51 protein-coding genes and 3 tRNA genes (2 of these 54 running past the window's edge) are annotated in these 57671 nt (G+C 67.9%); 21 read left to right on the top strand and 33 right to left on the bottom strand.

Translation table 11 applies throughout. The features are described 5' to 3' along the window. A protein-coding gene (locus D3226_RS02870; RefSeq protein ID WP_202381508.1) for an APC family permease crosses the window boundary here: on the top strand, window positions 1-1667 show its 3' portion. The gene continues 133 nt to the left of window position 1, outside the view; only the last 1667 of its 1800 coding nucleotides appear in the window; its start codon lies off the left edge, out of view; the stop codon is at window positions 1665-1667. A gap of 211 nt (window positions 1668-1878) precedes the next feature. Here D3226_RS02870 and D3226_RS02865 read toward each other — a convergent pair whose 3' ends face one another. After that, window positions 1879-2508: a hypothetical protein gene (locus D3226_RS02865; protein ID WP_202380892.1), complete on the bottom strand. Its 630-nt coding sequence runs from the start codon at window positions 2506-2508 to the stop codon at window positions 1879-1881. Window positions 2509-2632: 124 nt separating this feature from the next. On the opposite strand from D3226_RS02865, the gene D3226_RS02860 reads away from it, so the two are divergent. Continuing rightward, window positions 2633-2705 (top strand) — tRNA-Lys (locus D3226_RS02860). A 24-nt stretch (window positions 2706-2729) separates the two neighbouring features. On the opposite strand, the gene pdxR is transcribed toward D3226_RS02860, so the two are convergent. The 6 genes from pdxR to D3226_RS02830 form a co-directional block, all read right to left on the bottom strand. Further along, entirely contained in the window at window positions 2730-4181 is a 1452-nt protein-coding gene (pdxR, locus tag D3226_RS02855) for a MocR-like pyridoxine biosynthesis transcription factor PdxR (protein ID WP_202380891.1), read from the bottom strand. Between the two features lie 10 nt (window positions 4182-4191). Then, complete coding sequence (locus D3226_RS02850; protein WP_202380890.1) at window positions 4192-4812, bottom strand: LysE family transporter; 621 nt, start codon at window positions 4810-4812, stop codon at window positions 4192-4194. An 85-nt stretch (window positions 4813-4897) separates the two neighbouring features. Beyond that, window positions 4898-4973: transfer RNA gene (locus D3226_RS02845), tRNA-Ala, on the bottom strand. A gap of 77 nt (window positions 4974-5050) precedes the next feature. Further along, on the bottom strand, window positions 5051-6106 hold the full coding sequence (locus tag D3226_RS02840) for a hypothetical protein (protein WP_202380889.1): 1056 nt from the start codon (window positions 6104-6106) through the stop codon (window positions 5051-5053). A 91-nt stretch (window positions 6107-6197) separates the two neighbouring features. Continuing rightward, on the bottom strand, window positions 6198-6806 hold the full coding sequence (locus D3226_RS02835; protein WP_202380888.1) for a GNAT family N-acetyltransferase: 609 nt from the start codon (window positions 6804-6806) through the stop codon (window positions 6198-6200). Between the two features lie 6 nt (window positions 6807-6812). Then, entirely contained in the window at window positions 6813-7727 is a 915-nt protein-coding gene (locus D3226_RS02830; protein WP_202380887.1) for a UTP--glucose-1-phosphate uridylyltransferase, read from the bottom strand. Window positions 7728-7805: 78 nt separating this feature from the next. Here D3226_RS02830 and D3226_RS02825 point away from each other — a divergent pair, with 78 nt between their 5' ends. Both D3226_RS02825 and D3226_RS02820 read left to right on the top strand, forming a co-directional pair. Beyond that, entirely contained in the window at window positions 7806-8423 is a 618-nt protein-coding gene (locus D3226_RS02825; protein ID WP_202380886.1) for a 5-formyltetrahydrofolate cyclo-ligase, read from the top strand. A gap of 11 nt (window positions 8424-8434) precedes the next feature. Next, window positions 8435-8659: an FmdB family zinc ribbon protein gene (locus D3226_RS02820; RefSeq protein ID WP_202380885.1), complete on the top strand. Its 225-nt coding sequence runs from the start codon at window positions 8435-8437 to the stop codon at window positions 8657-8659. A gap of 18 nt (window positions 8660-8677) precedes the next feature. On the opposite strand, the gene D3226_RS02815 is transcribed toward D3226_RS02820, so the two are convergent. The 8 genes from D3226_RS02815 to D3226_RS02780 form a co-directional block, all read right to left on the bottom strand. Continuing rightward, a complete protein-coding gene (locus D3226_RS02815) occupies window positions 8678-8908 on the bottom strand; it encodes a hypothetical protein (RefSeq protein WP_202380884.1) in 231 nt (76 codons plus the stop codon). Next, window positions 8905-12621, bottom strand: a complete 3717-nt coding sequence (locus tag D3226_RS02810) for an AAA family ATPase (protein WP_202381507.1) — start codon at window positions 12619-12621, stop codon at window positions 8905-8907. The genes D3226_RS02815 and D3226_RS02810 overlap by 4 nt, the downstream gene beginning before the upstream one ends. Window positions 12622-12802: 181 nt before the next feature. Further along, a complete protein-coding gene (locus tag D3226_RS02805) occupies window positions 12803-14167 on the bottom strand; it encodes a uracil-xanthine permease family protein (protein ID WP_202380883.1) in 1365 nt (454 codons plus the stop codon). A gap of 146 nt (window positions 14168-14313) precedes the next feature. Continuing rightward, complete coding sequence (locus tag D3226_RS02800; RefSeq protein WP_202380882.1) at window positions 14314-14733, bottom strand: cupin domain-containing protein; 420 nt, start codon at window positions 14731-14733, stop codon at window positions 14314-14316. A 17-nt stretch (window positions 14734-14750) separates the two neighbouring features. Next, the gene (locus tag D3226_RS02795; protein WP_202380881.1) at window positions 14751-16172 is read right to left on the bottom strand and encodes an NAD(P)/FAD-dependent oxidoreductase; all 1422 of its coding nucleotides are present in this window, start codon (window positions 16170-16172) and stop codon (window positions 14751-14753) included. A gap of 121 nt (window positions 16173-16293) precedes the next feature. Beyond that, window positions 16294-16536, bottom strand: a complete 243-nt coding sequence (locus D3226_RS02790) for an HPP family protein (RefSeq protein WP_237462207.1) — start codon at window positions 16534-16536, stop codon at window positions 16294-16296. Beyond that, complete coding sequence (locus D3226_RS02785; protein WP_202380880.1) at window positions 16533-17243, bottom strand: CYTH domain-containing protein; 711 nt, start codon at window positions 17241-17243, stop codon at window positions 16533-16535. The genes D3226_RS02790 and D3226_RS02785 overlap by 4 nt, the downstream gene beginning before the upstream one ends. Before the next feature lie 9 nt (window positions 17244-17252). Continuing rightward, the gene (locus D3226_RS02780; RefSeq protein WP_237462206.1) at window positions 17253-18155 is read right to left on the bottom strand and encodes an EamA family transporter; all 903 of its coding nucleotides are present in this window, start codon (window positions 18153-18155) and stop codon (window positions 17253-17255) included. 33 nt (window positions 18156-18188) lie between these two features. On the opposite strand from D3226_RS02780, the gene D3226_RS02775 reads away from it, so the two are divergent. After that, window positions 18189-18740, top strand: a complete 552-nt coding sequence (locus tag D3226_RS02775) for a hypothetical protein (RefSeq protein ID WP_337248879.1) — start codon at window positions 18189-18191, stop codon at window positions 18738-18740. A 362-nt stretch (window positions 18741-19102) separates the two neighbouring features. Here D3226_RS02775 and D3226_RS02770 read toward each other — a convergent pair whose 3' ends face one another. After that, the gene (locus tag D3226_RS02770; RefSeq protein WP_202380879.1) at window positions 19103-19630 is read right to left on the bottom strand and encodes a hypothetical protein; all 528 of its coding nucleotides are present in this window, start codon (window positions 19628-19630) and stop codon (window positions 19103-19105) included. 143 nt (window positions 19631-19773) lie between these two features. Here D3226_RS02770 and D3226_RS02765 point away from each other — a divergent pair, with 143 nt between their 5' ends. From D3226_RS02765 to D3226_RS02745, 5 genes are all read left to right on the top strand, one after another. Further along, entirely contained in the window at window positions 19774-21075 is a 1302-nt protein-coding gene (locus D3226_RS02765) for a sensor histidine kinase (RefSeq protein WP_202380878.1), read from the top strand. Further along, window positions 21072-21692, top strand: coding sequence for a response regulator (locus tag D3226_RS02760; protein ID WP_202380877.1), 621 nt, complete (start codon window positions 21072-21074; stop codon window positions 21690-21692). Before D3226_RS02765 ends, D3226_RS02760 begins: the two co-directional genes overlap by 4 nt. A 114-nt stretch (window positions 21693-21806) precedes the next feature. Beyond that, window positions 21807-22313 (top strand): flagellar biosynthesis protein FlhF, encoded by a 507-nt coding sequence (locus tag D3226_RS02755; protein ID WP_202380876.1) that lies wholly within the window; start codon window positions 21807-21809, stop codon window positions 22311-22313. Window positions 22314-22447: 134 nt separating this feature from the next. Then, entirely contained in the window at window positions 22448-23791 is a 1344-nt protein-coding gene (locus D3226_RS02750; protein ID WP_202380875.1) for an LCP family protein, read from the top strand. Between the two features lie 7 nt (window positions 23792-23798). Continuing rightward, the gene (locus tag D3226_RS02745; RefSeq protein ID WP_202380874.1) at window positions 23799-25013 is read left to right on the top strand and encodes a peptidoglycan glycosyltransferase FtsW; all 1215 of its coding nucleotides are present in this window, start codon (window positions 23799-23801) and stop codon (window positions 25011-25013) included. 7 nt (window positions 25014-25020) lie between these two features. Here the strand turns inward: D3226_RS02745 and D3226_RS02740 are convergent, their stop codons facing one another. The 5 genes from D3226_RS02740 to D3226_RS02720 all read right to left on the bottom strand — a co-directional run bounded on the left by D3226_RS02740 (window position 25021) and on the right by D3226_RS02720 (window position 29500). After that, window positions 25021-25650 (bottom strand): hypothetical protein, encoded by a 630-nt coding sequence (locus D3226_RS02740; RefSeq protein WP_202380873.1) that lies wholly within the window; start codon window positions 25648-25650, stop codon window positions 25021-25023. A gap of 519 nt (window positions 25651-26169) precedes the next feature. Then, window positions 26170-26242, bottom strand: a tRNA-Arg gene (locus D3226_RS02735). 137 nt (window positions 26243-26379) lie between these two features. After that, on the bottom strand, window positions 26380-27147 hold the full coding sequence (locus D3226_RS02730) for an NlpC/P60 family protein (RefSeq protein WP_202380872.1): 768 nt from the start codon (window positions 27145-27147) through the stop codon (window positions 26380-26382). A 216-nt stretch (window positions 27148-27363) separates the two neighbouring features. Next, a complete protein-coding gene (gene gdhA / locus D3226_RS02725; protein ID WP_202380871.1) occupies window positions 27364-28716 on the bottom strand; it encodes an NADP-specific glutamate dehydrogenase in 1353 nt (450 codons plus the stop codon). Window positions 28717-28807: 91 nt separating this feature from the next. Next, on the bottom strand, window positions 28808-29500 hold the full coding sequence (locus D3226_RS02720) for an iron-dependent transcriptional repressor DtxR (protein ID WP_202380870.1): 693 nt from the start codon (window positions 29498-29500) through the stop codon (window positions 28808-28810). 84 nt (window positions 29501-29584) lie between these two features. Between D3226_RS02720 and serC the strand changes: the two genes are divergently transcribed. Continuing rightward, on the top strand, window positions 29585-30703 hold the full coding sequence (gene serC, locus D3226_RS02715; RefSeq protein WP_202380869.1) for a phosphoserine transaminase: 1119 nt from the start codon (window positions 29585-29587) through the stop codon (window positions 30701-30703). Window positions 30704-30706: 3 nt separating this feature from the next. On the opposite strand, the gene D3226_RS02710 is transcribed toward serC, so the two are convergent. From D3226_RS02710 to D3226_RS02690, 5 genes are all read right to left on the bottom strand, one after another. After that, window positions 30707-31690, bottom strand: a complete 984-nt coding sequence (locus tag D3226_RS02710) for a class C sortase (RefSeq protein WP_337248878.1) — start codon at window positions 31688-31690, stop codon at window positions 30707-30709. 99 nt (window positions 31691-31789) lie between these two features. After that, window positions 31790-33304, bottom strand: coding sequence for a SpaH/EbpB family LPXTG-anchored major pilin (locus D3226_RS02705; protein WP_202380868.1), 1515 nt, complete (start codon window positions 33302-33304; stop codon window positions 31790-31792). A 101-nt stretch (window positions 33305-33405) separates the two neighbouring features. Further along, window positions 33406-36858, bottom strand: coding sequence for a vWA domain-containing protein (locus D3226_RS02700; protein ID WP_202380867.1), 3453 nt, complete (start codon window positions 36856-36858; stop codon window positions 33406-33408). 199 nt (window positions 36859-37057) lie between these two features. Continuing rightward, window positions 37058-37765 (bottom strand): DUF3027 domain-containing protein, encoded by a 708-nt coding sequence (locus D3226_RS02695; protein WP_237462205.1) that lies wholly within the window; start codon window positions 37763-37765, stop codon window positions 37058-37060. Further along, entirely contained in the window at window positions 37758-38135 is a 378-nt protein-coding gene (locus D3226_RS02690; RefSeq protein WP_202380865.1) for a cold-shock protein, read from the bottom strand. Before D3226_RS02690 ends, D3226_RS02695 begins: the two co-directional genes overlap by 8 nt. A gap of 142 nt (window positions 38136-38277) precedes the next feature. Between D3226_RS02690 and D3226_RS02685 the strand changes: the two genes are divergently transcribed. From D3226_RS02685 to D3226_RS02675, 3 genes are read left to right on the top strand one after another with little or no spacing between them, the layout of a single operon-like run. After that, window positions 38278-38544, top strand: coding sequence for a hypothetical protein (locus tag D3226_RS02685; protein WP_237462203.1), 267 nt, complete (start codon window positions 38278-38280; stop codon window positions 38542-38544). Between the two features lie 17 nt (window positions 38545-38561). Further along, entirely contained in the window at window positions 38562-40433 is a 1872-nt protein-coding gene (locus tag D3226_RS02680; protein WP_202380863.1) for a helicase-associated domain-containing protein, read from the top strand. 49 nt (window positions 40434-40482) lie between these two features. Further along, the gene (locus D3226_RS02675) at window positions 40483-42126 is read left to right on the top strand and encodes a DNA repair helicase XPB (RefSeq protein ID WP_202380862.1); all 1644 of its coding nucleotides are present in this window, start codon (window positions 40483-40485) and stop codon (window positions 42124-42126) included. A gap of 26 nt (window positions 42127-42152) precedes the next feature. Here D3226_RS02675 and D3226_RS02670 read toward each other — a convergent pair whose 3' ends face one another. Beyond that, complete coding sequence (locus D3226_RS02670) at window positions 42153-42746, bottom strand: helix-turn-helix domain-containing protein (RefSeq protein WP_202380861.1); 594 nt, start codon at window positions 42744-42746, stop codon at window positions 42153-42155. A gap of 165 nt (window positions 42747-42911) precedes the next feature. Between D3226_RS02670 and D3226_RS02665 the strand changes: the two genes are divergently transcribed. The 5 genes from D3226_RS02665 (at window position 42912) to D3226_RS02645 (ending at window position 49145) form a co-directional block, all read left to right on the top strand. After that, window positions 42912-44543 (top strand): 5-guanidino-2-oxopentanoate decarboxylase, encoded by a 1632-nt coding sequence (locus D3226_RS02665; RefSeq protein WP_202380860.1) that lies wholly within the window; start codon window positions 42912-42914, stop codon window positions 44541-44543. Further along, window positions 44540-45535: an agmatinase gene (gene speB, locus D3226_RS02660; protein WP_202380859.1), complete on the top strand. Its 996-nt coding sequence runs from the start codon at window positions 44540-44542 to the stop codon at window positions 45533-45535. Before D3226_RS02665 ends, speB begins: the two co-directional genes overlap by 4 nt. Before the next feature lie 42 nt (window positions 45536-45577). Continuing rightward, complete coding sequence (locus D3226_RS02655; RefSeq protein WP_237462201.1) at window positions 45578-46708, top strand: ABC transporter substrate-binding protein; 1131 nt, start codon at window positions 45578-45580, stop codon at window positions 46706-46708. Between the two features lie 93 nt (window positions 46709-46801). Next, a complete protein-coding gene (locus D3226_RS02650) occupies window positions 46802-47503 on the top strand; it encodes a response regulator transcription factor (RefSeq protein ID WP_202380858.1) in 702 nt (233 codons plus the stop codon). 1 nt (window position 47504) lies between these two features. Continuing rightward, the gene (locus tag D3226_RS02645; RefSeq protein WP_202380857.1) at window positions 47505-49145 is read left to right on the top strand and encodes an ATP-binding protein; all 1641 of its coding nucleotides are present in this window, start codon (window positions 47505-47507) and stop codon (window positions 49143-49145) included. Here D3226_RS02645 and D3226_RS15135 read toward each other — a convergent pair. The 4 genes from D3226_RS15135 to D3226_RS02625 form a co-directional block, all read right to left on the bottom strand. Next, window positions 49142-49627 (bottom strand): endonuclease domain-containing protein, encoded by a 486-nt coding sequence (locus D3226_RS15135; protein WP_420029086.1) that lies wholly within the window; start codon window positions 49625-49627, stop codon window positions 49142-49144. The two genes, D3226_RS02645 and D3226_RS15135, sit on opposite strands and share 4 nt — an antisense overlap. 837 nt (window positions 49628-50464) lie before the next feature. Then, a complete protein-coding gene (groL, locus tag D3226_RS02635; protein WP_025133554.1) occupies window positions 50465-52087 on the bottom strand; it encodes a chaperonin GroEL in 1623 nt (540 codons plus the stop codon). Between the two features lie 185 nt (window positions 52088-52272). After that, entirely contained in the window at window positions 52273-53055 is a 783-nt protein-coding gene (locus D3226_RS14995) for a LytR C-terminal domain-containing protein (RefSeq protein WP_202380855.1), read from the bottom strand. 150 nt (window positions 53056-53205) lie between these two features. Further along, entirely contained in the window at window positions 53206-54330 is a 1125-nt protein-coding gene (locus D3226_RS02625; protein ID WP_202380854.1) for a heme/hemin ABC transporter substrate-binding protein, read from the bottom strand. Between the two features lie 199 nt (window positions 54331-54529). Here D3226_RS02625 and D3226_RS02620 point away from each other — a divergent pair, with 199 nt between their 5' ends. Beyond that, on the top strand, window positions 54530-55597 hold the full coding sequence (locus tag D3226_RS02620) for a FecCD family ABC transporter permease (protein WP_202380853.1): 1068 nt from the start codon (window positions 54530-54532) through the stop codon (window positions 55595-55597). Then, window positions 55594-56409 carry a heme ABC transporter ATP-binding protein gene (locus tag D3226_RS02615; protein ID WP_202380852.1) on the top strand — a complete coding sequence of 272 codons (816 nt, stop codon included), beginning with the start codon at window positions 55594-55596 and terminating at the stop codon, window positions 56407-56409. Before D3226_RS02620 ends, D3226_RS02615 begins: the two co-directional genes overlap by 4 nt. A 94-nt stretch (window positions 56410-56503) precedes the next feature. Here D3226_RS02615 and D3226_RS02610 read toward each other — a convergent pair whose 3' ends face one another. Both D3226_RS02610 and D3226_RS02605 read right to left on the bottom strand, forming a co-directional pair. Then, a complete protein-coding gene (locus D3226_RS02610) occupies window positions 56504-57415 on the bottom strand; it encodes an HtaA domain-containing protein (RefSeq protein WP_337248877.1) in 912 nt (303 codons plus the stop codon). 64 nt (window positions 57416-57479) lie between these two features. Next, window positions 57480-57671: the 3' portion of an HtaA domain-containing protein gene (locus tag D3226_RS02605; protein WP_202380851.1), read on the bottom strand. Its footprint extends 3993 nt past the window's final position; only the last 192 of its 4185 coding nucleotides appear in the window; its start codon lies off the right edge, out of view; the stop codon is at window positions 57480-57482.

Here is a 57671-nt window from a genome sequence, read left to right as displayed (position 1 = left end):
TCTACCGCAGAGTCGCCCAGGAGAGCCCGCACGGCACCGGCTCGATCGCCATGCTTGCCCGACTGCTCCCCCGCTGGGGCGGCAAGCTCGCCGTGCTGGTGTTGCTCGGCTTCGCCGCGACCGACTTCATGATCACCATGACGCTCTCCGCCGCCGACGCCACGGCGCACCTCGTGGAAAACCCGTTTGCCCCGGAGGCGCTGCGCGGGCAGGAAGTTGTCATCACGCTCGCGCTGCTCGGCGGACTGGGCATCGTCTTTCTGCGTGGCTTCCGTGAGGCGATCCGCGTTGCAACCGCGCTTGTGGGGCTCTTCCTCGCGGCAAACCTCGTGGTCATCGCGGTCGCCGGCGCACAGCTCATCGCGCACCCGGCCCCGCTCGGCGACTGGTGGAGCGTGCTCACCACGCAGCACGGCAACCCCATCTTTGTGATTGGGATCGCACTCGTCGTCTTCCCTAAGCTCGCGCTCGGCCTGTCCGGGTTCGAGACCGGGGTCGCGGTGATGCCTCAGATTCGCGGGGACGCGAGCGACACCGAGGAGCAGCCCACCGGCCGGATCCGCGGCGCACGCCGGCTCCTCACCACGTCCGCTCTCATCATGAGCGGCTTCCTCATCACCTCGTCGATCACCACGGTTGCGCTCATCCCCGCCGCTGAGTTTCAACCGGGCGGGGCGGCAAACGGCCGCGCGCTCGCGTACCTCGCGCATCAGTTGCTCGGCGAGGGTTTCGGCACTGCCTACGACCTCGTGACGATCGCCATTCTGTGGTTCGCCGGCGCATCCGCGTTGGCGGGGCTGCTGAACCTCGTGCCGCGCTACCTGCCGCACTACGGCATGGCGCCTGTGTGGGCCCGCGCCACCCGACCGCTCGTCTTCGTGTTCACTGCGATCGCGTTCCTCATCACGTGGATCTTCCAGGCGAGCGTCGATGCGCAGGGCGGCGCGTACGCCACGGGCGTCCTCGTGCTGATCTCCTCGGCCGCAATCGCGGTGACGCTCGCGGCCCGAGCTCGCGGCCAACGCGGCGCCACTGTTGGCTTCGGCATCATCAGCCTCGTGTTTGCGTACACGACCGTTGCCAACATCATCGAGCGCCCCGACGGCATCAAGATTGCGGGGTGCTTTATCCTCGGCATTCTCGTGGTGAGCCTCGTCTCACGCGTCGCGCGCTCGACTGAGTTGCGCGCCACCGCGGTGCATCTTGATCCCACGGCTGCCAGCTTTATTGCCGCCGGACAGACGGTGCACTTGATTGCGCACGAGCCAAACGATCTCAGCCCAGAGCGCTACGCCGAGAAGCTCGCGCACGCACGCATTGCGCACGGCCTGAATGACGCCGCCCCGCTCTTCATCGAAGTGACCGTGACCGACAGCTCGGACTTCGAGGGTGAGCTGCTCGTGCGCGGCATCGAGAGGCACGGCATCCGCGTATTCGCGGTGGAATCCAGCTCGGTGCCCAATGCGATCGCGGCGGTGGCGCTCCATCTGCAGGACGCGATCGGCTGCACGCCGCACATCTACTTCCGCTGGACCGAGGGGAACCCCTTCGCCCAGCTCGCCCGTTTCCTCTTCTTCGGTGACGGCGAGGTCGCCCCGATGACGCGCGAGGTGCTGCGCGAGGCTGCACCAGATCCGCGGCATCGCCCGTGGGTGCACGTCGGCTAGCGCCGGGTTGCCGAGCTCGGCCCGACCGGGAATCTGCCCCCGGGCAGAAAGAAACCGAACCGCAGAAACGCCTCTCGGCGGAAGGCCGCTCGAAGCGGCAAAAATTGGAGCCCGGGGTTACTGCGGCCCGGCGACACTAGTGTACCTCAGGCCCTTTCGGAGCGGCAGGGGTGTGTGGCCCGCGCGATTCGCGGCCCGCACGGCGGCCCGGTCACGCGAGCGTTCCGTCTCGCCAGCGGCGCGCGCCAGCGTGCAGCTCCTGGCTGAGGGTCGAGTAGCGCAGCGCGCGCGTGGTGAGCTCGCCCGCGTGCGCATCGTCGTGCGCGTCCCGCGCGTCGGCAAGGTCGGCCGCGCCGAGCGCCATGACGCGGCAGTAGCTCGCCGCGCGCTCGAGTGCCGCCCCGAGGTCGCCCACGAACGCACCGCGGAGGATCGTGTCGCACAGCGCAACGATCGACAGCGGCGTGACCGGCTCCTGCGCGCCAGCCACGATCGGGTCGATGGTCACGGACACCTCAGAGCCGCGTCGAAACAGGTCGGCGGCCGCCTCGGGATCAGCGTCAACCACCCGACGCAGCAGGTAGAGCCGCCAGAGCACCCCGGCGAGCGAGTGCGCGCTCTGCCCGGCCCAGAGTTCTGCGATGTCGTGCAGGCCCTCACCGGAGGCAAGCCCCACGACACGGTCGACCACGGCGGGATCGGTGCCGCGGCGCACACGGTCGAGCAATGCCCACGAGGTTTCCTGCGCGAGCCGGTGCGCTGCGCCGGCCTCGTCCGAACCGATGATCCAGTCGAACGACATGCTCGGTTGCAGCACGGGTCGCAGGTGTTCTCGGCTCACGCATCTCCTTGATTCGGATCGCCCGCTCGCGCGGGCCAGCATCGGACCTGGCGAGTCTACGCCGCGCGGCCGCGCCGCGCGTGGATCGGGCGCACGGAAAAACACGATAGATTAGAACGAGTAGGGGCCTCTAGCTCAGTTGGTAGAGCATCGGACTTTTAATCCGCGGGTCGCCGGTTCGAGCCCGGCGGGGCCTACTGCGTGATGGTGCCCCGTGTCGCTCAGCGGCGCGGGGCACTGTTGTGTGCGGCGAGTGCTGCCGCGACGACGTCAATGCCGCGCAGCAGCCGGGTCGCGGGCTCAGCACCGTAGCCGATGATGAGCGCGTCCTGCTGCGTCTTCGTGAGGCGCGCACGGTAGTTGCCCACACGATCGACGAGCACACCCTGCGCGGCAAGTTCCTGCACCACCGCGTCGCCGTCCTGGTCTTCGAGCGGTACGACGACGTGGAGCCCGCCGTCGGCGCCGCTCACCGGGATCCCGAGCTCGCTCAGCCGCTCGAGCAGCAGCCCGCGTCGGTGCCCGTACTCGCGACGCGTGCGCGCGAGCTCACGCCGAAATCCGCCGCTCTCGAGGAATGTGGCGAGCCCGCTCTGCTGGATCAGGGGAAGCGGCGGCCCAACATCTTCGCGCACGGCACGCAGCTCCGTCTGCAACGCGACGCTCGCCGCGCTCTCTGCCACGAGCACGATCGCCGCGCAGCGGATGGACGGCGAGAGCACTTTGTTCAGCGTGGTGATCGTCGCGACGCCCGGGGCGAGCGATCCGAGCGCGGGCAGCAGCGCGCCCGCGTGCCGAAACTCACTGTCGTAGTCGTCCTCGATGATCAGCGTCTCGCTTGCACGCGCCCACTCGAGAATGCCGAGCCGCTCTGCCGCTGGGATGCGCCCGCCGAGGGGAAACTGGTGGCTCGGTGTGAGGAGCACCGCGTCGAGGGGCTGCCCGGCGCTCAGCGCCCGGAGGTCGTGGGCGGTTGCCCCGTCGGCGCCGACCGGCACGCGCACAATCTCCGCCCCAGCGCGCTCGAACGCGCGGATGCCCTCCGCGTATCCCGGATCCTCCACCGCGATGCGCGGCGCACGGCCGTGCACGGCACGCAGCGCGAGCGCGAGCAGCAGCAAGGCCTCCGAGGTGCCGCTCGTCACGCTGACGTCCGCCGCGGCGCAGGCGATCCCGCGCGATCGACGCGTGTGTGCTGCAAGGGCGTCACGCAGCGCGGGGATCCCGCTCGAGTCCGGTGCGTCAGAGTGCCACGGCTGCCGCGCCGCCTCCTGCATCGCGCGCACGAATTCTCGCGGGGGCGCTGCCGCAACGTGGGGTCGGCCGGGGCGCAGATCGATCGATCCCGAGCTCGCTGGCCCGTTCGAAACACTCCCCTGCTCGGGATCGGCCCCACGGCGTTCCCATTCACCCCAGCGGGGCAGCTCGGGCACCACGCGGGTTCCCGCTCCCTGCCGGCTCTCGAGAAATCCCTCGCCCACGAGCTGTTCGTAGGCCGACACGACGACGGTGCGGGACACCCCGATCGCGCTCGCAAGGGCACGGCTTGCAGGGAGCGCTTCCCCGGGCGCGATGCTCCCCGCCAGCACGGCCTCCCGAATGCGCGCGGTGAGCTGCTCTGCGATCGGGATCGGGATCCCCCGGTCCACGCTCAGCTGCGGGAAGACGTCCATGCTGCGGCGATCAGTGGACGAAGAGGAGCAGGCCGGCCACCGCGATGAAGAGCGAGCCGAACACGGTGTTGAGCGTACGCTGCCCGCGTGGGGTCGACGCATAGCGGCGGAACGGCTTCGCGGCACCCGCGAAGAAGCCCCACATCACCACAACGTCGACGCCCATCACCGTGGCGATGAGCACGAGGTACTGCGGCAGCAGCGGCTGGTCTGCCCGAATGAACTGCGGAATGAACGCCAGGAAGAAGACGACCGCCTTCGGGTTGAGCAGGTTCACCCAGAATCCACGGCGCAGCAGTTCCCAGCGGCCGGTGTTGACGGTGCGCTCAGGGTCTTCCTCGGGCTCGGGTTTCGCGACGATCAGACGCACACCGAGGTACACGAGGTACGCGGCACCGGCCCAGCGGATGCCAGTGAGTAGGGCGGGCGTGCTCGCGACGAGTACCCCGACGCCAGCGGCAACGATGAGGATGTGCACGAGGAGCGCGAGCTGCTGGCCGATCACACCCCACACCGAGCGACGCCACCCAACGGTGAGCGCATTCGACATCGTGTTGATCGCGCCGGCCCCAGGGGTCAGGCTGATCACGATCGTCGCGGTGAGCAGGGAGATCCAGAGTGCGGGGGCCACTTTCACAGTGTAATCGCCGCACGGGGCACCCTCGTTCACCGGGCCCTGAAAACCGAAGGAGGCCCCGCAAACGCGAGGCCTCCTGTGGTGGATCTGAGGGGAATCGAACCCCTGACCTTCTCATTGCGAACGAGACGCGCTACCAACTGCGCCACAGACCCTTACAGCGATCGAGTTTAGCAGGCGCGGGGTGCGCACGTAAAATCGCCCAGCAGGCGTGCGAAGCGTGTCGTGCGGGTCAGCCCGCGTTGCGGCGACGGCGGAGCACCGCGTCGAGATCGGGCATCCCCTCGCTCGTGTCGCCCACGACGCCCATACCGCGCAGGCGGCTCTGAGCGGCCTGCTGCTGAGCTGTCGCGGCAGACGACTGGGGCCGGCCCGCGGAGGGCTGCGGGGAGGCCTGAGCAGGGGCCTGAGCCGCAGGGGCCTGAGCCGCAGGAGCCTGAGCCGCGGGAGCCTGAGCTGCCGGGCGGGCGGGCGGCTGGCGCTGCGCGTGCTCGCGGGCCACCTGCTCGCGCACCTCACGGAGCAGGATCGAGTCGGTCTGGTTCACCTGAGCAGCCGGGCGCTCAGCGCGTGCACGGGCAAGCGCGCGAGCACGGGTGATGCGTTCGGCCGCAGCGCGCTGTGCGGCGGCGTGCGCCTCGGCGGCCGCGTCCGTCTCACCCGTCGCGACCGGTTCCGCCTCAACCACGGGCGCGGGCGCGACCTCACCAGGCACGTGCTCCGCAGCGATCGGCTCGACGCGCACGCGCCCCGGGGCGAGCAGCACAAGCGCGCCCAACGAGGCCAGTGCAACAAGCAGCGCGCACACGAGTAGCGCGGGGCCGCTTCCCGCGATGAGCAGGCCGATACCCACGAGCGCGCCGAGGAAGCCCATCAGGGCACCAAGCGCGGCGATCGCACGCACGCGGCGAGCGGCCGGGCGGCGCAGCATTGCCGCACGCTGAGCCGCGGCCTGCCGGCGCTGCATCTGCTGCGCGCGAATCTCCGCCCGCACGGACGCTGCGCGCGCCTCGGCGAGCTCTGCCTCGCGCTCGGCCTCCTGCTGACGCTGAGCCGTGCGGAGCAGCTTCTCGTGCGCCAGGGCCTCGCGTGCGGTGGCCTCGAGCCGCACCTCCTGCGGCACCTCACTCGTCTCCGCGAGGATGCGAAGGGTGCGCTGCAGCCGCAAAGCATTCCGCTCGGCGGCGCGGAACTCGCGGCGGCGGGCCCACGCGGGCACGAGCACGGCGGCCCAGAGCAGCGCAGCGATCACGAAGATCACTCCGCCTCCGAGCACGCCGCCAGTCATGTGCATTACTGTACGGTGCCGCCCGGTTCGGCGCGTCCCGGCGCGCCGCGGCGCGGAGAGTTCACCACACGAACGGTACTCAGGTACGAACTCAGTGCTGCGGCCACGACAGGCGGGCGAGCATTGGCCCCTCGTCGCGGGTCGTCACGAAGCACTCGTGGTCGCGCCAGGCGCCGTCGATGTGGATGTAGTCCTGACGTCGACCCTCGTACCGCAGCCCCAGCTTCTGCACGACGCGGAGCGACGCGGAGTTCTCCGGTCGGATGCAGATCTCCACGCGGTGCAGCCCGAGCTCACCAAAGATGTAGTCCATCGCGAGGGCAACCGCGGCAGGAGTGATACCCCGACCGGCGACGTGCTGCGACACCCAGTACCCGATCTGGGAGGACTGCAGCGCACCACCGCTCAGCTCGGAGATACTCAGCTGCCCGACGACCGCACCGTCGTACAGCACGACGAACGGTACGCCGCTGCCCGCCCGCAGCTGCCGGCGCTGCAGACGAATTGTGGGGCGCATCGGCACGGAACCGGGCACAATGCTGCGCCCGCTCGGGTGCGTCGCCTCCCACGGCTGCAGCCACTCGCGATTCTCGCGCAGGAGCCGCTGCAGCGTGGCGGCGTCGGCCGCTCGGACGACACGCAACCCCACGCGCCCGACGCTGAGCAGCCCCGGGTCTGGAATCGCCTGGCCGAGCGGCACGGGTTCTTAGCCCTCGCGACGCGCGCGCAGCTGCTCAGCGAAGTCAATCACCCAGTCGGAGATCTCCCCGCCGAGCTCATCGTGGTCGACACCGAGCAGCACGTTTGCCTTGATCCAGTCGGCACGGTCGCCCGTGTCGTAGCGACGACCGCGGAAGATCACACCATAAACCGGTGCCTCACCCTTGCCCTCGGCGAGCTGGTTCAGCGCGTCTGTGAGCTGGATCTCGCCGCCGCGCCCCGGGGGGAGCTCGTCGAGGATGTCGAAGATCTCCGGGCGCAGCACGTAGCGGCCGATCACAGCGAGATTCGAGGGCGCCTCTGAAGCGGCAGGCTTCTCCACGAGGCCGGTGACGCGCACTACATCGGGATCGTCGGTCGCCTCAACGGCAGCGCAGCCATAGAGGTGGATCGACTCCTGCGGCACCTCCATGAGCGCGATGACGGTCGCCTCGCGGCTGTCATGCTCAGCGATCATGCGGTCGAGCAGCGGATCGCGCGCATCGATGAGGTCGTCACCGAGCAGCACCGCGAACGACTCGTCGCCGACGTGGCCGCGCGCGCGGCCCACCGCGTGGCCGAGGCCGAGCGGCTGGCCCTGGCGCAGGAAGTACACCTCGGCGAGCTCGCTCGACTCGTGTACCTTGCCGAGCTTGCCCTCGTCGCCCTTGCGCTCAAGCGAGTACTCAAGCTCAGGAACGCTGTCAAAGTGGTTGACCAGGTTGTCCTTGTTCCGGCCCGTGATGATGAGTACGTCGCCGAGGCCAGCAGATGCCGCCTCTTCGACGACGTACTGGATCGCCGGCTTATCGACGATCGGGAGCATCTCCTTGGGCATCGCCTTCGTCGCCGGAAGGAATCGGGTACCGAGCCCCGCGGCGGGGACGACGGCCTTCGTGACGGCGCGCTGCGTTTCAGTCATGCAGGCCAGCCTAATGTCGGCAGAGGCGCGAACAAAGTTGGGCCGCCAGCGATTCCGCAGGAAAGGTATGGTTTCGCTATGGACAGTTCCGTGGGTGCCACACCGGTTTCTGCGCGAGCGCGCGCAAAGCGGCGGGTGCGCGCGGCGGTGCGCGCGAGCCGGGCTACGCGATCCCCATCAGATCGAAGCACCGCGGCAGCCGAAATCTCCGCGCACCTCATCGCGCTCGTCGAGGCCGCACAGGCACGCCGGGTGACGTGCTACCTCGCGACTGCGGGCGAACCCGATCCCGAGCTGTTTCTGCAGTGGGCCACCGAGCAGGGCATCGAAGTGCTGTTGCCGGTCTCGCTTCCCGACCACACCCTCGCGTGGGTGCTCGCGGGGCAGGGCGATCCGGTGCCCGGGCGTCACGGCATCCGCGAGCCCGTGGGGCCGAGGCTTCTCGCGACCGCCGCCGGCAGCGCAGACCTCTTGCTCATCCCCGCGTGCGCGGTCGACCGGGCGGGCACGCGCCTCGGCTGGGGCCTCGGCTACTACGACCGGTGTCTGGCAGCGTTGGATCAGCGCCCGCCCGTCTACGCGGTGGTGCACGACGCGGATCTCGTGGCCGCGCTCCCCCGCGATGCCCACGACATCCCAGTCACGGGCGTGGTCACTCCGGCTGGGGTCCGCCGTTTCGCAGCCAAGACGGGGTAGGCTGACTGATTGTGCCTACCTACGCTTACCGGTGTGCCGACTGCGGCCACGCATTCGACATCTACCAGTCGTTCTCGGATGATGCGCTCACCGAGTGCCCCGAGTGCGGCGGCGCGCTGCGCAAGGTCTTCGGCTCCTCGCTCGGCGTGACGTTCAACGGCTCGGGTTTCTACCGCACCGACTCGCGGGCAAGCGGATCAGGATCGGGCTCCTCCAGCAGCTCGTCCAGCTCCTAGCTCGGCGTCGCGCTCCCGCTAGCCCCAGTGCGGCGGGCGATCGCGCTTCAACCGTGCTTCGTTGGCGCGCTCGGCAGTGCCGTCCGCACCAGAAGCCGTGTCCCCCCAGCCCTCCGCGCGATCCTCGCCGGCTCGCGCGTTGAGCGCGTGCTCCGACGGGCGCGGATCCACTCCCGAGGGAGCGGGCCGCTGCGCCCGGCGCGAGCGACGCTGCGGGCGAGACTCCGCCGCCGGGTCGGTATCGGTCACGCCTGATCCGCGGCGAGCTCCCCCGCCTCGATTCCGAGGGTGCGGGCGATGCGGCGCGCGGCCTCGTCGGGGTCGGAGAACAAGTCGAAGCTCTGGACTCGGTGGTAGTGCCAGCCGAGGCGGCGCAGCACGGCCGGGCGGAGACGCAGCGTATCGCGCAGGCTCTCCGAACCGTCACCCAGGTCAACATCGATCGCGATCGCGCGGCCGTCGTACGACGCGGCAAGCGGAATCGCGCCGCGGTAGTCGAGCGCAACCGTGAGCCCGAGCGCTTCCAAGCGGTCGGCGAGCTCGCCGATCATGGGATCGCGCTCGGCGGGGAGCGCGGGCGGCTCGGGTGCCGGGTGCTCGAGTGCGAGCAGCTCGGCGAGCTCCACGACGCCGTGCTTGATGCGCGCGGAGTCGAGGTCCTTCGGCTTGAAGCAGCTAACGATGGTCATCGCGCGGCGGGCGCGGGTCATTGCGACCGCGAGCAGGCGTTCGCCGCCCGGGCGACCGAGGCCGCCAAAGTTGGAGAGCACGCGCCCGTGCGGGGTGCGGCCGTAGCCGATCGAGAAGATCACGCGATCGCGGCTCTGCGCGGTCGCCTGCTCGAGCGTCATCACCGCGAAGGGCTCCGCACGATCCCCGAGCAAGAACTCGCGGTACTGCGGGAACTTCGAGAACGCCTGCAGCACGGCCTGGTACACGCGCACCGCGTGGCGTTCGCTCGCCGTGATGACCATGAGCGACTCACCGGCGCGATCGCTCGCGTGCTGGAGCACCAGCTGCACCACGCGCTCGACCTCGGCGTCCGTGCTCTCCACGGCACCGGTCTGCTGGTCCGGCAGGCCCTGGCCGCCGCTCACAAACTCGTACGTGAGGCTCGAGTGTCCGAGGAAGCTGCCCGCCCAGGGCAGGGTCTGGATCGCCTCGCCGTAGAAGCGCGTGTTGACGAGCTGTGTGAGGTCTTCGCCGCCGGCGCGGTAGCTGCGCGTCAGCGTGAGCGTCGGCAGCACCTCGCCGAGCGCGGCGAACGCCGAGCTGCGGTGCAGGGCGTCGGCCTCCGCAGGATCGGATGCCGCCTCCGGCACCGGGGCGCCAACCGACAGTTCGAAGTGCGCGGGCGTCTGCGTCATCGTGTCGCCGAAGGCCACGACCTGCTGAGCGCGACGGATGGCACCGAGGTTCTCCACGAGGGTCGTGGCTCCCGCATCGACGAGCAGCACAGTGTCGAAACGCATGCTGTCGGGCAGCTCTGCAACCTCGTACGGCGACATCGTCCAGACCGGGGCGAGCACGCTGAGCAGGTGAGGGGCGCCCTGTGCGAGCTGGGCGACGGTCACGTCGGGGCGGCGCAGCGCCTCGCGCATCGCGAGCGCCTCCTGCTTGTGGTCGAGCACGGCAACGCGCCACGCATCGGCCAAGCTCGCAGCGAGGAGCGCGCCGTTCGCGCCGGCATGCGCATCGTCGACGAGGCGGAAATCGGCCTCGAGCCGCTCGAGCACGCCAGTGTTCGCGCTGAGCAGCGCGGGGTTCGTGTGCAACATCCGCTCGAGCGCCGACTGCCACCAGGCGAGTTCCAGCTCAGAGGCGACGTCCTCGGCGGGCACGTGGCGCGCCGAGAGGTCGTCGAGCAGCGGCTCGAGGTGCGCGGCGCGCATGCGCTCCACGATCTTCGTGCGCTCCTGAATGTTTTGCAGCACCTCGGACTCGCGGGCGAGGTCGGAGATGCGGCTCGCGAGCGATCCGAGGGTGCGGTTCTTCAGCCGATCGGGATCGCTCGCAACGCCGAGCACCCGATCGAGCTCATCGAGATCCTGGTAGGCGGACTGGAACGCCACGACCACGTCAGAGATACCGAGCGGCACCTCGGGGCGGGCGCCGACCACAGTCGTGTAGCGCTGCCAGAGCACGCGCTGCTGCTGGATCTGCACGAGGCGCGAGTACATGTCCGTGATGTGCACGCCGGGGCGCACGTACTCGCGGGCGAGCTTGCGCAGGCGACGCTTGTTCGCGGCCGTCATCTCGTCCGAGCCGCGCGGCGCGTGCGCCGCGATGACCTCGGTCAGCGAGCGGTCGTACACCGACGGGGTGAAGCGGTCGAGCGTATCGCGGATGCCCATGAGCAGCCGGAGATAAACCCCAAGCTCGGCGATCGTCTCGTATGGGCGCATTGACGTCTGGCCAATCACCTCGTTGGCCATCGAGATCAGGCGGGGCAGCTGCGCCTCGGCGAGATCGACTGCGGTGCCGTACGCGGTGCGGGCCTCCTCCGTCGTGGAGAAGCTCACGCCGTACCAGGGCGAATCCTCGGGCCCGTACTGGAACTGGCCGAGGCGCGCGACCTCTGTGAGGTCCTCCGCCATCGCGCTGCGATCAAGCGTCAGCTGGCCGAGGGCGTGATCATCGAGCCGCACGGTCGTGTGCGGCGGACGCTCGCTCTGGGCGAGCCGCGTCAAACGACGGAGGGCGTCGAGCGGCGAGACCCCGTAGCGCGGGTCCGCGGTCGAGAGTGCACCGCGGTAGTCGCGCAGCACCCCGCGGAGGCGGATCAGCGCAGCATCGACTTCACCCAGCTGCTCGGCGCGCGCGTTCTCGTTGCGACTAATCGACTCAACGAGGTTGCGGCGCACACGGCGCGGGCCGACCGAGAGGCCGGCGAGGCCTGCGCGCGTCAGGCGGTGCGAAATCCCGTCGAGCGTCGCCCGGCGGGGCGACACGACGAGCACGCGCTTCCCGTCGCGGGCAAGGCTACCGATCGCGTTGACCACGGTCTGCGTGCCGCCCGTGCCGGGCAGCGTGTGCACGACGACCGAGTGGCCGGCGTCGATCTGCGCAAGCACATCGTCCTGCTCGGCATCGGCGTCGTACAGGTGCCGGTCCACGTCGGGCGAGCGCTCGTCGGGCGCGGTCGCGCTCACGGGCCGGTAGGCCTTCGCGAGCTGCTCACGCGCCGGCTCGCTGCCACACACAGCCGCGAGAATCGGCGAGTCGAGATCCTTCACCGCACCGACCATGCCCTGCGCCACCGAGTGGAACGAGGACACGACGAGGCGCGGCTGCACCACAAACCCAGAGACCCCGGCGACGGTCTGGCGCACGCGGTCGATCACGGGCTGGGGCTTGAACACACCCTCGGACTGCGACAGCTCGACCAGTGCGCGCGCATCAAGCGTGATGCCGAACTGTTCGCGCAGCGCACGGATCAGCTCCTCGTTCACCGATGGGAACTGCTTCAGCTTGAGCTCGAAGTCGCGGCCATAGCGGCGAATAGCGAGGGGACGCAGCAGCACGGGGGCGCAAAACTCCTCGCCTTCGAACGTCCACTTCGCGATGCCCACACCGAGGTGAACGGTCTCGAGTCCGCGCACCGTCCGCATCTCGATCGCCTTGTCGGTCACGCGCCCAGCGGCGGCGCGCGCGTGGCGGAGCGCGAGGTCGTCGCGAATCAGGGCAGAGAGCAGGATCTTGTTACCCGTGATGAACTGCGGCAATCCGCCCGGGTGGGTGGTCGAGAGCTCAATCCGGTTGGCGGGTCGGTCATCGAAGTGCAGCAGCGGGTTGCGGCCGCCGATGCGCGCGGCGTCGCGGCGCCAGTCGGCGTGCTCGTCCGCGTACGCGTCGACGAGTGACACCGGCCCGGTGAGCTGGGCCGTCAGATCGCGCTCGGGGGCGCGGGGAGCCTCGGGGGCGGGGGCAGCCGGGACCGCGCCCTCGTCCTGGGGCGGCACCGCCTCAGCGGTGACCTCTACGGTCTCATTATCGTCGCCACCCGATTCGGGTCGCCGACGTCGGTCTACACTCCACACACCGCCACCCTAGGCGCTGAAACAGCAAAACAGCGCATCCGCAACGGAGTTTCGTCGGCTGCGGATGCGCTGTGAATGCGCTGATGGCGCGGGATCGAACGCGCTAGCTCGCGTCGTCGGCTGCCGGGCCCGTGACGACGGGGTCCGCGAGCTGCATTTCGCCACCGCGCGCCTTCGCGAGCACGCGCATGAGGTGGTAGACGCCGATCGCCGCGATCGTGCCGAGCGCGATGCCGTTGAACACCACCGAGCCGAACTGAATCGTGAAGTCTGCGATGCCCACGATGAGCGGCACGGCGGCCGAGAACTGGTTGATCGGCTTCGAGAAGTCGACCTTGTTGTCGATCCAGATCTTCACACCGATGAGGCCGATGAGGCCGTAGAGCGCGACGGTCACGCCGCCGAGCACCGCCGGCGGCACCGAGAAGATCACGGCGCCCACCTTAGGCGAGAAGCTGAGCAGCACGGCGATGGTGCCGGCGACCCAGTACGCGGCCGTCGAGTAGACGCGGGTCGCGGCCATCACGCCGATGTTCTCACCGTAGGTCGTGGTGCCCGAGCCACCGCCGAAGCCGGCGAGCATGGTCGAGAGTCCGTCGGCGAGGAGCGCACGGCCCGTCACGCCGTCGAGGTCGCGGTTCACCATGAGGCCCACGCTCTTCACGTGCCCCACGTTCTCGGCGATGAGCACGAGCACGACAGGCAGGAAGGCCGGGAGGAGGCCCCACAGCGAGGGATCGGCAAACGGGTTGCCCACCGCATGGAACTGGGGCAGCCCCACCCAGTCGGCCTCAGCGACCGCATCGAAGTTCACGAGACCCGCGACCACCGCGATGATGTAGCCGACCGCCATGCCGAGCACGATCGAGAGGCGGCCGATGAGGCCGCGGAACAGCACGGTGATGAGCAGGATCGCGACGAGCGTTGCGAGCGCCACCCACGAGGAGAGCACCTGATCGACATCCGGGTTTGCGCCGGGGTTGCCGGTCCAGTTGTTGCGCACGGCCGGTGCGAGGTTGAAGCCGATGAGAGCAACAATCGCGCCCATCACGACGGGCGGCATGAGCGCGTTGATCCAGCCCGTGCCGAAGCGGTGCACCACGAGGCCGACGACGGCCATGAGCACACCGATCGCGAGGATACCGAAGGAGGCGCGGCCGAGATCATCGCCGCCGGCGGTGGCGGCAAGGATCGGCGCGATGAACGCGAACGACGAACCGAGGTAGCTCGGCAGGCGGTTGCCCGTGAGCAAGAGGAACAGCATCGTGCCGAGGCCGGAGAAGAAGAGGGTGGCCGTGGGGCTGAAGCCCGTGAGCAGCGGGACCAGGAAGGTCGCGCCGAACATGGCGACCACGTGCTGTGCGCCGAAGCCGATCGTGCGGCCCCAGCTCAGGCGCTCCTCCGGGAGCACAATCGCGTCGGGGGCAACGTGCTTTCCGTCACCGTGCAGTTTCCAGGGCAGCGCCATGCGGGCTCCTTCAATGGGGCGGTCAGTTCAGAAGTGAGCTGCGCGTCCGCCCCTGCGAGCGCGCGACCAATCGATCATCATACAGCGAACGCTCAGGATCGGTGCGAAAAGATCACCGACCCTGAGCGTTCAAGCGCGCGTGCGGGTTAGCCCGCGATGTAGACCTTGCGGATGTGGTCGCGTACGGTCCAGCGGGTGCGGGTGCCTGCGACCAGGCGCATGACGTCGCCGGGGCCCACCTCAACCGTGCGCGGATCGGCCGAGGGATCGCTCTCGACGCCGGGCTCGCTGAGCAGCTCGATGGACGCGCCACCCGAGAGCACCACGAACAGTTCGTCCACCTCGGTGTCGGTCACGGTGCCGCCGCGCAGCTCCCAGATGCCGGCCTCGGCGCCGCCGATCTCGCCGAGCTCAACAATCCCCTGCGCGGGATCGCCCGAGACGACGTCCGCGGCTTCCACCGCCTCGAGCGCCACCGGGATCGACCCGGCGTGCACGGCTGCGTTGCGGCCGTTCGGCAGGGCACCCTCGTTCGCTGCGCTCTCGTTCGCTGCTGTCTGATCCATGTTCTCCTCTACGCCGCTCACGAGTCGAAACCCAGGCCGAGCGCATCAAGCGTCTTGAGCAGCACGTTGCGCTTGCCCTCGTTGTGATCCGCGCGGTCGAGCGACCAACGGGTGAGGTTGATGCCGATCGAGGCGGCGGGCTCGGGCGGGAACGGCAGCGGCACGTCCTTCACCATCTTGAGCTCGGTGCGCTCGGTGACCCGACCCTCGAGGCGGTCGACAATCACGTCGGCCGCGAAGTGGGTGGCCCCCACGCCCAGACCTGTGAAGCCAGCGACGTACTGCACGCGACCGCCCAGCGCCTGGCCAAAGAAGGCGCAGAAGCGCGTGCTCGTGTCGATGACGCCGGCCCAGCGGTGGGTGAACTTCACGCCTGCGAGCTGCGGGAAGGTCGTGAAGAAGTGGCTCGCAAGCTTGCGGTGGCTCTCCATCCGGTCCTCGTACTCGGGCTTGATCTTGCCGCCCGCGTAGTAGACGGCGTCGTAGCCGCCCCAGAGAATCCGGTTGTCCTTCGTGAGGCGCGAGTAGTGGAACTGGTTCGCCATGTCGGCGAGACCCTCCCGGCCGTCCCAGCCGATCGAGGCGAGCTGCTCGTCGCTCAGCGGTTCGGTCATGAGCACGTAGTCGTACACGGGAACCGTGTGGAAGCGGTAGCGCTTCAGCAGCGAGGGGAACACATTCGTGCAGAGCGCCACGCGCTCTGCGGTGACCGTGCCGCGCTCGGTGGTGAGCTGCACGGGAGTATCCGCTCCCCCATCGAGGCGCTTCACGGGCGTCTGCTCGTGGATCTCGACGCCGATCTTCGCGGCGTGGCGCGCAAGCTCTGCCGCCAGCTTCGCGGGGTGCAGGTTTGCATTCTCCCGCGGGGCGAACTCGCCGCCCAGGAAAGTCGGCGATGCGATGCGGGCCTGCACTTCTTCGGCGTTCAGCGTGACGACCGTGGGGTCCTCGCTCTCGCCGAGCCACTCGACCTGGTGCGGGGCGTTCGCCACGGAGAGCTGGCCGGTGCGCTCGAAGTCCACGTCGAGCCCGTTGTCCGCGATGAACTGCTCCATCGCGTCGAGGTTCTCGTAGCCGAGGCGAGCGAGCACGCCGGTCTCCTCGGGCCAGCGTGCCTCAGCGTTCGGCTCACCGTGAGTGATGCTCGCCTCGCAGAAGCCGCCGTTGCGGCCTGATGCCGCCCAGCCAACGCGCTTCGCCTCGAGCAGGATCACCCGTCGTTCGGGGTGCTCCGTCTTCAGCTTGATCGCGGTCCAGAGGCCGGCGTAGCCGCCGCCCACCACAGCATCGTCCACGCGCGTATCGCCCGCGAGCGCGGGGTAGCGCGCTGCGGTGTCGGCAACGTCGTCGATCCAGAAGCAGGAGAGCTTCGTGTCGGCAAGCGAGTCTTCGACGATCTTCGCTGCCGGTCGGTTCGTTTCAAAAATGGTCTGGTGCATGGGGTCCTCGTCTTCGATGTCCGAGACGATCCTTGCACAGAATCACGCGAATGTAAATGACATTGACATTCGCGTTTACACGTGGTGACTCCTCTTTTCAGGAGCCGCCACGCGCCGCCCGTTACTCAGCCGGCGGCTTCATGATGGCGCCCGTGGCGAGCCCCATCGCGAGCCCGGCGGGGAGCCACAGCCAGAACTGGGTGAGCGCGCCCAGGACGACGCCCATGATGGCGCCCATCACGATGCCGACAATGATCTGCTTGCGCCGCGCCTCAGGCGACGGCTGCGAGCCCTTCTGTGAGCCCTGCTTCTTGCCCGCCCCGCGCTCATTCCGGTTCTTATTGGGCTTCGCTCGGTTGCTCATGAGTCCAGGGTACGCGCCGCCGCCTGATCATCGGCGTCGAGTTCCACAAGTGCAGCGATCACGGCAGCATCGGCCTGTTTCGCGCGGGCGATCTGCACGAGCTTGCCCGTCGCGCGCGCAATCTTTGCGGGGCTCGCGGACGGGCTGGCCCCGGCCGCCCGCAGCACGGGATCGAGCGCATCGAGGTGCGGTTCCACTCCGCCTGGGAGGAGCTCTGCCTCCCACTCCCGCCAGGCGCGCCGCACCCCGTCGGCGAGGTCGGTCGCGCGCACGCGGTCGTCAGCGAGCTCGATGAGCGCGCGGCCCTGGACATCCCGCAGCACAACAACGGTGCGCTCGGTGAGCAGTTCGGCGCGCGGCCGCACGGATCCCGCGGCCACGCCGATCCGCGCGGCGAGCTCTGCGAGCAACCCCGCGGGCAGTTGCGTCTCGAGGGGCCAGTGCTGTTCGCGCACGCCGCCCGGCTCGCGTCGCTTCACGTGCCACCCTGCGTCAGTGCCGCCCTCGCGCACGCGCACGGCAATGCCAGCCCGTGCGAGGTCCTCGTCAGGCGTGTCGTAGTAGCGCGCGACGAGCTCGAAGGTTTCGGGCGCGTCCGCGGCAAAGCCCGCTGCCGCGAACTCCTCCGCGCTCGGCAGCGGTGCCCCGACCGCGATCTCGTACTTGCGCTCGATCTCGAGCGACTCGGTTCCCGGCTGTGTCGTCACGCCGACAGCTTACGGGGTCGCCGGCTCGTCCTGCGGCGGGGCAGCGGGCCCGTGCCCGCCGGAGAGCCACACAATTCCGGCTCCCGCGGCGACCACCAGGATGATGCCGACGAGCGCGATGGGGGTGAGCATCTGGTCCAGGAACAGCGCGCCGAGAATCGTGCCCACAACAGGATCGAACGCAAAGAAGACGCCGAGCACACGCGCCGAGGTGAGTCGGCCCGCGATCGTGTCGACCGTGAACGCGAGCGCGGTGCCGAGCAGCGCGGACGCAAGCAGTGGAATGAGGTGCTCCACGCGCACGAGCGGCACCACGGGCGCGGAGAATGGCAGTGTGAGGATCGCCGCGACGGTCACCGACAGCGCGACGCTCGGCAGGCCACCGTCGGACTGTCCCACGCGCGCTGCGAGCAGCGTGTAGAGCCCAAACGCGGCGCCCGCGAGCCCGGCGAACATGAGGCCGAGCGGGTCGAGCGCGCCGCCGAAGCCCGCGATCAGCGCGACACCGAGCAGCGCCACGACGGCGAGCAGCCCCTCGCGCGCACGGCGGGAGGCCGCGAGCGCGACGAGGCAGGGGCCAAGGAAGTCAATTGTGGTCGCGATGCCGAGCGGCAGGCGAGCGAACGCGAGGTACAGGAACGCATTCATCGCGGCCATGGCAACGCCGTAGAGCACGATTCCGCTCCACTCGCGGCGGGTGCGCCCACGCAGCCGCGGGCGGAAGATGATGAGCAGGATCACGGCGGCGAGCAGCATGCGCAGTGCGCTCGTGCCGAGCACGCCAAATGCAGGGAACAGCCCCACCGCGATTACGGCGGAGAACTGCATACCAAGGGATCCGATCAGCACGAGGAGCATGGCGCGGATCGTTGCGCTGCGTCCGAAGTGCTGGGGCGTCGACACTGAGCTCATCAGACCAACTCTAGTGCCGGTTACACTGGCCGGGTGACGGTGGACGATCGGGAGAGCGGGGCAACAGCGCGCGCTGTTGCAGCGTGCATGGAGACCGCTGCCGCACTCACTCAGGCTGGCGTCGAAGCTGAGTATCTCGCCGTGCTCGAGCCGCCCCGGCGCGTGCTCCTCTGGACTCGGCCCGCTCGCATGCGCTCACTCGGCCGCGTGTGGCGCGTGGGCACCCTGCTCCTCGGTACTGACGGCACGCTCTACGCCGCCGGTCGCGCGACCCGGGCAGCCGAGCGCGGTCGCCCGGGCTACCAGTCGTTGTCCCGCGAGGAGCGCCGCGAGATCGCCGCGGCGGCGCTGCGGGGCGGCTTCGAGAGCGGTGCGCCCGTGAACTTTGATGCCGTCGCGATCCCGCTCGGCGATGCGGACGCGCTCGCAGCGCTTGAGGCAGAGAACTCGGCGCTGCCGCTCGGCCTCGCGGACGGCGAGGTGCGCGTGCGGTGGCGGGCCGGCGCACCGCTGTCCGGAGCGCAGACGCTTGCTGCGTTTCTTGCCGATCGCGCCGCGCTGCTGCGCTCCCCCGAGCCGAATTAACGGCGCTCGCCAGCGACCCGCACGGCGGCTCCTGCCAGAAAATAGCGGCGCCTGCCAGAAAACAACTGTGCCGGCCGCGTGTGATGGGGGATGCGGCCGACACAGTTCAGGGGGATCTGCTCAAGACACACGATCGAATGGGGGAATGATTGCGGTCTGGGGATCGAGCAGTTCGTGTCGCACGGATTGGGGGATCCGCGCTCCACCGGGGGTTGGTGGTCCTTTTAGAGTAGGCCCGCGAGCGGCGCCCGTAGCCCCGAACGCGGCGTTCTCCGTAGCCCGGATTCGAAAACTCCGTGTTGCGTAGAGGGCACTGGGTAGCGTTGTCGGTGTTTCTGTGCCGAATGCCGCGTCGCGCTGCGTTAAGGCTGAGTGGTCGGCTCGGAAGCGGTCGACAGATTGGGCTCGCTGCCCGGTTTCCGAAACGCGGCGCGCATGTGGTCGCTCGTCAGGAAATCAGCGATGCCGATCATGATGAGGCTGAACACGATCTGCTCCGTGATCATCCAGAGCGGGTAGAGGCCGGGGATCGCCGCCATGACCAAGGTGATCACGGGAAAGATCTGCGCGAAGAGCCGCAGCCGCTGGTACGCCCAGCGCCAGCCGAGCGAGGCGCGCCACGTGAAGTAGCAGAGCGTCACGGTCATTCCGAGCACCACGACGGTGCGCATCCACACCGCGAACGGCACTGCACCACCCGACCCGGCGATCACGACAGCCACCACGACCGCGCCGAGCCCGAGCAGCACCTCCACCCCAAGGAGCGCCCAGATCCATCCAAAGGCGCGGCGGGTGCGCGGATGATCCCGATCCGCGACGGGGATCCGCTCACCCGCGGCCCGCCCGCCCGCGAGCCGATCGATGCGCAGGAGGAGCTGTTCCCATTTCATAGCGCCAGCGTACGTCTGCACTCATCTCGATGTCACCCGAAAACCGCATGATCGGGGCAAAGATCAATCAAAAGGCGGAGCCACGGGTGCAGACGGCTCGGATAGTGTGGGGCCAGAACCCCACGGGGACGGAGGAGACTGGCATGAGCATTGTGAACGCGCCACTCCCCCACGCGGCCCCGGGCACCGCCCCGCGCCCCGCGGTGCGCGCGATGCAGATCGGCCAGCACGTGATCGCCGCGGCGCTGACCACGATTGGCGTGATCCGCGCGATCGGCGACGGGGTCGCGATCCCGGTCGCGCTGATCTGCGGCCTCGCGATCCTCGCCTGGCACACCGCGGGCACGCTGCTGCCCTCGCGCGTGCGCGGCACGGGCGTGGTCGCGTGGTGGCTCGTCGGCCTCGCCGTGATCTGGGTCGTCGCGGTCGCGGTCTCCGCAGAGTTCGTGTGGCTCGCCTTTCTCCTCTGGCTGCTCGCCGGGCACCTCCTCCCCGGCCGGTGGGCGCTGCTCTTCTCGGCACTCGTGTACGCGGTGGTCGTGGGCGGCCCGCTCGTGCACCACGGCGCCACGAGCTACGCGAACGTGTTTGGCCCCCTCATCGGCGGTATCTTCGCGCTGGGCATCTCACGCGGCTACCTTGAACTGCTGCGTGATGCCGCCGAGCGCGAGCGCCTTGTCGCCTCGCTCACGCGCGCGCAACAGGAGATGGCGGAGCTGCAGGACGAGCTCGCGGTCGCGCAGCGCCACTCCGGCGCCGTCGCTGAGCGCACGCGCCTCGCGCGCGATATTCACGACACTGTCGCGCAATCGCTCTCGTCCATCCGCTTGCTCGCGCACGCGGAGCGTGAACCCGCGACGCCCGACGATGCCCTGCGCACCCTCGCCCGCATCGAGGATCTGGCCGGCGACAGTCTGGGGGACGTGCGCCGAATCATCGCGGCGCTCTCGCCCGCCGAGCTCGACGAGGGCGCGCTCGGTGCGGCGCTCGGTCGTTTGCTCGCTGCGTTCGAGGACGAGACCGGCGTGCGCACCGAATTGCACGTCGACGATTCACTCCCACAGCTCGGCGCCGCCGCGGAGGTCGCTCTGCTGCGCACCGCGCAGTCCGCGCTCGCGAACGTTCGCCTCCACGCGGAGGCCTCGCGTGCCGTGCTCAGCCTGATCGACGCGGGCGATGCGGTGCGCCTCGACCTCATCGACGATGGGCGTGGCTTTGACGCGGCGAGCTGGGAACGCGCGGGCGCCGGCGGCTCAAGCTATGGCCTGCGCTTCATGCGCGATCGCCTGCGCGAGCTCGGCGGTGGGCTCGAGGTCGAGAGCGCGCCCGGCGACGGCACCGCGCTCTCGGCGTACCTCCCGCTCACCGCTGCCCCGATCCCACGCCCCGATTCCGCCGCAGCGCCGACCGCTACCGCGCCTGCCCCGGCAGAGGAGCCCCGATGACCGTCACCGTTCTGCTCGTCGACGACCACCCCGTCGTGCGCACCGGGCTGCGCGCTGTGCTTGACGCCGATCCGCGCATCCAGGTGGTGGGCGAGGCGGCCACGGGGGAAGAGGCCATCACACTCGCGGCGCACCTGTCCCCTGCCGTGGTGCTGTGCGACCTGCGGCTCGGCGATGGGCTCGACGGGATCGGCGTCACCGCCGAACTGAGGCGGCTCGATCCCGCGCCCGCGGTGCTCATCCTCACCACGTTTGACCGCGATGCCGAGATCCTTGGCGCGATCGAGGCCGGCGCGGCCGGCTACCTCCTGAAGGACATGCCGCCCGAGGCGATCATCGACGCCGTGCAGCGCACCGCGGCCGGCGAAACGGTGCTCGCGCCGAGCCTCGCGTCGCGCGTGGTCCAGGGAATGCGCAACCCGCTGCCGAAGCTCACCGCACGCGAGCTCGAGGTGCTGAAATTGCTCGTCACCGGTGCCACCAACCGCGAAATGGCTCGCGCACTGTTCGTCACCGAGGCCACCGTGAAGAGCCACCTCGCGCACATTTTCACGAAGCTCGACGTCGAGACTCGGGCGCGCGCAATCCACGTGGCGCAGGAGACCGGGCTCGTCTAGCCGCCGCCCGGCGCGGGTGCCGCTCGGCGCGGGTGCCGCCAGAACCGCCCAGCAAACCCTGCTAGCATCGCTCACCGTCTGGGCGCTCGGCCCCGATCCAGATCTGATGGGAGCATGATGCGCGCACACACGCACCGCGTTCCCCTGGCGCTGCTGCTCGCGTTTGCGGTGCTGCTGCCGGCGTTCTGGATGATCGACCTCGCGCAGGCGGACGCCGCCCACTCGGGTGCCACCCCGGTACAGGCCACCGAGCAGATTGAGGCGCCGCGCGTGCCCTCCCCGCGCCCTGAGGCGACGCCGCAGAGCGCACCGAGCATCGCGCCACCGAGCGATCGCCCCGAGCTCATCGAGAGCAAGGATGTGGCACTTGCGCTCACGCAGCCTGCGGAGGCGAGCACCCTGTACCTGACCATGGTGCGTGCGCCCGGCGCGGACGAGCCTGCTCCAGATGGGGCAGCGTCGCACGTGCTGCCGCTCTCGCACGCGGGTGCCTCGCTCCCGGCGGTTGACGTTCCGCTCCCGACGCTCTCACGCGGCGAGACCCAGCGCCTCTCGCGACTGCTGATGCCACTCACCCCCACGCTCGAGGTGCCCACTACCCCGCCGTTGCTCTGCGTCTGAGCACCGCCCCTCGCACGGACACGCACGCCCACTGAGGGTGCGCCACGCAGGCTTCGCTTCGACGCGCGGTGACTCACGATGGCCCGGCTCTGCCGCGCCGCGATCGCAGCTCACCCCACACGGACGGAACCTCCATGCACGATCCCTATTTCGCTACCGCCGACGCAGCCCAGCCGAGACGTCGCTGGTCTCGCCGGCGTCGCCTCATCACCACGATTGCCGCGAGCCTCGTGCTCGTGCTCGGCGCGGGCGCCGCCGTGGCAGCGCTCATCTTCAAGAACTTCACCGACAGCATCGTGCGCTCGGACTTCGCGCTTCCGCTCGTCGAACAGCCCGAAGAAGACACGAGCGAGCAGAACATCCTCATCATGGGCATGGACTCGCGGGTCGATCAGAACGGCGAGCCACTGTCCGATGAAATCTACGAAGCGCTCCACGCCGGCAACGCGGATGATGGCGGATACAACGCAAACGTGCTCATGCTGCTGCACATCCCCGAGGATCGATCGCAGACCAGCGTGATCTCGATCCCGCGCGACGACTATGTCGAGCTGGTGGGGGCCCCGCTCGGGGTGACGCACTCGAAGATCAAGGAGGCGTACGGGCTCGCGATGCAGGAGCGCATGAACGAGATTGCCTACTCGGATGAGGAGTTCTCGGACGAGGAGGCGTACCAGGATGCGCGCCGCGCCGGTCGGCAGGCGCAGATCGAGACGGTGTCGCACTTCCTCGGCGATGTGCGCATCGACCATTTCGTTGAGATGACCATGGGTGGCTTCTACTACGTTGCCGAGGCCGTCGCCCCCGTGACGGTCTGCCTGAACCAGGCGACCGAAGACAGCTACTCGGGCGCCCAGTTCACGGCCGGAGTGCAGGAGCTCGACGCCGAGCAGGCGATGAGCTTCGTGCGGCAGCGGCGAGACACCGGATTCGACGGACCGTTCCTCACTGATTTGGATCGCTCACGCCGACAGCAGGCCTTCCTCTCAAGCCTCGCGACGAACCTGAAGCAGCGCAGCACGCTCACGAACCCGAAGACCGTGCTCGCGCTCGCCGATGTCACGCAGCATCACGTCGCTCTCGACTCCGATTTCGACATCCTCGCCTTCGTGCGCACCGCGTTCGAAGCGTCGAAGAGCGGCGCCCGGTTCGTCACGCTGCCGATCCTCGGGTTTGAGACGATCGATGGTGCCTCGGTCAACACGGTCGATATTGACGAGGTGCAGAGCGTCGTCGCTGCCGTGCTCGACGGCTCCTACTTCGAGCCCGAGGTCGCCGCGGACAATCCCGATGCGCTGGCCGGCGACAAGCCAATCACCGACGGGGATCTGGACGAGACGGACGAGCCGAACCAGCTCGCCGAGGATGAGGCTCCCGCACAGGTACCCAGTGGCCGAGGCGCAGCGGGCGAACCCCTCGCGGTGTACGACTCGTGGGACGAACCGATCCTCGCCGGCTCGCTTCCCTGTGTGAACTAGGGGCACCATGCTTGCCCGCCGTACGCAGCGTGTCGTTCTCCCCGCGGACCCCAGGTCCCGACGGTCGCTCGTGCCGCCGGGACCCGGGCCGCTGAGAAAGCTTGCGCTCACGCTCATCGGGGTGGTGCAGTTTCTCACCCTGACCGGGGTGGTGATGGTGCAGTCGGCAAGTCAGGTCACCGCAATCGCAGGCGGGCAGAACCCCATTTCCGGGTTTGTTCGGCAGGGGTCGTACGCGTTGATCGGGCTCGCCCTCTTCGTCGTGCTCAGCCGAGTCCCCACCGTCGTGCTGCGCCGGCGGGCCTGGTGGCTGCTGGGAGCCGGGTTCACCCTGCAGCTACTCGTGTACACGCCGCTCGGGTACGAGGCCGGCGGCAACCGCAACTGGTTGCGTCTCGGCCCGATCTCCGCCCAGCCAGCGGAATTCATGAAGTTCGTGCTGCTCGTGTGGGTGGCCACCGTGCTCGCCGCCAAGCTCCCGCTCCTCGGGCGCTGGTGGCACGTGGTCATTCCGATCCTGCCGGTGGTCGCGCTGTCGATGTTCATCAACGTGCTGGGCGGAGATCTTGGCACGCTCATGATCATCACGGCGCTTGTGTTCGGCTGTCTGTTCTTCTCCGGCGTGCGGTTGAGGTTCCTCGCGGGCATCGCCGCCCTTGCCGCGGCCGGGATCGCCGTGATGACACTCATCAAGCCGAACCGGGTGGTGCGCATCATCCACTTCATCGAGATCGACTGTCTCTCGGATACGGAGCACGCTCAGGGGGTGTGCTGGCAGTCGCTGAACGGGTTCTGGGCGCTCGCCCGAGGCGGGGTGTTCGGGGCGGGCGTCGGCAATTCAACGGCGAAGTGGTCGTGGCTCCCCGAGGCGGAGACCGATTTCATCTTCGCCATCATTGGCGAGGAGCTGGGCGCGGTGGGCGCAGGCGTCATCCTGCTCGCGTTCGTCACGCTGGTGGCGGTGCTCATTGCACTCATGGGGCACTGCCGCGACCCGTTCGCGGTCGCTGTCCTCGGCGGCGCTGCAGCGTGGATCACGGCACAGATGGCGGTGAATGTCGCCGTGGTGCTCGGCTTCATCCCCGTGCTCGGGGTGCCACTCCCCTTCGTATCTGCGGGCGGCACGTCGCTCATCTCGACGCTCATGGCGATGGGCGTGGTGCTCGCCTGCGTGCGCGAACAGGGCGAGGCGAACAGCGCTCCTTTGCGCAGACCGAACTAACTCTCAGCTACCCAGCTGGCACCGCCCATTCCCAGGTCCACGAACCAGTGCTTCCAGCGTAGGCAGGCTGCGCGACAAGGGTGCCCTCAGGGTCCGCGACATCGAGGACGACGCTCCCGGTGACGCTCTCGCCAGGCCCAATGTAGTGGGGCAATTGTTCACCTGCAGCGAGGCACATGTACCCATTGCCGTCCTGTCCGGGGTCCGCGTTGGCCGTAGTCCCGTCGGGACGAATCCATTTCCAGAACGCGAAGCCGAATTCTCCCTGCGCTTCCGACGAAGTCGCCACTTCAAAGTCCAGTTTTACGAAGTGGCCGTTCTTTGAGGGTTGAGGATACTCCCCGGTGCATTCAGGGTCGACCGTGATTCCGGTGACCAGGAACTCCACTTCGAGCGGCTCACTATCCCCGATACCACCACGTTCGCCTACCCGCTTAATGAGGTTTCCGCGTTTACTCACCGCCGGGGAAGGAGTTTGTTCTTCTTCAACGGGCCCCGTGGTCGGCGTCGCATCAGTCTCCTGCGAGGAGTCTGACTTCGCGGTCTCATGTCCTGCCGAGGATTGGGCCGTTGTCCCAAGCATGACACCGGCGCTGCCTCCGAGCACCAACCCGCTGACCGCAGCGACACTGATCAAGGAGACGAGCTTTGCTGTCGAGTGTCCCCCAGCAGCGCGATTCGAGGTATGGTCGACGGCGCGATCACCCCCGCCAGAAAGTCCATTCTGCATATTGTTGTATCTGCTTTCTCGTCGTCAGCGTGGGTAAGGCAACCACCCAGAAACAGTTTCCCGGGAACTCGCAGCACTCGACACAGACAAGGGACAGCGAACTCCTAACCGGAAGAGGCTATCACTCTCACTGCAATCCCAACTCGCGTTCGCGCGCGACATGAGCCAGCCCCTCAACCTGATTCCCGAAACGGGCATCCCCCTGGGCGAGACCCGCTTCCTTCTCCTTGCTCGGAGATAGGAGCTTCTAGCCCAGTTTCCGCTTTGGGAAGAGGAAAGACGGGGATGCGTGGTAAGAGTTCTAGGGTCACACCTCTACCCCAAGGATCGTTGGGGAGTGATATTGAGAGATCTCTCTCGTGAAGCACTTGAAGAGGCCTGGGCACAAAAGCAACGCGTCACACGAAATACCGTTCAGATGTTTTGTGCCCTGGAGAGGAATCGAACCTCCGACACCTTCTTTAGGAGAGAAGTGCTCTATCCACTGAGCTACCAGGGCGGAGCCGCGCGTAGGCGACCTTTGGGAGTCTAGCGCACGTCAGATACCCCGCATCGCGCGCACAGGACCCAACAGAAACCGGCGCAGAAAACGCAGAGCGGGCGAGGTCGAAACCCCGCCCGCTCTGAAAAGCTCTCTTAGCCGAGACGAATGACGTCCGGCGTTGCGCTCGGCGACGCGTAGCCCGCGACCACCGTCTGGTTGCCCTGCCAGCCACCGTGCACGGCCTGGCCGTTGCCGATGTAGACGGCCACGTGGGGGGCGCCCGGCCAGATCAGGATGTCGCCGGGGGCGTAGTTGCCATCGGTGACGGGGGTGCCGTAGCGGTAGAAGTCCGAGACACCGTGGTCGTAGCCACCCTGGTCGCGACGCTCGGTGAGCCCAATGGCCGCGAGCGCGTTCTGGACGAGGTCGGTGCAGTCCTGCGAGACACCCACCTGCGCGAGCGCGGCAGCCACGAGGCCCTGCGCGCCCTTGCCTGCGGGAACGTCTGCCGAGCTCTTGCCCTCAGCGGGGGCAGCTGCACCCGTGGTGCTCGTGCCGTTCAGCGTTGCAGCCTGCTCTTCAGCAGCCTTCTTCGCGTCAGCTTCAGCCTTCTTCTCGGCTTCCTTGTCCTTGCGCTCCTGCTCAAGGATTGCGGCGCCAATCTCGCCATCAAGCGCGACGACGGGCGAAATCTGCGCGGCGACCTCGGGCGTATCGAGGTTCTGCTGCAGCGCGATGTCTGCATCGGGCTGGCCCTCGACCTCGGGCGCAAGGGCGTAGGCGGGGAGCCCGAAGGTTCCCACCAGGCCCAGGCTCAGGACTGCTGCTCCGACCATCTGGCCGACGCGCTTTGCCCGCGCCCGCGTGGGACGGGCAGCGTTGTCCGAAACCGCGACCTCAGTACTGGGGTTGTGATTCACGAGAATAATCTGCCTTCACCTTGTGGGTTGTACATCTGGGGCGCCTCGTACGAGACGCGACCGTTCAAGAGTAACGGATGATCACGGGAATGTCACGCTCAGGTCACGAACCCGCCACAAGCCGCGTCATTTCAACAGTTCCAGGCGCCAGCGCGGCCTGGAACTCGTTCGACCCCGAACGAAATTCCCAGGCCACGCGTAGCGCAACTCAGCTGTTTAGATGACGCCTTGCTCAAGCATTGCCTGCGCAACGCGCACAAACGCGGCCGAGTTCGCCCCGAGCACGTAGTCACCGGGCTTGCCGTAGCGCTCCGAGGCGTCGTACGTCGCCTCGTGGACGTCGCGCATGATGCCGTGCAAACGGGACTCGCTCTTGTCTCGATCCCACCGGGATCGAGCAGCGTTCTGGCTCATCTCGAGCGCGGAGGTTGCGACGCCACCGGCGTTGGCCGCCTTCCCCGGCGCAAACAGCACGCCGGCCCCCTGGAACGCCTCGACCGCGTCGGGGGTGGTCGGCATGTTCGCACCCTCCGTGACGGCGCGAACCCCGTTTGAGATCAGCGTGCGCGCGTGCGCACCAGTGAGCTCGTTCTGCGTGGCGCACGGGAAGGCAAGCTCCGCGGGGACATCCCACACCGAGCCGCCCGCAACATAGTGCGACCCCGGTCGACGCTCCGCATACTCGGAGATGCGCGCACGCTCCACGCCCTTGACCTGCTTCAGCAGATCCAGATCAATTCCTGCCTCATCGACGATGTAGCCGCTTGAGTCGGAGGCGGTGATCGCCTTGCCACCGAGCTGCTCGACCTTCTCAATCGCGTACGTTGCGACGTTGCCGGATCCGGAGACAACAGCGCGGTAGCCCTCGATGCCCTGGCTGGCCCGCGCGAGCATCTCCTCCGCAAAGAACACGGCGCCGTACCCTGTGGCCTCGGTGCGCACCTCGGCGCCACCCCAGCCGACGCCTTTGCCGGTGAGCACGCCCGCCTCGTAGCGCTGCGTAATGCGACGGTACTGGCCAAACATGAACCCGATCTCGCGGGCTCCCACACCGATGTCGCCTGCGGGGATGTCTGTGTGCTCGCCGATGTGGTGGACCAGCTCGGTCATGAAGCTCTGGCAGAAGCGCATGACCTCGGCGTCGCTCTTCCCGGTCGGATCAAAGTCCGACCCGCCCTTGCCGCCACCGATGCGCTGCGAGGTGAGCGCGTTCTTGAAAATCTGCTCGAAGCCGAGGAACTTGATAACCGACAGGTTCACGGAAGGATGGAACCGCAGCCCACCCTTATACGGCCCGAGCGCCGAGTTGAACTGCACGCGGATACCACGGTTCACCTGCACCCGGTTCTGATCGTCCGTCCACGGCACCCGGAAAATGTACTGCCGCTCGGGCTCCACCAGCCGCTCGAGAATGCCGCCCTCGATGAACTCGGGGTGCTCGGCGAGCACCGGCGCGAGTGTGTCCAGCACCTCCCGAACGGCCTGCAGAAATTCCGATTCGCCTGCGCTTCTGCGCTCAACGACTTCGGTTACGTCGCGCACATGCGCTTCGGGGGTGGGCAATGTCACCAGGGACTCCTCTGTCTATCAACTCCATTGTGGGCAGCACGAGGCCGGGCTCCCTCCATTCGGAGGGAGTCACCGCTATTGCGGGGTGCCTCTACTGCGAGACGAAAATGTGCGCGGCGACTTCCAGTGGAAGATCGATCGCTTCATTTGATCCTTCGACCTCGACGTGAACGGTGTCGCCACGTCGCGCGAAGGAAGCATGGTTTCCGGGTGTCACACCCGCGGCCGCGAGCTGCTCAAGCAGTTCGGGATCGACCTGCAGGGGCTCGGCCAGGCGCCGGATCCGCGCACGCAGCACGAGCTCCGGGTCGATCAGCAGGTCACCGAGACCGGTCACACCCGTCTGGAACGAGCCCGCGCGGGTGGAGCCGAGCTCCTCGAGGCCCGGGATCGGGTTCCCGTAGGGCGATTCCGTGGGGTTGCCGAGCATGCCAAGCAGCTTGCGCTCGACGCGCTCGCTCATCACGTGCTCCCAGCGGCACGCTTCCTCGTGCACATAGGCCCACTCGAGGCCAATCACATCGGCGAGGAGCCGCTCCGCGATCCGGTGCTTACGCATCACTCGAACGGCCTTCGTGCGACCCGGCTCCGTGAGCTCGAGGCGACGATCGTCCGTCACAACCACGAGACCGTCGCGCTCCATCCGGCCAACAGTCTGCGAGACGGTGGGGCCCGAGTGACCAAGTCGCTCAGAGATCCGGGCACGAAGCGGGACGATGCCCTCTTCTTCGAGCTCCAGAATCGTGCGAAGGTACATCTCCGTCGTGTCGATCAGATCTGTCATCGCCGTCCTCTCATCAGTCCGGCCACCAGCTTAGGGCATGCGTACCGTGAAACTGCGGTGTACTCCCCCGGTAGAATCTTGCGCATGGCCGACATCTCGATCCCCACAGACCTCTTGCCCGCCGACGGCCGCTTTGGGTGCGGCCCTTCGAAGGTTCGCTCAGAGCAGCTCGATTTCCTCGCATCGCTGCAGCCGCGCGTGCTGGGCACCTCGCACCGCCAGGCTCCCGTGAAGGACCTCGTGGGCAGCGTCCGCTCCGGGCTCGCAGAGCTGTTCAGCGCCCCCGAGGGCTACGAGATCCTGCTTGCGAACGGTGGCGCGACCACGTTCTGGGATTCGGCCGTGCACTCGCTCATCGAGCGCCGCAGCCAGCACCTCGCATTTGGCGAGTTTGGCGCAAAGTTTGGCAAGGCTGCTGCGGCAGCTCCCTTCCTCGAGGCACCCGATGTGCGTAGCTCGGATGCGGGATCCCGCTCGGAGTTCGCGCCCGCCGAGGGCATCGACGTCTACGCGTTCCCACACAACGAGACCTCCACGGGCGTCATGGCGCCGGTGCAGCGCGTTGCTGGCGATGCCGGCGCACTGACGGTCGTTGACGCGACGAGCGCAGCGGGCGGCATCGATTTCGACGCTTCCCAGGCCGACGTGTACTACTTCTCCCCGCAGAAGAACTTCGCATCGGACGGCGGCATCTGGTTCGCGCTTGTTTCGCCCGCCGCGATTGAGCGGATCGAGCGGGTCACCTCCTCGGGCCGCTACATCCCCGAGACGCTGAACCTCGCAGGAGCGATTGAGAACTCGCGGAAGAACCAGACGCTCAACACCCCGGCGCTCGCGCCGCTCGCCATGATGGACGAGCAGCTGCGCTGGATCAATGGCCAGGGTGGCCTGGCCTGGGCCGCGGCTCGCACCGCCGAGTCCTCGGCCGTGCTGTACGACTGGGCCGAGCGCACCGCGGTGGCCACGCCGTTCGTCACGAACCCCGACCACCGCTCGCAGGTGGTCGTCACGATCGACTTCGACGATTCGGTGGATGCCGCGGCGATCTCCGCCGCACTGCGCGCGAACGGCATTGTTGACACGGAGCCCTACCGCAAGCTGGGTCGCAACCAGCTGCGCATCGCCACCTTCACGGCCATCGAGCCCGACGACGTGCGCGCCCTGACCGCATCGATCGACTACGTGCTCGAGCGCCTCAGCTAAGCACTACACCCGCGCGTGCGCGGCATGGCTGTTCTTCAGAGCAGCGGTGCCGCGCACGCGGCATGTTGCCGTGACATATCCGGCGACGCCCAGCACCCCAGCGGCCGACCAGACGGCCCACCAGGGGAAGCCGGGGATCGTGGGCTCGGCCCCTGCCGCGTCAAGATCACGCTGCGGGGTGGGCGTGACGCGCTCCCCGGTGACGAGGATGCGGTGCGTGTTGATCCCGAGCGGGGTGCACGTGATCAGGGTCGCGAGGTCCTTGCCAAATACTGGGTAGAGCGATTCGGTTTCATCGGGCTGCACGACCTTTGTCTCGGCAACGCGGTAGGTCAGTACCTCGCCCCACACCTCGATCGTGAACGTGTCGCCCGGCGTCAACTGGTCAAGGTTGTTGAACAGCTCTGCCTTCGCGAGCCCGCGGTGGCCCGTGAGCACGGTGTGCGTGGTGGGGCCGCCGACAGGAAGCGCGGTGCCTTCGAGGTGCCCAACGCCCTGCTGGAGCACGTCATCACTGGTGCCGTGGTAGATCGGAAGATCAACGTCGATCTTGGGGATCTTGATCCGCGCCATGAGTCCCGACGCGTCGCTCGCGAGTAGCCCGTCGTAGTCTGCACCATCGGTGTCTGAAACGGCTTGGGGGATCCGCTGCCCCGCGGCGACCACCGCCGCGCCAGTCAGTCCCTCGTTGTAGCTACGCGCCGCGGCGAGCTCGGCCGCACGCGTGGTGACGTCCCCCGCGCCAGTGTCGCGGTTGAGGCCCACGATCTCGCGCGAGTACTCGAGTTGCGAGTACCAGGTTGCGATGCTCGGTGCCTGGATCAGCGCGATGCCGGCAAGCGCGAGCAGCGCAACGAAGAGGACCACCGGGCTCGGTCTCCGCCAGCGGCGGACCGAGCCCGGTGGGTGGGGAGAAGGGCCGGTCGACGACCCCGTGTCAGCCGAGGAAGCTGTGGTGTGGTCCTCGGCGAGGGTCTGCTGCGACACAAGGGCTCCTTCTCAGAGGGGCCGGCGGGAGATGGGGAAATCCCCCGCCGGCCCGGTCAGGGACCGGGGCTCAGCCGCAGCCGAGCCCCGGAAGGGGTGTTACTCGGCGCGTGCCGTGCGACGGCGCGAGACGATCAGCCCGGTGCCAGCCGCGGCGATGAGCAGTGCTCCGCCCGCGACCGAGAGCATCAGCGCGCCGGCCGAGCCGGTGAGCGGCAGACCCGGAACCTTCTGCTGCACGTTCTCAACGGTCACGTCAACACCGGCGGTTGCACCGGTCTTCACTGCCACGGGGAAGAGCGCAGCAGCGCCGGTCGGGGTGACGTAGCCCGCGGGAGCCGCGGTCTCCTTGAGCACGTAGCAGCGCTGCGCAGCGTTCTTCGTGTCGTTCTCGCTGTCGCTCACGAAGAGGCCAGGCACGGTCACCTGGCCGGTGCTGCCCGTCGTGAACTCGCTCGCGCCGCTCACCTGCAGGGCCGAACCGGTGGGGGTCGCGTTCGTGCAGTCAGCCGCGTAGGGATCGCTTGCCGCGTATACCTCGAACTTGGCGCCGGCGAGCGTCGCCTTGCTCTTCGCGTCCACCTTCTTGACGACAACGTCGCCCCAGTTCGTGGTCACCTTGTTGGTGGTGTACTTCTTGCCGTTCACGGAGTCGAACGCGGTGTTCTCAATCACGCCGGTACCGAGCGTGGTCACCGTTGCCTGGAACGTCACCACGATCTCCTTGCCCGCGAGGCTCCGGAGGTAGTCGAGGCCGGGCGCCGAGGTGAAGGAGAGCGTCACGGTCTGGCCGGAGGCGGCAATTCCGAAGTTCGCCGCGGTCACCGGGGTGCCGTCAACGGTGATGCTCTTGATGCCCACGCCGATACCGTTCGCGGCGGGAGACGGGGTGAGTCGTGCGTCGAGCGTATCCGCGATATCGAAGCTCGCGAACGTGCGGCCTGCGGCGAGCGCGGGCACCTTCACGGTCACGGGGAACTCGACCGTGCTGCCGAGGCCAAGGCCCTGCTGAGCGTTGATCGTCTTCGAGACGCTCGTGACGCCGTTCTTTGGGTACACGTGCACGTCAGTGAGCCAGGTGCCCTCGAAGGGATACGGCACGGTGACGATGAACGGAGCGGCGCGGTCAACGACCTGCGCGGGAGCATCCGTCTCACACACCACGTAGACGCCCACGTCGGTGGGGATCGTCGCGGTGCCGTCGGCCCCGGTGACCGCGGGAGCGAGTGGGGTACCCAGCTCGTAGCCGCTCGGCGCCGTGCAGTCGGCACCGGCGGTGAGGTCGGCAAGCTGATCCCACGCGGCGGGATCGTTCAGGTCGATCGCGGCGCCGCCCTTCAGCAGCGGGTACGCCGTGAAGGTGACGTCCTTGATTCCGGGCGTGGGAATGTCAGCGCCCGAGCCGTCCGGGTTCTTCGTCACGGGCGTGGTGCCCGTCTGGTGCTCGTGCTTGTGCACGATGATCGAGCCGCTCGCGTTCGGGTCGATGCCACCGAGCTCCGGGGCAGCGAACGCGGGCGTGGTTGCGCCGACCGCGCCGAGCAGCGCGATAGCGGATACGGCGAGCGCAGCAAGCGCTCGTTTCGGGGTTCCCCCGCGTCCGTTCTGACTCATGGTGGGTGTCCTTCCTGGGTGGTTCATTTCATGTGGGCCTGCGGTGCGGGCCCTGCTGGGCGGGGCCAGTTCTGGCCGCGCCCTGGTCTGTGTGCCGCGCACTATGCGCGGGCTTCCCTGCGTCGGCGGTGTGCCCAACTGAGCGATCCGACGAGCAGTGCGAGGGCGGCGAGGCCTGCGCCGGCGATGTTGAGCGCGTCAGAGCTCACACCTCCGGTCAGCGGGACCTCAAGCGCGGGGGCGGAGACGTTCACGAAGCGGTAGACCTCGTGCTGTCCAATCCCCACCGAGACGGGAGCGCTCTCATCCACTTGGGTCCAGTCGCACCCACCGGGTGCGGTGGTGTCGGGGACGCAGCGCTCGACGCGGTCGAGGAGGTACGCGAGCGGGGTGGCCGGATCGTGCAGTGCCTCAGAGAGCGCGTACTGCTTCGCCGGGGTCACCGCGAAGGTGTTCACCGCGGAGCGCGTGTTTGCGCCCGAGACGGTCTTCGCCTGGCCACCGCCCTGCGGGGCTGCCGTGAGGTCCCAGCCCGCGGGGCTCGCGGTGCCCCCGCTTACCTCTTTCAGGAGCGTGAGCTTCGAGGTGCACGTCACCGTGTTGGTCATCTCGAACGTGTTCGCGCCTGGGGTCAGCGTCGCTTGAGCTGGCACCGACTCGGTCACCGCGACCGAGCCGCGCTTGGTGAGCTGCTGCGAAGTGACCGTGCAGCCGGGCAACTTCGCGGCGTCGATCGTGGTGGTCTCCGCCAGCGTCACGGTGTTGTTCGCGGCGTAGCCTGAGCGCGGGGTCCCCCACTGCTGCGGGGTCGCCCCGGCGCTGGCCGGTCCGGTCAGCGTGAGCTGAGCGCCGAGTCCCTGGGGCAGCGATCCCTCATCGCCCGGGATCCGGTAACGGCCCGTCTCCGTGCCGTTCTCATCAAGCACGCGCCACACCTTGTCCACTTGCACAGTGGCCGACTGGTCGGGAGCCCGGTTGTACACGGTGCAGTTGACGGTCTCGTTCTGCGGCACAGCCACTCGCACGCCGTTCGTCACATCGCTGATGGGGGTGACCGGCTGCTTCGTCACCAGGTTCGTGCAGACGGCGTTCTTCCCGTTGACCGGAACGATCTGATAGCCCGGCTGCTGCGTCTCCGCAATCGTCACCGCACCACTCGTGACGCCGGTCCCGTAGGTGAGCGGGAATGCCACGGTGCCCGTGCCATCGTCTTCGGTCACTCGCGTTGCTGGGTTCGGCAGGGTAACGCCCTGGGCCGGATCCGACACTGCGAAGTTCCAGCCAGCGGGCGCCGGGGTCGCTCCCGTGATCTGCCCCGCGGGTGTGGTGTTCGGCACAATCATCTTCGTGACGGTGAGCTGCCCCTTGCACGCGCCCTGTGCGAGCGCCCGCAGCGTGTTCCCCGCGGTCTGATAGTTGCTCGTCTGGTAGTAGTCGCTGTTCACGGTCTTGCCCGAGATCGCAGCCAGGTTCGCTGCGTTTGCACTCCCTGAGACGCCGGCGCCCACACCGAACGCGATCACGCGGGTGTTCTGTGCTTTGAGCGCGTTCGCCGCAAAGATGCCCTTCTCAAGCTCGACCATGCGGGTGTAATCACCAGGCCCCGATGCGTTCGAGCCCCAGAAGGTGGGCTGGCCGTCGGTGATCACAATGGCGACGTCGTATGGGTTGCTTGCGCGTGCATCAGACGCTGCGACGAGAGCCTGCTCCCAGTTCGTGCCGCCGTTGGCGCCCCAGCTGCTCCACCGAGCCTTGAACGCATCGGCCTGGCTCTGCGTGGCCACCGAGGTCAGCGCCGGGTAGTTTGAGCTGGCCGTCTCGGCCGGGGAACTCGTCGAGAAGGAGAACAGGGACATTCGCGAGGGCGTGCCCACGAGCGCGTCCGCGAACGCACCGGCTGCCGACTTCAGCGCGGGCACGGAGCCCTCCACCGAGCCGGAGAAGTCCATGATTAGCGCAACGTCAATGCCACAGCTCTGCGTGAGTGCCGGGTTCGTCCGGGAGTTCTGCCATACGCCAGCCGAGGCATTTTCGGTGTAGTTGTTGCTGGACGCGATTGCCGAATTGTACATGAAGTCGCTCGTGGAGAGGTAGCTGCTGCCGGAGCGCAGGTTGCTGCCGGTCCGGAAGACGTAGCTGTTGAGTGTCGCTGCACCGTTGCTTCCCGTGCCGAGTGACGCGTTCGTGAACCAGCCGGTTGGCGCGCCGGTACTCGGCTGCACCACCCAGTAGCGCTGATCGCGATTGGCGCCACCGCTTTGGGTGTTCGGCACGTCGAACGTGCACTCACCGTTTGCGTCGGAGACGCAGCGTGCCCAGCCCGCACCGGATCCGCTCACCCCGTCAGGGCGAGTACCGCTCGGGCTCGTGTTGCCGGTGTTCAGCATCAGAGTCACTCCAGCAAGCTTCGAGACACCACCCGTGCTGGTGCGGTCACCACCCACCGACACGATGATCTTTGCCGGGGGGATCGGGGTGCTGGTGAAATCGCCAAAGTTGAAGGTCTGGCCGCCCCAGTTCCCGGTGTTGCCGGATCGCGGGATCTCCTGCCACGCGGTTGAAGCTATTGAGTAGCCAGCGGGAGCGGCGGTCTGCCGAACGCGATACACCGAGCTCGTCGACACGGACGTGCTTGTGGGGTTCGTCGCGGGCGTCAGGAACTTCACCTGGAACTCACCCGCATCGGGATCCCGGTCGAGCCCCGTGCAGGGCGCCGAGGTGCAATCGGTGATCGTGTAGGTGCTCGTCCAGTTGTTATTGCTCTGCCGCGGCCCCTGCAACTCGAAGGTGGCACCTGCGAGCGGTGCACCCGACGGATCCACCGCACGCCAGTACACGTACGGCGCGCTCACACCGGGAGCGTCCGGACCAGCGGCCAGCGGCGTCAACGCCGCGGCTGCGTCCTTCGGCGCGGCCTTCGTTGTCTTCGGCTGCGTTGCCTCGGGAGCAGTCGTTGCCTCCCCATCAGGGGTGGTGGGCGCCTCAGGGGTGGCCGGCTGGGCCGGCGTCGCGGGATCCACGCGCACCGCCTGCACGGGAACGGGCTCCGTGGCGGCATCGGCGCTGCCCGCGGTCACCTCTTCCCACGCACCGGCGGGCTCATCTGCGCCTCCTGGCGCGAGACGCACGAGCAGCGCGTCACCGGCGGCAAGACTCTCCGTGCGGGAGGAATCCTTCGCGTCGCGCAGTTCGCCGAGCGAAAAGACGCCCGGGGCGGGATCCCGATCGAGGCCCGTGTAGTCAGCCTGCCCGGTGTTATCGACCACGCTGGCGACGATGTCACCGTCGCGTGCGTCTGCGCGCTGCACCTCGAAGGTCGCACCAGTCACCGGCTGCTGTGCCGCGTCGACGGCCTGCCACCGCAGGACAGGAGCGGCCGCGGACACCTGATTTGCGCTCCCCTCATTGGCGAGCGCTGGTGCTGCTCCAAGCAGCGCCGTTGCGAGCGCCGCCGCGGACGCGAGCAGCGTCGTGCGCTGGCGTCGTCGATTCGACGTGCGCGTCGCGCGGTGCGCCCCCCGGCGCCCTGCGCGGTGCAGGTCCGTGTACCCCATCGTTTTCCCTTTCCCCCTCAGACAGTGCTGAGTGCGCAAGCGATCACAGCGATCGCATTGCGAGTCCCCACCCACGGGAAACGTTAAGGAAAGTCGAGAAACAGGGGATCCGGGAAAATTACGTATTTTGCGTTTCGGGCGACAAAAAAGAGCGCGGCGGCCCGGAATTCCGGGCCGCCGCGCTCAGCGGTGGGGCTGCTCAGTACGAGCGGTCCGCCCGCTCGTCATCGTCATGATCATCGTCACCATCCGACTCGTCGTCGTCCGCGTCATCGTCATCCGACTCATCGTCCGCAAAGAGTTCGGTGTCGTCGGACTCGTCAGCCCGATCCTCATCGTCATCGTCATCGTCGTCGTCCGCGTCGCCCGAATCGGCACTCGAATCGCCACCGTCGAGATCGTCGATGTCCGCACCGTCAAGATCGTCGTCAAAATCGCTGAAGTCGTTCTCGAGCAGGTCCTCGTCGCCCGCGATCTCGTCTTCGTCGCGCAGCTCATCAGCGGCCGCTTCCGCAGCGGCAGCCTCCTCCGCGGCCTGACGCGCCTGCGTCTCGCGATACTGCGCCAGACGCTCCGACCAGGGCACCCACTCGGGCGCCACGACGGCACCGGCGCCGGGGAGCAGCTCGACCTCAAGAACCGTCACCGGCGCTTCCTCGTCCACCCGCGCCAGGGTCGCAGCCCAGCGCCACCCGGGGTACCCGGGCAGGCGGCACTCGAAGAACAGGGTGAGCACGTGCGCCTCATGCGCCTCGTACCCCTCATCCGCGCCGATCGTCGCCGCATCGGTGATCTCGAGCAGTGCGGCACGCGCCTGCTCACGCGATCCAAGCAGCACGGGATCAGCGACGACCTCGACCGGGGCCTCAACCTCTGCGCTCACCGGCGCTGCCCCGGCCTCAGACATCGAAGTCATCCGCAACGCGACGCAGCATGGTGGCGACCTGACGCGACTGAGCGCGCTCCGGGTACTGCCCGTTCTTCAGTCGTCCGCCCAGGCCGTCAAGCAGCTTCACGAGGTCCTCGATGATGATCGCCATCTCGTCAGCCGACTTCCGGTTGCGCTTCGCAAGCTTGGGGGTATCGAGCACGCGCACCGACAGTGCCTGCGGCCCGCGCCGCCCATCAGCAACGCTGTACTCCACGCGGGTGCCCTGCTGCACCTCGACGCCAGCGGGCAGCACGGACGCGTGCAGGTACACCTGCGCGCCATCCTCGCCCTGGATGAACCCGAAGCCCTTGTCTTCGTCGTAGAACCTGACCTTGCCGTTCGGCATGCCTCGTTCCTTTCCGTCTCGGCGGGCGCTCGTTCCCCGCCCCCGCACACACGTGCTGGGCGGTGCGCGCCCGCATATCCACGCAAGTCTACCGCCCCAGCTTCTTCCCCACGATGAGGTTGAACGCGGTAAAATGGTGCGGATGTCCACTGAACCCAGCACCCCGTCGATTCTCGAGCGGATTCTTGCGTACAGCTCGCTGACGATCATTGCAGCCGCGTTGCTCTCATTCTTCGCGACGCTGATCGTCGGCCTGAACAACCGCGAGGCGATGGCCGAGGGGCTGTGGCCCATCGTGTACGGCATTTCGCTCATCGCACTGCCGATCGGTTTCGTCCTGCTGGTTGTGCTGCTGATCGTCAGCCAGGCTCGCCGCCGCCGCGAGTTCCGCCGGAACGCCCAGGGCTGAGACCGGACTCGCGCCTCATGAGTGGCACCCTCGCGCTCGCCTCCGCCCTCGCGGAGATGGATCGCGACGCCCTGCACGCACTCGTTGCGGCGCGGCGCCCGTACGCGGCCGCCGGGATCACCGATCCGATCGGGCTCGCCGCTGAGCTCTTGCGCGCGGATTCGATCCTGCGCTCGATCCTGCATCTCGAGCGCGCGGATCTTGCGACGCTGCTGCATCTCGATCGGGATCCCGAAGCGCTCTCCCCCACCGCGCTGTCCGACCTCACCGCGCTGGGGCTTACCGGGCTGCAGCAGGGCGCACCCGTTGCCATTCCCGAGGTGACGGATGCACTGGTGTCGGCCCTCGCGGAGGCCGGAGTCACGGCGGCCGAGCTGACCGCCCCGGAGACAGAGACGGCGGCCGTGGGCGTGACTGCGGCTGGGTCAGCAGCTGCGTCTTCGGCCGAGCCCAGCGCGAGCACCGCAACCTGGTACTCCCCCGCGCTCACCGCGGTGGGTCAGTCGGCCGAGGCGCTCCGCGCGCTCACTGCGCGCCCCGCGAAGCTCAATCGCAACGGCACCGTCGCAGTGGCATCTGTGCGACAGCTCGCAGAAGCCACCGGAATCGATGTGTCCGTGGTCACACACGTGCTCAGCGCCCTCGCCACCGCAGGGCTCACCGCCGCGCACACGGACGCGCAGCTCCTCGTTGCGGCCGCCGCGGCCCCGGAGTGGCTCGATCGGGATCACCGCGCGCGCTGGCAGCAGCTCGCCGAGGCGCTCCTCGCCGGGATGCCGCCGGCGCTGCGTCGCACGCTCGCGGAGACGCCCGGCTCGCTCACGGGTGCCCACACCCGGATCTCGCACCGCTTCCCGCTTCTGCCTGCGGCGGAGCGCACGGCGGCCAAGAACTACACCGAGGTCGCCGAACACGTCGGCTGCACCGTGCACGGCGCGCTCTCGGCGCCAGCGCTGGCACTGCTCGCGGGCGACCACGCGGCAGCGGCTGAGTTGATCGCGCAGGACACCCCCGACACCGCTCCCGGCGTCTATGTGCAGCCCGATCTGAGCGTCGTGATCCCCGGCCCGCTCTCCCCGCGTGACGAAGCGCTGCTCGCGGCGTTCTCGGCACCTGAGCAAATCGGCGTCGCATCCACTCGGCGTATCTCGGACACCAGTCTCGGCGAAGCACTCGAGCAGGGCATCACCCCGGAGGATGTGCGCGCGGTGGTGTCGCGGCTCTCGCTCACCGGGGTACCGCAGCCGCTCGAATACCTGCTCACGCATCGGGCCGAGCGCGTCGGAGACCTCATCGTCCACGATCACCACGGCGACGAGGGCCGAACTCGGCTCGCGGTGGCGCGACCCGAGCTCGCGGAGACGCTGCTCGTCGACCGCGCGCTGCAGCACCTGCAGCTGATGCGTGGCCTCCCAACCGCCGACGGCGCTGCCCAGTTGTTCTCGCGACTGCGGCCGGAACACGTGCTCTCGGCACTCGCCGACGCGCGCTATCAGCCGAGCTCGGCCCTCGTCTCGGCAACACCGGCCGCCACGGCCAGCGGTGGCACGGGCACCGAAGCGATCGCGCTGCCTACCTCGGAAACCGCGCCCATCGCCGCGAGCGAGGAAGCGGTTGCTCCGCTCACCGAGGCGCTCACGGCCCTCGTTGACCGAGTGCACACCGCGGCCCGCGCCGAGCCCGGCGCCAGCGAGTTCACGCGTCGGCTCGAGCTGGCCATGCGCGACAAGCGAGCGGTTCGGGTCACCGCAGAGGCACGCGGGCAGACCCACGAGTTCACGCTCCTCCCCGTCTCGGTGTCCGGCGGCAGGCTCCGCGCCACCGACCAGATCGCGGGGGTTGAGCGCACACTGCCCGTCAGCATGATCACCGCTGTCGAGGCCGTCTAGCCGAGCCTCCCCACCGCCTTCACGAGCAACGCGGGTAGAATAGATCCTTATGACTCTCGGCCCACTTATCGTGCAGAGCGACCACACTGTCCTCCTCGAAGTTGCGCACCCCGACGCCGAGGATGCGCGGCACGAGCTCGCCGTGTTCGCGGAGCTTGAACGCGCTCCCGAGCACATCCACACCTACCGCGTGACGCGGCTCGGGCTGTGGAACGCGCGCGCCGCAGGTCACACCACCGAAGAGATTCTCGACACGCTGAACCGGCACGCGAAGTTCCCCGTGCCGAGCGGGGTGGCGAGCGAGATCTCCGACACCATGCGGCGCTACGGTCGGCTGACCATTGAGCGCGACGACGAGGGCGCGCTGGTGCTGCGCTCGGAGGATCCCGCGGTGCTGCGGGAGGTCACGAGCGCAAAGAAGATTGCGCCGCTGCTCGGCAACAAGCTCGACGACCGCACGTACCCTGTCGAGCCGTGGGCCCGGGGCGAGCTGAAGCAGCAGCTCGTGGCGCGCGGCTGGCCTGCCGAGGATCTCGCCGGCTACACGCCGGGTGACCCCTACGACATCGCGCTCGCCGAGGGTGATTGGGAGCTGCGCGATTACCAGGCGAAGGCCGTCGAGGCGTTCCAGAAGGGCGGCTCCGGTGTGGTCGTGCTGCCATGTGGCGCGGGCAAGACGATTGTGGGCGCCGCCTCGATGGCTGCGGTCGGCGCGAAAGCGCTGATCCTCGTCACGAATGCGGTGTCTGCCCGGCAGTGGCGCGACGAGCTGCTGCGACGTACCTCGCTCACTGAGGACGAGATTGGCGAGTACTCGGGCCAGGTCAAGGAGATCAAGCCCATCACCATCGCCACGTACCAGATCCTCACGAGCAAGCGGAAGGGCGAGTACGCCCACCTCTCGCTGCTCGATGCGCAGGATTGGGGCGTGATCGTCTACGACGAGGTGCACTTGCTCCCCGCCCCCGTGTTCAAGCTCACCGCTGACCTGCAGGCGCGCCGCCGACTCGGGCTCACCGCGACGCTCGTGCGCGAGGACGGCCGCGAGGGCGACGTGTTTAGCCTCATCGGCCCGAAGCGGTACGACGCGGCGTGGAAGGACATCGAGGCGCAGGGCTTTATTGCCCCCGCCGCATGCTTCGAGGTACGCGTCGATCTCGGTGAGGCGGAGCGCATGGAGTACGCGATCGCGGAGGATCAGGATCGCTACCGCATCGCGTCAAGCACGCCTGTGAAGGAGCGTGTGGCGCAGCGCATCATCGCGAACCACCCCGGCGAGAGCATCCTCGTCATCGGGCAGTACATCGACCAGTTGGAGTCGATGGCGGAGGCATTGAACGCCCCGCTCATTACCGGGCAGACCCCCGTCGACGAGCGCGAGGAGCTGTTCGGCCTGTTCCGCACGGGCGCCGTGAAGATCCTCGTGGTGTCGAAGGTGGCGAACTTCTCCGTAGATCTCCCGGATGCGTCCGTGGCGATCCAGATCTCGGGCTCGTTCGGCTCCCGCCAGGAGGAGGCCCAGCGTCTCGGTCGTCTGCTGCGGCCGAAGTCGAACGGTGCCACCGCGTCGTTCTACACGCTCATCACTCGCGACACCGTGGATCAGGACTTCGCGCAGAACCGCCAGCGCTTTCTTGCGGAGCAGGGCTACGCGTACACGATCATGGATGAGGCGCAGCTGGCCGAGGCCTAACGCGCCACGCGGCCGCTCGCCCGGCGCTACACCTGCGCGGTGAGCACCCAGAGCACGCGCGCTCGCTCGGTCTCGGAGGGGTTGCGCCACAGGTGTGCGTGGCGCGCGTTGAAGCTCATCGCGTCGCCCTCGCCGAGCAGAAAGGTCTCCGCCTCGATCTGCATTTCGAGTGTGCCCGCGAGCACCACGACGAACTCTCGGTCGACGGGCAGGCGGTATGGCTCGGGCTCGAAGCCGCCGCCGGGTTCTACCCATGTCTCAATGATCTGCGTGTCGCTCTGACCGGGTGGCGAAAGCACCGTGTCGGCAACGCCGTCGCCCATCATCAACGCGGGCTCGCGCCCTTCCGCGCGGTTCACGTAAATCTGCGGCGGGTCAAAGAGCCGCCCCATGGGCATCGTGAGTGCGTCGCAGATCGCGGCAAGTGACGTGACAGAGGCCGAGGTGAGGCCTCGCTCCACTTGCGAGATGAAGCCCTTCGTCAGCCCGGTGAAGTCGGCCACGCTGCTCAGCGTCATGCCGCGCTCCTCCCGCGCAACGCGCAGCCGAAACCCGATCTGTTCGAGCTGCGCCGAGGCCGCTGGCCGCGGCGGCCTCGCCGCGGTGGTGCGTTCGGTCATGGGACTCCCCGACTCCTGCAGTGCGGGGCCGTGTGCCCCACCGTGTGTCTATCCTGCCCGGATTTTCCCGTTGACGAAACCCGAGCCCGGTGTTTAGTATTCCCTCACAGAGTATCGCTTGAGCAAACATCGCGAACAGTGTCGTTCGCAGAGGGGATGGGTCGAATGCGGCTCGGACAGGCCATTAGTGCGCTGCTGACGGAGTACGGCGTCTCACAGATCTTCGGAATTCCCGGCGTGCACACGCTGGAGCTCTTCCGAGACATCGACCAGAGCGGGCTGTCGGTGACGATCCCGCGCCACGAGCAGGGAGCCGGCTTCATGGCCGACGCGTACACGCGGGTGACGGGCACGCCGGGTGTCTGCTACCTGATCACGGGGCCCGGCGTGCTCAATGCGCTGACCCCCATCGCGCAGGCCTGGCACGACTCGATCCCCATGCTGATCATCGGCTCGACCGTCACACGCGCACAGCTCGGCGCCCACCGCGGCACGCTGCACGACACCCCCGACCTTGCCCCCGTGCTCCGGCCATTCACGCTCTTCAGCGAGACCGTCACCGACGCCGCGCGGGTCCCCGAGCTCATTGACGAGGCGTTCCGCCGTTGGGAGACCGAGCGACCACGTCCCGTCTACATCGGCATCCCGCGCGATCTACTTGAGGAGGAGGTGGGAGCGCTGCACCGCCCCGCTGCGGCGAGCGCGGCGACGCTCAGCGATCCCACGCCCGAATTCGACCTCGCGGCAGCGCGTGAGGTGCTCGCCCAGGCCTCGCGCCCCGTGGTCATCGCGGGCGGTGGCGCGCGCCACGATGGGCAGGCGGTGCGCGAGCTCGCAGAGCGGCTTGCTGCGCCCGTAGTACTCACGGGCAACGCGAAGGGGTTGCTTCCCGAGGCGCACCCGCTGAACGTCGGCATCAGCATGCCGTTTCCGCTCACACAAGAACTCGTGTCGGACGCCGATCTCGTCGTCGCCCTCGGCACCGAGCTCTCGGACTTCGAGGTGCTATTCACGGGTTCGGAAGAGCCGAGGCTGGCAGACGTGCTCCGCGTGGACATCGATCCCGACGTGACGCATCCGGACCAGACCCGCCCCACGCTTCCTCTGCGCGTGGGCGAGTTCGCCTCGGCGATGCTTGCGGAACTCACCCCCGCAGATCCCGCTCAGGCTCGGGCCGGTGCCGGGCGTGCAGCCGCCGCGCGCGCTGGCTTCGCCGAGGAGCGAGCGCGGGATCCGCATACGCCGTGGATCGAGGCGATTGCCCGCGCACTGCCCGAGAACGCGATTCTTACCGCCGACTCCGCCCAGGTGGCGTACCAGGCGCACCACTTCCTCCCACTCGATACGCCGGGGCGCTGGCTTGCGCCGTACGGCTACGGCACGCTCGGCCCCGCGCTCCCCATGGCGATCGGTGCGGCGGTGGCGGCACCCGACCGCCCGGTCGTTGCACTGGCCGGCGACGGGAGCTCGCTCTTCACCCTGCCCGAGCTCGCCACCGCACGCGACCTCGGCGCGAACGTCACGATGGCCATCTGGGACAACGGCGGCTATCGGGAGATCGAAGTGTCGTTTGACCGCGCCGAGATCCAGCCCGCCGGGGTGCGCACCACAGCGCACGACCTTGGGGTCATCGCAGAAGGATTTGGGGCACATGTCGCGCGCCCCACGTCCGAAGCCGAACTGGAGGCCGAGCTGCGTGCGGCCACGGCGCACGCCGGCCTATCCGTCATCGTGGTGCGGGCCCCCGCCGCGCACCGCGTCGAAGCCGATTCACTCAACCCGGAGGTGGCCGCATGAGCCTCGACATCCCGTACACGACCAGCGTTGGCGCCGACGGTTCGCCCATCACTGGACAGGTGGACTTCTCGCAGGTTCCGCGCTTCGCGGGGCCCGGCACTTTCGCGGGGCTGCCGTCGCTCGCGAGTGTGGGCGAGGCCCAGGCCGGGGTCATCGGCATTCCGTTCGACTCCGGCGTCACTTTCCGCCCGGGCGCGCGTTTCGGTCCCGAGGGGATTCGTGGGGCGAGCCATCTGATCCGTCCCTACAACGTGGAGCTGGATGCGTTCCCCTTCGCGCAGCACCAGGTGGCGGATGTTGGGAACCTTGCCGTCACGCCGTTCGGCATCGACCGCGCGGTTGAGGCGATGCTCGTCGGGCTTGCCGCAGCGCGCGAGCGCGCGGGAAAACTTGTCATTCTGGGCGGCGATCACACGGTCGCATACCCGGCGATCAAAACGCTCGCCCGACACCACGGCCCCATCTCCGTGCTGCACTTCGATGCGCACATCGACACGTTCGGTCCGTACTTCGGCGCGGCCATGCACCACGGCACGCCCTTCCGCCGCGCGGCCGAGGAAGGACTCCTCGATCCCGAAGGGTGCATGCACGTCGGCATTCGCGGCCCGCTGTATGGCCCACATGATCTCGCGGAGGACCGCGCGGTCGGGTTCCAAACCGTGCACTCGAGCGAGTTCGCTACCACCGGGCTCGGCGGCATCCTCGAGCAGATCACCCGCCGGCTGGGCGATCGCCCCGTGTACGTGTCGGTGGACATTGATGTGCTCGATCCCGCGTTCGCCCCGGGCACCGGCACCCCCGAACCCGGGGGCCTTGCCAGCCGGGAACTCCTCTACCTGCTTCGCGGGCTCGCACCGCTCAACATCGTCGGCGCCGACGTGGTTGAGGTCGCGCCCGCCTACGATCACGCCGACGTCACCTCGCTCGCCGCGGCCCACATCGCGTACGAGTTCCTGTCCCTCTGGGGACGCACCCCCGCCACCCTCGGGTAGTCAGTTCGCTGGCGCCCACCCACCGAAACGGAAGAATCAATGATGACACTCTCCCGCTCTTCTCACCGTTCACTCCCGAGATCGATTTCCGCCGTCGCGATGGTCGGCGCCGCGGGGCTTCTTCTCGCGGCCTGCTCCGGAGGCACCCCTGCTCCTGCCGAAGATCGCGACTTCGGCACCCCCGTGGTCGGCGAAATCGCGCCCGACGTTCTCGCGGGCACCACGCTCACCTACGCCGGCCCCGGCGGCATCTTCCAGGAGGGGCAGGATGAAGCGATCTGGCAGCCCTTCGCGAAAGAGTCGGGCGCAGTCATGCAGATGGACGCGTTCGACGCCGGCAAGCTGAAGGCGATGGTCGATGGCGGCAACGTCTCGTGGGACATCGTCGACACCTCACAGGTCGACACCGCACGCGGCTGCGGCACGCTCTACGAAAAGATCGACCGTTCACTGATCGACACCTCGCAGCTTCCCGAGGGCACGATTACGGATGACTGCATGATCCCGAACGTGATGTACGGCTTTGTGATCGCGTACAACACCGAGGTCTTCGGCGACAACCCGCCGAAGAGCGCCGCCGACTTCTTCGACACCAAGAAGTTCCCCGGCAAGCGCACCGTGCCGCAGACAACCTACGTTGATCCGCAGAACCTCGAGTTTCCGCTGCTCGCTGACGGGGTGGACCTCGACAACCTGAAACCTGAGCACATCGACCAGGCCATCGCGAAGTACGACAGCCTGGGCGACGACATGATTGCGTGGTCGACCGGGGCGCAGGCGCAGCAGCAGCTCGAGAGCGGCGAGGCTGTGATGGGGTACGTCTGGTCCGGCCGTGGCTACGGCGCCGCCGAGGCGGGGGCGCCCATTGCTCCGGTCTGGGACGAATGGCTCGTTGCGATCGACTCGACCGCCATCCCGAAGGGGGCGAAGGATCCCGCAGCCTCGCACGCCGCGATCAACTACTTCCTCGGCGCGAAGCAGCAAGCGGGCATGACCGAGCTCAACTCGATGTCGCCGGTCAACGTGAACGCGAAGCCGCAGGTCGACGATACGCTCGCCGCCTGGCTCGCGAGCTCACGCTTCGAGACGGGACACGTTCCCAACTTCGACTTCTGGGTTGAGAACTACGACGCGATGGCCACCGCCTGGGCGAACTGGGTGACGGGCGCGTAGCGAGCACCCGCTGGCTGGGCGTGTGGGAACCGGGTTTCCCACACGCCCAGTCATTTCCAGCCACTTCATAGCAAACAATCAGAGACTGGGGACATGAACACACAGCCCAAGGGACCCCGGATTCTGATCGTTGACGACGAGCCCAGCATTCGCGAGCTGCTCAGCACGAGCCTCCGTTTCGCAGGGTTCGGTGTGCGCGCTGTCGCAAACGGCGCACAGACCATCTCGGCAGTGCTTGAGGAGGAGCCCGACCTGATCGTGCTCGACGTCATGCTGCCCGATATGAACGGCTTTAGCGTGACCAAGCGACTGCGCTCGGCCGGCTACACCGCGCCCATCATCTTCCTCACCGCGAAGGACGACACTGAGGACAAGATCGAGGGCCTCACCGTTGGCGGCGACGACTACGTCACGAAGCCGTTCAGCCTCGACGAGATCATTGCCCGCATCAAGGCAGTGCTGCGTCGCACCATCCAGGAGGACGAGGACTCGATCCTCACGGTCGGCCCGATCACGATGGATCAGGACACGCACGAGGTGACCGTCGAGGGCTCTTCCGTCGAGCTTTCCCCCACGGAGTTCAAGCTGCTGCGCTACCTCATGCAGAACGCAAACCGCGTGCTCTCGAAGGCGCAGATCCTCGATCATGTGTGGGAGTACGACTTCAACGGCGATGCCGGCATCGTCGAGTCGTACATCTCGTACCTGCGGCGCAAGCTCGATCCGCTGACCGAGGAGTCGCTCATCCAGACGAAGCGCGGTTTCGGGTACATGCTCAAGACTGAAGCCAAGTAGCGTGTCACGCCTGAGCTTCGCTGAGCGGTGGGACGACATCTCACTGCGGGCGAAGATCACCGGCGTCACGGTGTTCATCCTCTTCCTGGGGCTCATCGTGGCCGGCGTCGGGACGCTCTCCGTGCTCCGCCCGATGCTGCTCGCCGATCAGACGAACACACTGAATCAGCTCCGTAAGGACCCGACCACCGCGCTCGGCACCGGGGCGAACGCCTCGAACCTCAGTCGCGCTGACATCCTGTACGCGAACCAGCAGTACTACGTTGCACTGTTTGACGCGGCCGGTGCACTGCAGTACGACAACACCCACAGTCTGGGCGAGTCGTCTGCAGTGCCCGAGCTGCTGTCGCCGCTCACGCTCGAAACCTTGATGGCCGATCCCGGGCAGTTCATCCCGATGACCAGCCCAGATCGCAGCAACTGGCGCGCGGTGGCGGCCCCCGTGCTCATTGACGGTCAGCCAAGCGGAATGCTGCTCATCGCGTCGTCGACCGCGGCCATCAACAAAGTGGTGGCGCGGTACGTCATTGTGTTCTCGGGCTTCGGGATCGCGGTCATCTTGTTGGGGGCCGCACTCACGCGGCTGCTCGTCACGACGACTTTCCTGCCGCTCGCGGAGGTGGAGCAGACCGCGCTCGAGATTGCCCGCGGAGATACCTCGAAGCGCATCATGGTGGCGAGCCCGCACACCGAGGTGGGTCATCTCGGCGAATCGCTCAACGTCATGCTCGACCGCCTCGACGGTTCGCTGGAAGACCAGGCGCGCACCATTGAGCGGATGCGCCGCTTTATCGGTGACGCCAGCCACGAGCTTCGCACCCCGCTCGTTTCCGTGCGCGGTTACGCCGAGCTGTACCGCATGGGCGCGCTGCAAGAAGAGGAGCAGGTCGGACAAGCGATGGAGCGCATCGAGAAGGAAGCGATCCGCATGACCTCGCTCGTTGAGGATCTGCTCGCGCTCGCCCGGCTTGACGAGCGCCGCCCGCTCGCGCTCACCTCGCTGCCGCTCAACCAGCTGGCACGCGACGCCGCACTCGACGCGGGCGCCCAGGCGCCCGACCGTGAGGTGACGGTTGTCGAGGATCCATCGAACCCGTCGGTGATTGGCGACGACCACAAGGTCCGGCAGCTCCTCACCAACCTCATCGGCAACGCGATGCGGCACACGCCGGAGGGCAGCCCGATCGAGATCATCGTCTCGACGCCCGAGGTTTCCGAGGGCGAGCAGCCGGTTGCGCGCTTCGAGATCGCGGACCACGGCGAGGGTGTCCCCGAGCAAATTCGTGAGAAGATCTTCGGCCGCTTCTGGCGCGCGGATTCTTCGCGAAACCGCGAGACTGGGGGCTCCGGCCTCGGGCTCGCGATCGTCCAGTCGATCGTTGAGGCTCACCACGGTCGCGTGAGCGTGCATGACACCCCGGGTGGTGGCGCAACGTTCCGGGTCGATCTCCCCGGTTCGCCCCCGGCTCCCATCACGGGTGAAACCGCGGCTATCCAGACTGCGCCGGCGCCCGTGGACCAAGCGCCCGCAGCCCCTGCGTCGGCCACACAGTCACCGCGCTCTTCGCAGTCACCGAGCTCACCGTCCAACCCGGATGGTGGGAACGGCGGGGACCCCGCGGAGACAACTTCCCAGGCTTAACCTGCCCGGAGCGCGCCCCGTACAGCCTCCGCCGTGAACCGGCCCGCCTCCACTGCCCCTTCCCGCGGAGAAATCTCGAATCTCGGATGTTCTCCGCGGGAAGCACCCGCTCCCCCATTTTTCTCCTGCCTGCTCGGAGCACCAGAGCTTCGACGCCGCGCCGGCACAGCGGCGCCCGTCGCCGGACGTCCCTGCGAGATCGCCATCATGATCCGCCCTTGCACCTCGGTCCACTCATGCTCGATCTGATGCGCGCTCACCCGAATCGTGGCATACCCGTTGGCGGCGAGACGGGTGTCGAGGACGTTGTCATAGTCGCGTTGCTTGCCCACATGGTGCCCGCCGTCCACCTGGACCACCAGCCATCCTTCGACGAGAAAGTCGACGCGCGCGCCCAACAGCCAAGCCTGGGCGACGACGTGGAGCCGTAGGGCGCGCAGGCGACGCAGCACGTAGCTCTCATACCCAGACTCCGAGAACATTGTGCACTCTGCAAGGAGGGCACGCTCGGGGCCACGAAGTGGCAACCGTGCGAGCGCATCCCGTGTGACGACCCTACTGCGCAGCGCCGACTCCCAGATTGCATGCGCGGCCTCGGCAGACTGACACTGGGACGCCAGAACCAGCGCGTTTTCCACCCGATCCATGAGCTGAAAGGGGCGTCTCCGGACGACGGGAACGCCCCAGTGACACACGTGCTCTCCCGGGCGGACGTGCGACTTCGGTGTTGGAGCGGCGACGTGCAGGCGCGTGAGGAGCTCCGGAACCCAGAGCGACTCGCGTTCAATCACCGTCATGCAGCTGAGCAGAACACCATGCACGGCCGCGTGGACGAGATCGGGATCCGCACTAGGCAGTGCAATCCACCCGTGTCGTGGCCTCACCAACTGACCCGCGTGCACGTGCGCCCGGAGCGTATGGACGGAGTGTCCGAGGTCGTGGAGCACGGAGGCTCGCAGAATACCGCCTGCTCGGCGGAGTGTCTCGTGCAATCTCATACCGACGAGTGTGCGCTGCGCCTGCCTCAGGAACGCGGTGAGATCGGGACCGGTGGAGAAATCCACGCCAAACAGGTCTGTGGACGGCCGCTCATCGCCCCCTCTCCCATCATGATTCCCCCTCCCCGCCCCATCTGCAGGAGAATTCCGAAACAACGGGGTCAACGCGGAGGCTTGCTCCGAGATTTGGGATTTCTCCTGAGGGCTGTGAGACACGGGAGAGGCAGGACGCGGAGGCTGGGCGGGTGCGCCGCGCTTCCCACGCCCAAAACGCAGCAGGGGCCGCACCCGAAGGTGCGGCCCCTGCCAGGAAAGCTGGACTTAGAAGTCCATGCCACCGGTCGGGTCACCGGCCGGCGCGGCGCCAGCCGGCTCGGGCTTGTCGGCGACAACGGCCTCGGTGGTGAGGAAGAGACCAGCGATCGATGCAGCGTTCTGCAGCGCCGAGCGGGTCACCTTTGCCGGGTCAAGGATGCCCTGAGCGGCGAGGTCGCCGTACTCGCCGGTCGCGGCGTTCAGGCCGTGGCCGAGGGGCAGGTTCGCAACGCGGTCGACCACAACGCCGGGCTCAAGGCCAGCGTTGAGGGCGATCTGACGCAGCGGCGCCTCAATGGCGGCCTGGACGATCTTCGCGCCCACAGCCTCGCTCTCGCTGAGCTCGAGCGTCTCGAAGACGTCCTTGCCAGCCTGGATCAGCGCGACGCCACCACCGGGGAGGACACCCTCCTCGACGGCTGCCTTCGCGTTGCGGACTGCGTCCTCGATGCGGTGCTTGCGCTCCTTGAGCTCAACCTCGGTCGCAGCGCCAGCCTTGATGACGGCAACGCCACCGGCGAGCTTCGCGAGGCGCTCCTGCAGCTTCTCGCGGTCGTAGTCGCTGTCGGTCGCCTCGATCTCGCGGCGGATCTGGGTCACGCGGCCCTGGATCGCCTCTTCCTCGCCGCCACCCTGGACGATGGTGGTCTCGTCCTTGGTGATGATGACCTTGCGTGCGGTGCCGAGCATGTCGAGCGTCGCGTTCTCGAGCTTGAGGCCGACCTCCTCGGAGATGACCTGGCCACCCGTGAGGATTGCGATGTCCTGCAGCATGGCCTTGCGGCGGTCGCCGAAGCCGGGGGCCTTGACGGCAGCCGACTTGAAGATGCCACGGATCTTGTTGAGCACGAGGGTAGCGAGCGCCTCACCCTCGACGTCCTCAGCAATGATGAGGAGCTGCTTGCCCGACTGGATCACGGGATCAACAACGGGGAGCAGGTCCTTGATGTTCGAGACCTTGCCGTTGACGATGAGGACGTAGGGATCCTCGAAGACTGCCTCCTGGCGGTCTGCATCGGTGACGAAGTAGGCCGACAGGTAGCCCTTGTCGAAGCGCATGCCCTCGGTCAGCTCGAGCTCGGTGCCGAAGGTGTTCGACTCCTCAACGGTGACGACGCCCTCCTTGCCGACCTTGTCGATCGCCTCAGCGATGAGCTTGCCGATCTGCTCGTCAGCCGCCGAGATGGACGCGGTTGCCGCGATCTCGTCGGTGGTCTCGATCTCCTTGGCGTTCTCAAGAAGCTTCGCGGTCATCGCGGCAACAGCCTTCTCGATGCCCTTCTTGATCGCGATGGGGTCGCTGCCGGCAGCAACGTTGCGGAGGCCCTCGCGAACCAGCGCCTGTGCGAGAACGGTTGCGGTGGTGGTGCCGTCACCCGCGACGTCGTCGGTCTTCTTTGCGACCTCCTTGACCAGCTCAGCGCCGATCTTCTCGTAGGGGTCGTCGAGCTCGATCTCCTTGGCGATGGAGACGCCGTCGTTCGTGATGGTGGGCGCGCCCCACTTCTTCTCCAGGACGACGTTGCGGCCGCGCGGGCCAAGCGTCACCTTCACGGCATCAGCGAGAGTGTTCAGGCCTCGCTCAAGCCCACGACGTGCTTCCTCATCAAACGCAATGATCTTTGCCATGTAATTCGCCCCTCCCGGACGTTCTCGTAGTGGTGAGCAGCACAGCGACGGTGAGCATCGATGCGCGGAGCTTTAGCACTCAGTCGATTCGACTGCTAAATCAATCTTGGCACTCACACGGGGGGAGTGCAAGCGCTGCCGCTCGCGCACAGCGAACAGGGAGGGAGGCCGCCTGACACCCGCACTTACGGCGCGATGGTCGCAGGATCCTGCGGCAGACCGGTGTCCGGGTTGATCGGGAATCCGCTCGCGGGATCGATCTCCCACCCGGTCACAGGGTCAATCTCGGGCGTGGTCTCGGGATCGGAGTTCTCCCCGTCGACACCGCTCGGCTCGCCCTCAGCGTCGGTGTTCTTGGCGTCCTGTTCGGTCATCGCCTTCGCCTCGTCGAGCCCGGGGCCCGCGTAGTCGGCTCCGATGAGCACAATGAGGTCCGCGTTGTACGACGCATAGTCCTCGGTCGTGTAGGTCGACAGCCCGCCGAGCTTGGCGGCAAGACCCGCGGCTGCCGAGGCCTGCGCCGGATCCGAGTAGAACACGGCGGAGATCTTCACATCGGACGCGCTCGCGCTTCCGGAGAAGATGATCTTGCCCCACTTGCTCTCGGTGATGATGCCATCGAGGGCGGCGGCGAGGTTCTGCGTCTCGGTACCGTTCAGCACGGCCACGGTCGCATCCGGATTCAGCACGGCATCGGGCGTCTGCGTCACGGATCCGCCGCCACTCGGGCGGCCAGTGAGCGGCAGCTTTCCGGTGTTGCCGATGCTGTGCACCGCGATAACCCCGGCGGTGGTCAGCAGCGCGAACCCGAGCAGGCCGGCGATCAGGTACTGCCAGGTGTAGCGCGGGCGGGCTGTCACCCGGTGGGCACCCACGCGACCGCTGGGTTGGATCCGATCGAAGCGATCCTGAGGGTAGTCCTGGCGGGCCCCACGGTGCTCTCGCGCACCTTCGGTCCGTTTCGCCACGTGCGTCCCCTCACAGCTCTTGGTCACGGCAGTCTGCCTCACACGCCCGTCGCGTGATCAGCCCTAGAGTACATTGCGTCAGCTGCCAGAACGGTGAAATCGATCGGGATCCCGAAGCGCGTCACCGCCGCTCAAGCGCGGCTTCGGGCGCTACTGGAGCGAGTCCGGCGCGTAGAGCGCCCGCGCGAGCCCGTCGATTACATCGGGAATGCGGGTGCCTCCCGCGAAAAGCAGTGTGTCGTCGACGTCGATGATGCGGCGGTTCTTCCCCGCGGTCGTGAGCGCGATGCTGGGCTGCGCTTCAAGCAGTCCGTCGACCCCGCCTGCGCTTTTCAGTCCCGCGGTCATGACGAGAATCACATCGGGATCAATAGCGATGAGCGCCTCGTCCGTCATGGGCTTCTCGCCCTTCCACCCGATCTCTTTCGCCACGTCCACCGCGCCGACCGAGCGGATCATGCTGTCGACCCCACTCCCCTCACCAAAGAGGTAGTAGATGCCAGACGTACCGCGCACGTAGAGGAACGCCACGCGCGGCAGCTTTTCTGGGTCCTCGGGCAGCAGCTTCGCAACCTCTGCTTCCTTCGCTGCGATCGCCGCCTTGAGCGTGTCGATGAGCGGCGGCGCAGCGGCGCTCACGCCCAGCGCATCGGCGACCTGCTGTGCGGTCACGTAGGTGGTGGCCGCATCAACCGCGCGGTCAACGGTGACCACAGGAATGCCGGCGTCACGCATCTGCAGCACCACATCCGTCGGGCCGATGCTGCCGTCGGTGATGATGAGGGTGGGGCTCAGCGAGAGCACGCCCTCCGCGTCAATCGAGTGCCCATCCTTCGTGACGATCGGGATGTCTTCGGCGCCCGGGAAGTTCGTCGAGACGTCGCGGCCGACAAGATGCTCGGACAGCCCGTAGGAGTGCACAAGCTCGCCCAGCGAACCGCTCAGCGAGAGCGCGAGCACGCGTGACGTGTCGGTGACCGTGACCTCGGTATCGCCGGAACGGTCGTGTGAGGTCACCGTGACCGGCAGCTCGGGCTTCGGCGGGTTCTCAAGGGGCGAGATCGACGGTCCGCCAATCTCGGCCGTCGTGGGGCCCTCCACCGCACTCGGGTCAGCGACCGGAGTGAGCTCGGAGAGCGGGGGCAGTTCCACACTGTCGGCCGCGTGCAGATCCGAGCCGCCGCCGGTCTGGCACGCGGTCAACCCGATCCCAAGCAGAGCGACAGCAGCCAGAGTGAGGACTCGTCGGGCACGAGCGCCACGATTCGTGTGCATGGGTTCCCCTCGAAATCACGATTCAATGCGCGGTCCGCGTATCAGCCGAGTCTGAGCAGTCCGAGCATTACCGCCGGTTAGCTTATCCCAAGAAAGGTATGATGAAGATGTGAGGTTGCCGCGGTTTCGCGGTGCCCGGGAGCGCGTGCGTCCCCGCAACCTCCTCCCCGAACTCAGACGAAAGCTGCCCCACGCACGCATGACTCCTCTCAGCAGAACACCTGCCTCGCGGCACGCCGCGAAGTCGACGATCCTGTTCACCGCGCTCGCGGTCGCGCTGATCGTATCCCTGCTCGTGTCGGCTGGCACCGGGCAACTCGAGGTCCCGCCGCAGGAGGTGCTCGGCTCCCTGCTCCATCGGATCGGGATCGACTGGCTCCCCCTCCCCGCCCACCCCGCGGGCGATCAGACACTCTGGGCCATCCGCTTCCCCCGCGTCTCTATGGCAGCCCTCGTGGGCGCCGGCCTCGCCGTCTCCGGTCTCCTCATGCAGGCGATCTTCGGCAACCCACTCGCCGAGCCGGGCGTAATCGGCATCTCCTCGGGTGCGGCGGTCGGCGCGGGCATCGCAATCGTGTTCGGTCTCACCCTCTTCGGCGAGTGGACGACCGCGATTCTCGCCTTCATCTTTGGTCTCGGCGCCACCCTCATCGTCTACGCGATGAGCCGCGCGGACGGGAAGACCGAGGTCGTCACGCTCGTGCTCACCGGCATCGCGGTGAACGCCGTGGGCGGCGCGGGCATCGCACTGCTCACCTTCCTGGGCGACACGCAGTCGCGTGAGCAGATCGTCTTCTGGCAGCTCGGCAGCCTGGCCGGCAGCCGCTGGTCGCAGGTGCTTGTCATCGCCCCGATCATCGCGATCGGTCTGCTCGCCGCCTACTTCGCGGCGCACAAGCTCGACTTGCTCGCACTCGGCGAGCGCAATGCGCGGCACCTCGGCGTCAACGTTGAGGCGCTCCGCATCACCATGATCTTCGTCGTGGCGCTGCTCGTTGGCGCGTCCGTCGCGTTCGCCGGCATCATCTCGTTCGTGGGCCTCGTGATCCCGCACCTCATGCGCATGGTGCTTGGGCCCGCGCACCTGCCGCTCGTCACCGCGAGCGCGCTCGGCGGCGCGCTCTTGCTGACGCTCGCGGATCTCGCGGCGCGCACCCTGATCCCGATGGCGGACATGCCGATTGGTATGCTCACCGCGCTCGTTGGCGGACCGTTCTTCTTCTGGCTGCTGCGACGTACGCGCAAGCGGAGCGGAGGTTGGGGATGAGCGCCCGGCACATCGCGCTACCCACCCACGCAGTGGCCGGCGAGGTCGTCTGCGCGGCCGAGTCGGTCGTGCTGACCCGTGGCGGCCGCAACCTCCTCGACGGGGTTTCGCTCGACGTTCGCGCGGGCGAGGTGCTTGCCCTGCTCGGGCCGAACGGCGCGGGCAAATCGACCTTGTTGAGCCTCCTCTCCGGCGATGTCGCACCCGATCAGGGTGCCGTGCTGTTCGGCGGTCGCAAGATCTCCGACTGGTCGCTCATCGATCTCTCGCGCCGTCGTTCCGTGCTGCTGCAGGACAACCAGCTCCTCTTCCCGTTCACGGTGCACCAGGTCGTCGAGATGGGGCGCGCGCCGTGGCGTCGCACCCCGTTCGAGGACGAAGACAACGAGGCCATCGCCGAGGCGATCTCCGCGGCAGATATCGCGCACCTCGGTAACCGACGTGTGCCCTCGCTCTCGGGCGGTGAGCGCGCACGCACCGCGTTTGCGCGGGTGATGGCCGGCCGTACCGGAGTCCTCATGCTCGATGAGCCCACGGCCGCGCTCGATCTGGGCCACCAGGAGGCGGTGCTCACCCTCGCGCGCGAGCGTGCTCGCGCCGGAGACGCCGTGCTCGTGGTGCTCCATGACCTCAATCTTGCGGCCGCTTACTCCGATCGCATCGCGCTCCTGCGCGACGGCCAGATCGCCGCGTGCGACGCCCCGGATCAGGTACTCACCGCCGAGATCGTCAGCGAGGTGTATCGCACCCCGGTCGAGGTGATTCCCCACCCGATCACCGGGCAGGGCATCGTCATGCCGAAACGGGCGTAGCGCACCAAGCCGCTCCCCCGGAAATGACAGTGGCCCCGGATCCCAATCAGGATCCGGGGCCACTGCCGTCTTGCTGCGGAGATACCGCGCGTCGCTAACTCTGGGGCTCGTCCTCGCTCGCAGCGCTCGTGGTCTTCGGCTTCTTGCGGCCCGCGAGCAGCATGCCGCCCGTCACGCCGATCACGAGCAGTGCGACACCGCCGACAACGATCGGCACCCACGGCACCTGCGGCGCAGCTTCGGGGGCGAGCTGCTCGGGTGCGGGGGTGCCCGGCTGGGCCGTCGCCTCGGGGCTCGGAGTCTCGGGCGCGGTCGCCACGCTCTCGCCGAGCTCGCAGCCGCTCACGGTCGCAGCGAGCGTAATCGGATCGAGGTCCTCTCCCGCAACGTAGCTGCCGTAGTCGCCATTGAAAGCGGCGGCCCCCTCAGAGGTGAGGCGGGGCACGGCCCCGTCGATGTTCAACGCGCTGCCGCCCGCGGTGACCGCGCCGGTCAAGTCGATCTTCGCCGCGCGCAGCTGCTCACCCACGGCTTCGCCGCCCGCATCGGCGGTGTCGGTCGAGCCAATGGTCAGCAGGAGGTACGCGGTGTCATCCCCCACGAACTCGATGGCAGGATCCGCGAGGTCGAGCTTCATCGCACCGCCGTGGCCGGTGAAGTGCACCGCACCGGTGAACGAGAGCGTGCCCGCTTCGAGCTCGCTGCCCACCGCACCCGTGACCTTGTCCCAGATGAAGCTCGGCGTCTCGTAGCGCATGTCCTCAGAGACCGTCCACTCGCCGTTGGCGATCGAGCCGCTCACGTACGAACGGAAGCGTTCCTTCACACCCCACGTGAGCGTCGCCGTGTCCACCGTGCAGGCGGCCTCTGTGGGGGCGGTCGCCTGCAGGGGGGCGGCGATCGCCGCGGCGGGGGCGGCAAGCATGCCCAGGCCGATCAGCCCGGCACCGATCGCTGCGGTGGTGCGGTGGCCGAAACGGCTGCCGTTCCGCGGGGAGGTATTCACGTGAAGCTCCTTGCACTGACGAGGGGGCGCCCAGTCGGGCACCCCCTCATGATACGGATTGTGGCTAGGCGTCGTTCTCAGCGCCGGCGGTCGCCTTGCGGCGCTGAGCGACAACGAGGCCGCCCATCGCGCCGGCAACCACGAGGAGCGCGAGTGCACCGGTCCACCAGATCCACACCGGTGTTCCTTCGCTCGGCACAATGCCCGCGGCAACAGGCGTCGCGGCCTCCGCCTCGATCGTGATCTCGTCAGCGGA

It is taken from the genome of Leucobacter chromiireducens subsp. chromiireducens (genome assembly GCF_016758255.1).
GTDB classification, from domain to species: domain Bacteria; phylum Actinomycetota; class Actinomycetes; order Actinomycetales; family Microbacteriaceae; genus Leucobacter; species Leucobacter chromiireducens.
Note: the sequence above shows the minus strand (reverse complement) of the source record. Positions and strands in the feature narration are given on the sequence as shown.

What these genes read in the sequence shown, in the direction of transcription:
- pdxR (WP_202380891.1), bottom strand. Translation starts at nt 4,181, where the DNA reads ATGGACGTCTTCCCGCAGCTGAGCGTGGACCGGGGGATCCCGATCCCG.
- D3226_RS02840 (WP_202380889.1), bottom strand. Translation starts at nt 6,106, where the DNA reads ATGACTGGCGGCGTGCTCGGAGGCGGAGTGATCTTCGTGATCGCTGCG.
- D3226_RS02830 (WP_202380887.1), bottom strand. Translation starts at nt 7,727, where the DNA reads ATGACTGAAACGCAGCGCGCCGTCACGAAGGCCGTCGTCCCCGCCGCG.
- D3226_RS02825 (WP_202380886.1), top strand. Translation starts at nt 7,806, where the DNA reads ATGGACAGTTCCGTGGGTGCCACACCGGTTTCTGCGCGAGCGCGCGCA.
- D3226_RS02805 (WP_202380883.1), bottom strand. Translation starts at nt 14,167, where the DNA reads ATGGCGCTGCCCTGGAAACTGCACGGTGACGGAAAGCACGTTGCCCCC.
- D3226_RS02800 (WP_202380882.1), bottom strand. Translation starts at nt 14,733, where the DNA reads ATGGATCAGACAGCAGCGAACGAGAGCGCAGCGAACGAGGGTGCCCTG.
- D3226_RS02795 (WP_202380881.1), bottom strand. Translation starts at nt 16,172, where the DNA reads ATGCACCAGACCATTTTTGAAACGAACCGACCGGCAGCGAAGATCGTC.
- D3226_RS02790 (WP_237462207.1), bottom strand. Translation starts at nt 16,536, where the DNA reads ATGAGCAACCGAGCGAAGCCCAATAAGAACCGGAATGAGCGCGGGGCG.
- D3226_RS02780 (WP_237462206.1), bottom strand. Translation starts at nt 18,155, where the DNA reads ATGAGCTCAGTGTCGACGCCCCAGCACTTCGGACGCAGCGCAACGATC.
- D3226_RS02770 (WP_202380879.1), bottom strand. Translation starts at nt 19,630, where the DNA reads ATGAAATGGGAACAGCTCCTCCTGCGCATCGATCGGCTCGCGGGCGGG.
- D3226_RS02765 (WP_202380878.1), top strand. Translation starts at nt 19,774, where the DNA reads ATGAGCATTGTGAACGCGCCACTCCCCCACGCGGCCCCGGGCACCGCC.
- D3226_RS02760 (WP_202380877.1), top strand. Translation starts at nt 21,072, where the DNA reads ATGACCGTCACCGTTCTGCTCGTCGACGACCACCCCGTCGTGCGCACC.
- D3226_RS02755 (WP_202380876.1), top strand. Translation starts at nt 21,807, where the DNA reads ATGATGCGCGCACACACGCACCGCGTTCCCCTGGCGCTGCTGCTCGCG.
- D3226_RS02750 (WP_202380875.1), top strand. Translation starts at nt 22,448, where the DNA reads ATGCACGATCCCTATTTCGCTACCGCCGACGCAGCCCAGCCGAGACGT.
- D3226_RS02745 (WP_202380874.1), top strand. Translation starts at nt 23,799, where the DNA reads ATGCTTGCCCGCCGTACGCAGCGTGTCGTTCTCCCCGCGGACCCCAGG.
- D3226_RS02720 (WP_202380870.1), bottom strand. Translation starts at nt 29,500, where the DNA reads ATGACAGATCTGATCGACACGACGGAGATGTACCTTCGCACGATTCTG.
- serC (WP_202380869.1), top strand. Translation starts at nt 29,585, where the DNA reads ATGGCCGACATCTCGATCCCCACAGACCTCTTGCCCGCCGACGGCCGC.
- D3226_RS02705 (WP_202380868.1), bottom strand. Translation starts at nt 33,304, where the DNA reads ATGAGTCAGAACGGACGCGGGGGAACCCCGAAACGAGCGCTTGCTGCG.
- D3226_RS02700 (WP_202380867.1), bottom strand. Translation starts at nt 36,858, where the DNA reads ATGGGGTACACGGACCTGCACCGCGCAGGGCGCCGGGGGGCGCACCGC.
- D3226_RS02695 (WP_237462205.1), bottom strand. Translation starts at nt 37,765, where the DNA reads ATGTCTGAGGCCGGGGCAGCGCCGGTGAGCGCAGAGGTTGAGGCCCCG.
- D3226_RS02690 (WP_202380865.1), bottom strand. Translation starts at nt 38,135, where the DNA reads ATGCCGAACGGCAAGGTCAGGTTCTACGACGAAGACAAGGGCTTCGGG.
- D3226_RS02685 (WP_237462203.1), top strand. Translation starts at nt 38,278, where the DNA reads ATGTCCACTGAACCCAGCACCCCGTCGATTCTCGAGCGGATTCTTGCG.
- D3226_RS02680 (WP_202380863.1), top strand. Translation starts at nt 38,562, where the DNA reads ATGAGTGGCACCCTCGCGCTCGCCTCCGCCCTCGCGGAGATGGATCGC.
- D3226_RS02675 (WP_202380862.1), top strand. Translation starts at nt 40,483, where the DNA reads ATGACTCTCGGCCCACTTATCGTGCAGAGCGACCACACTGTCCTCCTC.
- D3226_RS02670 (WP_202380861.1), bottom strand. Translation starts at nt 42,746, where the DNA reads ATGACCGAACGCACCACCGCGGCGAGGCCGCCGCGGCCAGCGGCCTCG.
- D3226_RS02665 (WP_202380860.1), top strand. Translation starts at nt 42,912, where the DNA reads ATGCGGCTCGGACAGGCCATTAGTGCGCTGCTGACGGAGTACGGCGTC.
- speB (WP_202380859.1), top strand. Translation starts at nt 44,540, where the DNA reads ATGAGCCTCGACATCCCGTACACGACCAGCGTTGGCGCCGACGGTTCG.
- D3226_RS02655 (WP_237462201.1), top strand. Translation starts at nt 45,578, where the DNA reads ATGACACTCTCCCGCTCTTCTCACCGTTCACTCCCGAGATCGATTTCC.
- D3226_RS02650 (WP_202380858.1), top strand. Translation starts at nt 46,802, where the DNA reads ATGAACACACAGCCCAAGGGACCCCGGATTCTGATCGTTGACGACGAG.
- D3226_RS15135 (WP_420029086.1), bottom strand. Translation starts at nt 49,627, where the DNA reads ATGTTCTCGGAGTCTGGGTATGAGAGCTACGTGCTGCGTCGCCTGCGC.
- groL (WP_025133554.1), bottom strand. Translation starts at nt 52,087, where the DNA reads ATGGCAAAGATCATTGCGTTTGATGAGGAAGCACGTCGTGGGCTTGAG.
- D3226_RS02625 (WP_202380854.1), bottom strand. Translation starts at nt 54,330, where the DNA reads ATGCACACGAATCGTGGCGCTCGTGCCCGACGAGTCCTCACTCTGGCT.
- D3226_RS02620 (WP_202380853.1), top strand. Translation starts at nt 54,530, where the DNA reads ATGACTCCTCTCAGCAGAACACCTGCCTCGCGGCACGCCGCGAAGTCG.
- D3226_RS02615 (WP_202380852.1), top strand. Translation starts at nt 55,594, where the DNA reads ATGAGCGCCCGGCACATCGCGCTACCCACCCACGCAGTGGCCGGCGAG.